This is a genomic window from Sphingomonas sp. AC435 (assembly GCF_979253005.1).
The window spans coordinates 1-57,671 of the sequence record NZ_CEEDCJ010000013.1; the positions used below are offsets into that span (position 1 = coordinate 1).

General features: G+C 63.6%; 52 protein-coding genes (1 of these 52 running past the window's edge). 40 read left to right on the forward strand and 12 right to left on the reverse strand.

Annotation, left to right across the window (positions count from 1 at the left end):
- From AC0CH8_RS17475 to AC0CH8_RS17485, 3 genes are all read left to right on the forward strand, one after another.
- Window positions 1-384 (forward strand): hypothetical protein (locus tag AC0CH8_RS17475; RefSeq protein WP_465240971.1); only part of this gene is annotated, 384 nt, incomplete at its 5' end.
- Window positions 385-449: 65 nt separating this feature from the next.
- Complete coding sequence (locus AC0CH8_RS17480; RefSeq protein ID WP_465240972.1) at window positions 450-1,154, forward strand: hypothetical protein; 705 nt, start codon at window positions 450-452, stop codon at window positions 1,152-1,154.
- Window positions 1,155-1,337: 183 nt separating this feature from the next.
- Window positions 1,338-1,946, forward strand: a complete 609-nt coding sequence (locus AC0CH8_RS17485; protein ID WP_465240973.1) for a hypothetical protein — start codon at window positions 1,338-1,340, stop codon at window positions 1,944-1,946.
- Window positions 1,947-2,128: 182 nt separating this feature from the next.
- Here AC0CH8_RS17485 and AC0CH8_RS17490 read toward each other — a convergent pair whose 3' ends face one another.
- A complete protein-coding gene (locus tag AC0CH8_RS17490; RefSeq protein WP_465240974.1) occupies window positions 2,129-2,395 on the reverse strand; it encodes a hypothetical protein in 267 nt (88 codons plus the stop codon).
- 507 nt (window positions 2,396-2,902) lie between these two features.
- On the opposite strand from AC0CH8_RS17490, the gene AC0CH8_RS17495 reads away from it, so the two are divergent.
- Window positions 2,903-5,851: a TonB-dependent receptor gene (locus AC0CH8_RS17495; RefSeq protein ID WP_465240975.1), complete on the forward strand. Its 2,949-nt coding sequence runs from the start codon at window positions 2,903-2,905 to the stop codon at window positions 5,849-5,851.
- 93 nt (window positions 5,852-5,944) lie between these two features.
- Here the strand turns inward: AC0CH8_RS17495 and mgrA are convergent, their stop codons facing one another.
- The gene (mgrA, locus tag AC0CH8_RS17500; protein ID WP_465240976.1) at window positions 5,945-7,021 is read right to left on the reverse strand and encodes an L-glyceraldehyde 3-phosphate reductase; all 1,077 of its coding nucleotides are present in this window, start codon (window positions 7,019-7,021) and stop codon (window positions 5,945-5,947) included.
- Between the two features lie 235 nt (window positions 7,022-7,256).
- Between mgrA and AC0CH8_RS17505 the strand changes: the two genes are divergently transcribed.
- Window positions 7,257-8,216, forward strand: coding sequence for a tyrosine-type recombinase/integrase (locus tag AC0CH8_RS17505; RefSeq protein WP_425530314.1), 960 nt, complete (start codon window positions 7,257-7,259; stop codon window positions 8,214-8,216).
- A gap of 68 nt (window positions 8,217-8,284) precedes the next feature.
- Here AC0CH8_RS17505 and AC0CH8_RS17510 read toward each other — a convergent pair whose 3' ends face one another.
- Together AC0CH8_RS17510 and AC0CH8_RS17515 are read right to left on the reverse strand one after the other, a co-directional pair.
- Complete coding sequence (locus AC0CH8_RS17510; RefSeq protein ID WP_465240977.1) at window positions 8,285-8,986, reverse strand: hypothetical protein; 702 nt, start codon at window positions 8,984-8,986, stop codon at window positions 8,285-8,287.
- Between the two features lie 200 nt (window positions 8,987-9,186).
- The gene (locus AC0CH8_RS17515) at window positions 9,187-9,714 is read right to left on the reverse strand and encodes a hypothetical protein (protein ID WP_465240978.1); all 528 of its coding nucleotides are present in this window, start codon (window positions 9,712-9,714) and stop codon (window positions 9,187-9,189) included.
- Between the two features lie 258 nt (window positions 9,715-9,972).
- Between AC0CH8_RS17515 and AC0CH8_RS17520 the strand changes: the two genes are divergently transcribed.
- Window positions 9,973-12,855, forward strand: a complete 2,883-nt coding sequence (locus AC0CH8_RS17520; protein WP_465240979.1) for a TonB-dependent receptor domain-containing protein — start codon at window positions 9,973-9,975, stop codon at window positions 12,853-12,855.
- Between the two features lie 293 nt (window positions 12,856-13,148).
- Here the strand turns inward: AC0CH8_RS17520 and AC0CH8_RS17525 are convergent, their stop codons facing one another.
- Window positions 13,149-13,877: a 2OG-Fe(II) oxygenase gene (locus AC0CH8_RS17525; RefSeq protein ID WP_465240980.1), complete on the reverse strand. Its 729-nt coding sequence runs from the start codon at window positions 13,875-13,877 to the stop codon at window positions 13,149-13,151.
- Between the two features lie 79 nt (window positions 13,878-13,956).
- On the opposite strand from AC0CH8_RS17525, the gene AC0CH8_RS17530 reads away from it, so the two are divergent.
- The 6 genes from AC0CH8_RS17530 to AC0CH8_RS17555 all read left to right on the forward strand — a co-directional run bounded on the left by AC0CH8_RS17530 (window position 13,957) and on the right by AC0CH8_RS17555 (window position 16,134).
- Window positions 13,957-14,679: a 2OG-Fe(II) oxygenase gene (locus AC0CH8_RS17530; RefSeq protein ID WP_465240981.1), complete on the forward strand. Its 723-nt coding sequence runs from the start codon at window positions 13,957-13,959 to the stop codon at window positions 14,677-14,679.
- A 118-nt stretch (window positions 14,680-14,797) separates the two neighbouring features.
- The gene (locus AC0CH8_RS17535) at window positions 14,798-15,076 is read left to right on the forward strand and encodes a type II toxin-antitoxin system ParD family antitoxin (RefSeq protein ID WP_465240982.1); all 279 of its coding nucleotides are present in this window, start codon (window positions 14,798-14,800) and stop codon (window positions 15,074-15,076) included.
- Window positions 15,073-15,369: a type II toxin-antitoxin system RelE/ParE family toxin gene (locus AC0CH8_RS17540; RefSeq protein ID WP_465240983.1), complete on the forward strand. Its 297-nt coding sequence runs from the start codon at window positions 15,073-15,075 to the stop codon at window positions 15,367-15,369. The genes AC0CH8_RS17535 and AC0CH8_RS17540 overlap by 4 nt, the downstream gene beginning before the upstream one ends.
- A gap of 141 nt (window positions 15,370-15,510) precedes the next feature.
- A complete protein-coding gene (locus AC0CH8_RS17545; RefSeq protein WP_465240984.1) occupies window positions 15,511-15,636 on the forward strand; it encodes a hypothetical protein in 126 nt (41 codons plus the stop codon).
- A 68-nt stretch (window positions 15,637-15,704) separates the two neighbouring features.
- On the forward strand, window positions 15,705-15,920 hold the full coding sequence (locus tag AC0CH8_RS17550; protein ID WP_204200536.1) for a hypothetical protein: 216 nt from the start codon (window positions 15,705-15,707) through the stop codon (window positions 15,918-15,920).
- Window positions 15,921-15,960: 40 nt separating this feature from the next.
- Window positions 15,961-16,134, forward strand: a complete 174-nt coding sequence (locus AC0CH8_RS17555; RefSeq protein WP_465240985.1) for a hypothetical protein — start codon at window positions 15,961-15,963, stop codon at window positions 16,132-16,134.
- 85 nt (window positions 16,135-16,219) lie between these two features.
- Here AC0CH8_RS17555 and AC0CH8_RS17560 read toward each other — a convergent pair whose 3' ends face one another.
- Entirely contained in the window at window positions 16,220-16,768 is a 549-nt protein-coding gene (locus AC0CH8_RS17560; protein ID WP_465240986.1) for a hypothetical protein, read from the reverse strand.
- Here AC0CH8_RS17560 and AC0CH8_RS17565 point away from each other — a divergent pair.
- From AC0CH8_RS17565 to AC0CH8_RS17585, 5 genes are all read left to right on the forward strand, one after another.
- On the forward strand, window positions 16,746-23,309 hold the full coding sequence (locus AC0CH8_RS17565; protein ID WP_465240987.1) for an autotransporter outer membrane beta-barrel domain-containing protein: 6,564 nt from the start codon (window positions 16,746-16,748) through the stop codon (window positions 23,307-23,309). The two genes, AC0CH8_RS17560 and AC0CH8_RS17565, sit on opposite strands and share 23 nt — an antisense overlap.
- 171 nt (window positions 23,310-23,480) lie before the next feature.
- Window positions 23,481-24,458: a replication initiator protein A gene (locus AC0CH8_RS17570; protein WP_465240988.1), complete on the forward strand. Its 978-nt coding sequence runs from the start codon at window positions 23,481-23,483 to the stop codon at window positions 24,456-24,458.
- 424 nt (window positions 24,459-24,882) lie between these two features.
- Entirely contained in the window at window positions 24,883-25,776 is an 894-nt protein-coding gene (locus AC0CH8_RS17575; RefSeq protein ID WP_465240989.1) for a helix-turn-helix domain-containing protein, read from the forward strand.
- A gap of 204 nt (window positions 25,777-25,980) precedes the next feature.
- On the forward strand, window positions 25,981-26,646 hold the full coding sequence (gene parA / locus AC0CH8_RS17580; RefSeq protein WP_465240990.1) for a ParA family partition ATPase: 666 nt from the start codon (window positions 25,981-25,983) through the stop codon (window positions 26,644-26,646).
- Window positions 26,643-26,897, forward strand: coding sequence for a ribbon-helix-helix domain-containing protein (locus AC0CH8_RS17585; protein WP_465240991.1), 255 nt, complete (start codon window positions 26,643-26,645; stop codon window positions 26,895-26,897). The genes parA and AC0CH8_RS17585 overlap by 4 nt, the downstream gene beginning before the upstream one ends.
- 16 nt (window positions 26,898-26,913) lie before the next feature.
- On the opposite strand, the gene rfbA is transcribed toward AC0CH8_RS17585, so the two are convergent.
- The 5 genes from rfbA to AC0CH8_RS17610 form a co-directional block, all read right to left on the reverse strand.
- Complete coding sequence (gene rfbA / locus AC0CH8_RS17590) at window positions 26,914-27,780, reverse strand: glucose-1-phosphate thymidylyltransferase RfbA (RefSeq protein WP_465240992.1); 867 nt, start codon at window positions 27,778-27,780, stop codon at window positions 26,914-26,916.
- A complete protein-coding gene (rfbD, locus tag AC0CH8_RS17595; protein ID WP_465240993.1) occupies window positions 27,777-28,676 on the reverse strand; it encodes a dTDP-4-dehydrorhamnose reductase in 900 nt (299 codons plus the stop codon). The genes rfbA and rfbD overlap by 4 nt, the downstream gene beginning before the upstream one ends.
- The gene (rfbB, locus tag AC0CH8_RS17600) at window positions 28,676-29,731 is read right to left on the reverse strand and encodes a dTDP-glucose 4,6-dehydratase (protein WP_465240994.1); all 1,056 of its coding nucleotides are present in this window, start codon (window positions 29,729-29,731) and stop codon (window positions 28,676-28,678) included. Before rfbB ends, rfbD begins: the two co-directional genes overlap by 1 nt.
- Window positions 29,732-29,741: 10 nt before the next feature.
- Window positions 29,742-30,308 (reverse strand): dTDP-4-dehydrorhamnose 3,5-epimerase, encoded by a 567-nt coding sequence (gene rfbC, locus AC0CH8_RS17605; protein WP_465240995.1) that lies wholly within the window; start codon window positions 30,306-30,308, stop codon window positions 29,742-29,744.
- 85 nt (window positions 30,309-30,393) lie between these two features.
- A complete protein-coding gene (locus AC0CH8_RS17610) occupies window positions 30,394-32,025 on the reverse strand; it encodes a right-handed parallel beta-helix repeat-containing protein (protein ID WP_465240996.1) in 1,632 nt (543 codons plus the stop codon).
- Between the two features lie 174 nt (window positions 32,026-32,199).
- Here AC0CH8_RS17610 and AC0CH8_RS17615 point away from each other — a divergent pair, with 174 nt between their 5' ends.
- The 19 genes from AC0CH8_RS17615 (at window position 32,200) to AC0CH8_RS17705 (ending at window position 51,304) form a co-directional block, all read left to right on the forward strand.
- The gene (locus tag AC0CH8_RS17615; protein WP_465240997.1) at window positions 32,200-33,210 is read left to right on the forward strand and encodes an NAD-dependent 4,6-dehydratase LegB; all 1,011 of its coding nucleotides are present in this window, start codon (window positions 32,200-32,202) and stop codon (window positions 33,208-33,210) included.
- 11 nt (window positions 33,211-33,221) lie between these two features.
- Window positions 33,222-34,439, forward strand: a complete 1,218-nt coding sequence (locus tag AC0CH8_RS17620) for a LegC family aminotransferase (protein WP_465240998.1) — start codon at window positions 33,222-33,224, stop codon at window positions 34,437-34,439.
- On the forward strand, window positions 34,436-35,110 hold the full coding sequence (locus AC0CH8_RS17625) for an acylneuraminate cytidylyltransferase family protein (protein ID WP_465240999.1): 675 nt from the start codon (window positions 34,436-34,438) through the stop codon (window positions 35,108-35,110). The genes AC0CH8_RS17620 and AC0CH8_RS17625 overlap by 4 nt, the downstream gene beginning before the upstream one ends.
- A gap of 2 nt (window positions 35,111-35,112) precedes the next feature.
- Window positions 35,113-35,742 carry a PglD-related sugar-binding protein gene (locus tag AC0CH8_RS17630; RefSeq protein WP_465241022.1) on the forward strand — a complete coding sequence of 210 codons (630 nt, stop codon included), beginning with the start codon at window positions 35,113-35,115 and terminating at the stop codon, window positions 35,740-35,742.
- Window positions 35,739-36,746, forward strand: coding sequence for an N-acetylneuraminate synthase (gene neuB / locus AC0CH8_RS17635; protein WP_465241000.1), 1,008 nt, complete (start codon window positions 35,739-35,741; stop codon window positions 36,744-36,746). The genes AC0CH8_RS17630 and neuB overlap by 4 nt, the downstream gene beginning before the upstream one ends.
- Window positions 36,743-37,945: a UDP-N-acetylglucosamine 2-epimerase gene (gene neuC / locus AC0CH8_RS17640; RefSeq protein WP_465241001.1), complete on the forward strand. Its 1,203-nt coding sequence runs from the start codon at window positions 36,743-36,745 to the stop codon at window positions 37,943-37,945. The genes neuB and neuC overlap by 4 nt, the downstream gene beginning before the upstream one ends.
- A gap of 5 nt (window positions 37,946-37,950) precedes the next feature.
- On the forward strand, window positions 37,951-38,994 hold the full coding sequence (locus tag AC0CH8_RS17645; RefSeq protein ID WP_465241002.1) for a nucleotidyltransferase family protein: 1,044 nt from the start codon (window positions 37,951-37,953) through the stop codon (window positions 38,992-38,994).
- A gap of 19 nt (window positions 38,995-39,013) precedes the next feature.
- Window positions 39,014-40,180, forward strand: coding sequence for an N-acetyl sugar amidotransferase (locus tag AC0CH8_RS17650; RefSeq protein ID WP_465241003.1), 1,167 nt, complete (start codon window positions 39,014-39,016; stop codon window positions 40,178-40,180).
- A gap of 8 nt (window positions 40,181-40,188) precedes the next feature.
- A complete protein-coding gene (hisF, locus tag AC0CH8_RS17655) occupies window positions 40,189-40,965 on the forward strand; it encodes an imidazole glycerol phosphate synthase subunit HisF (RefSeq protein ID WP_465241004.1) in 777 nt (258 codons plus the stop codon).
- On the forward strand, window positions 40,962-41,606 hold the full coding sequence (gene hisH, locus AC0CH8_RS17660; protein WP_465241005.1) for an imidazole glycerol phosphate synthase subunit HisH: 645 nt from the start codon (window positions 40,962-40,964) through the stop codon (window positions 41,604-41,606). Before hisF ends, hisH begins: the two co-directional genes overlap by 4 nt.
- A gap of 47 nt (window positions 41,607-41,653) precedes the next feature.
- Window positions 41,654-43,009, forward strand: coding sequence for a hypothetical protein (locus tag AC0CH8_RS17665; RefSeq protein WP_465241006.1), 1,356 nt, complete (start codon window positions 41,654-41,656; stop codon window positions 43,007-43,009).
- Window positions 43,006-44,277 (forward strand): lipopolysaccharide biosynthesis protein, encoded by a 1,272-nt coding sequence (locus AC0CH8_RS17670; protein ID WP_465241007.1) that lies wholly within the window; start codon window positions 43,006-43,008, stop codon window positions 44,275-44,277. Before AC0CH8_RS17665 ends, AC0CH8_RS17670 begins: the two co-directional genes overlap by 4 nt.
- The gene (locus AC0CH8_RS17675; protein ID WP_465241008.1) at window positions 44,274-44,924 is read left to right on the forward strand and encodes an acyltransferase; all 651 of its coding nucleotides are present in this window, start codon (window positions 44,274-44,276) and stop codon (window positions 44,922-44,924) included. The genes AC0CH8_RS17670 and AC0CH8_RS17675 overlap by 4 nt, the downstream gene beginning before the upstream one ends.
- Window positions 44,924-46,051, forward strand: coding sequence for an NAD-dependent epimerase/dehydratase family protein (locus AC0CH8_RS17680; RefSeq protein ID WP_465241009.1), 1,128 nt, complete (start codon window positions 44,924-44,926; stop codon window positions 46,049-46,051). The genes AC0CH8_RS17675 and AC0CH8_RS17680 overlap by 1 nt, the downstream gene beginning before the upstream one ends.
- Complete coding sequence (locus tag AC0CH8_RS17685) at window positions 46,048-47,094, forward strand: WaaS/CpsH family glycosyltransferase (RefSeq protein ID WP_465241010.1); 1,047 nt, start codon at window positions 46,048-46,050, stop codon at window positions 47,092-47,094. The genes AC0CH8_RS17680 and AC0CH8_RS17685 overlap by 4 nt, the downstream gene beginning before the upstream one ends.
- A gap of 94 nt (window positions 47,095-47,188) precedes the next feature.
- A complete protein-coding gene (locus AC0CH8_RS17690; protein ID WP_465241011.1) occupies window positions 47,189-48,271 on the forward strand; it encodes an acyltransferase family protein in 1,083 nt (360 codons plus the stop codon).
- A 141-nt stretch (window positions 48,272-48,412) separates the two neighbouring features.
- The gene (locus AC0CH8_RS17695; protein ID WP_465241012.1) at window positions 48,413-49,618 is read left to right on the forward strand and encodes an O-antigen ligase family protein; all 1,206 of its coding nucleotides are present in this window, start codon (window positions 48,413-48,415) and stop codon (window positions 49,616-49,618) included.
- Complete coding sequence (locus AC0CH8_RS17700; protein WP_465241013.1) at window positions 49,615-50,496, forward strand: glycosyltransferase family 2 protein; 882 nt, start codon at window positions 49,615-49,617, stop codon at window positions 50,494-50,496. Before AC0CH8_RS17695 ends, AC0CH8_RS17700 begins: the two co-directional genes overlap by 4 nt.
- Window positions 50,497-50,503: 7 nt before the next feature.
- Window positions 50,504-51,304 carry a glycosyltransferase gene (locus AC0CH8_RS17705; RefSeq protein WP_465241014.1) on the forward strand — a complete coding sequence of 267 codons (801 nt, stop codon included), beginning with the start codon at window positions 50,504-50,506 and terminating at the stop codon, window positions 51,302-51,304.
- A gap of 22 nt (window positions 51,305-51,326) precedes the next feature.
- On the opposite strand, the gene AC0CH8_RS17710 is transcribed toward AC0CH8_RS17705, so the two are convergent.
- Window positions 51,327-52,325, reverse strand: a complete 999-nt coding sequence (locus AC0CH8_RS17710) for a sugar transferase (protein WP_465241015.1) — start codon at window positions 52,323-52,325, stop codon at window positions 51,327-51,329.
- Window positions 52,326-52,865: 540 nt separating this feature from the next.
- Between AC0CH8_RS17710 and AC0CH8_RS17715 the strand changes: the two genes are divergently transcribed.
- From AC0CH8_RS17715 to AC0CH8_RS17730, 4 genes are all read left to right on the forward strand, one after another.
- Entirely contained in the window at window positions 52,866-54,185 is a 1,320-nt protein-coding gene (locus AC0CH8_RS17715; protein ID WP_465241016.1) for an O-antigen ligase family protein, read from the forward strand.
- 59 nt (window positions 54,186-54,244) lie between these two features.
- Window positions 54,245-54,961, forward strand: coding sequence for a polysaccharide biosynthesis/export family protein (locus AC0CH8_RS17720; protein WP_465241017.1), 717 nt, complete (start codon window positions 54,245-54,247; stop codon window positions 54,959-54,961).
- Between the two features lie 133 nt (window positions 54,962-55,094).
- Window positions 55,095-57,191: a GumC family protein gene (locus AC0CH8_RS17725; RefSeq protein WP_465241018.1), complete on the forward strand. Its 2,097-nt coding sequence runs from the start codon at window positions 55,095-55,097 to the stop codon at window positions 57,189-57,191.
- Between the two features lie 44 nt (window positions 57,192-57,235).
- On the forward strand, window positions 57,236-57,671 hold the 5' portion of the coding sequence (locus AC0CH8_RS17730) for a hypothetical protein (RefSeq protein WP_465241019.1). It continues 758 nt past the right edge of the window; 436 of the gene's 1,194 nt are visible here — the first part of the coding sequence; it begins with the start codon at window positions 57,236-57,238; its stop codon lies off the right edge, out of view.

The following is a 57,671-nucleotide window of genomic DNA, read 5'->3' on the forward strand; positions in this document are numbered from 1 at the left end:
AATGAAATCGATCTTGGTCCTACCCAGCGGTGGGCGTTGATATCTGGATTGGAAAATCAGCTCGGCGGCAAATTCATCATTATCGGCCTTAAAGGAGCAAAAGCCGACTGTGATGTGCAGAAGGTCTGCACCTCCGGAGATACCATTCTTCATGATAATAGGGCGAAATATCTCCTGCCCAAAGATTTAAGCGTAGGTGGAAAACCCGTTGCGGCCATCGTTTCTGTGCTGACGGCCAGTAATACACCGGAAGGGTTTGACGTTGTCCTGTCAGTTTATGATGTTAAATCAGGTAGCGTAACACAGCGCCGTGCCGAGATTGGATATCGGGGCGGTGAAGTTTCGACGCAGCAGCTGCGTCGACTCGTTATAGTCGAAAGCTGAACTACCGGATACGGTGCTGACCGCGATCTGTGACAATCCCGCCGTGCAGTCGGTAGGGGTGGAGGATGACCACCTTCACATCCAGTATCGCTAGCCGCACGTTCGCGCCGCTGCTGCTGCCCGTCCTGCTCATCGCCGGATGCGGACCGGCCGGCAACGGAAGGGCGGAAAACGCGTCGGCAACCGCACCGGACAGGGTTGCTGATCGCCCGGCCACCGCAACGGCGCCGGCGACGCCTGTCGCGATCGCTGGCACACTGGGCGGAAAGCAAGACCTCGCCGTCGTCTACACCGCCGATCTGGCGCAGGCGGTAGCGGGCGCAAGGAAGATCCCCTTCCGGGCAAAGGGTGACATCGGCGGCATGATCTGCTCGCCTGCGACGATCAGCGGCAAGGACGCCGCATCACGCGCGCTGACGCTGACGCTGCCGGAGAATGCCGAGACGCGGGCGCATGTCCTGACCGTGGTTACGCCGGAACGCGGCCTGCTGGAAATCTATTCGCCCTATGACGGCGCGGCCGAGGCGGACGACCTCGTCATACCGTCGCAGACGATCGCTTGGGCCAAAGCGCGTACCCGGAACGTCTTCACCACCAACACCGACCAACTGGACGGTCTACGCCCGGGCCGTGACGCACCCGAGCCGCTGTTCCTAGAGGCGGGACGTTATCGCTTTGCACTGGTGAGCGGCATTGATGCCGCCCTGCTCAAGGCGAACGGCGCCCAGGTTGAGGTGATGGCGGCTTGCTCGTTCGACTGGACGCCGTGATACAAACATCGCAGCAATATCGACAATATACGAAAAACTGATGGTGGAGGCGTTGCACAGCCATCGGGCGGGCCGGGTGAGCCACGGGGCGATCTGAGTGGAGAAGGTGCCGGCTGCGAATTTAGCAGGGCTTCGGCCGACGATGCTCACGTGGATTCATTTGACCAGAATCCGGTTGGATGCATGCGGCAGTGGTTCGAGGACCCGGGTGTGCCGATCCCGTCGGCGATCAGCGCGCTGACCGGGATCAGCGACGCCGATGTCACTGGGCAGCGGATCGACAAGCACGAAGCCACCGGGATCATCGCTGGGTGCGACGTCGTGATTGCCCACAACGCCGCCTTCGATGCACCGCGTATCGAGCAGCGGCTGCCCACGACGGCAGGGCGCGCCTGGGCCTGCTCCTGCCGCGAGATATCCTGGCCTGAACACGGGCTCGACGGCCGCAAGCGTGGCCATCTCCTCATGCAGCTCGGCCTCTTCCACCAGGGTCACCGCGCCGCAGCCGATGTATGGGCGACGGTCAACCTCCTCGCCCAGTCGTTGCCGGGCAGCGATACCACCGGGGTGCTCGAGCTCGTCACCCGCGCTGGGCAGCCGACCCTCAAGGTCGAAGCCTGTGACGCGCCGTTTGCCGCCAAGGACGCGCTCAAAGCGCGGCTACCGCTGGCATGTCGCACGACGCATAGAGTGGTCCGATATCGCGACCGCGGACGAAGCGGTCGATCGGCAGTGGCTTGCACAAGTCTGCTAGTGCCGGTCACTGCGCATCGCGACGGTTACGTGGCGTGAGCGGCATCGCTGACAGTGGGATGCACAAGGTATCTTGAACAATTTGTCGATGATAATTGGCAAGCTTGGCCCGTTATTCACCGCAAAAACTTACGCTTTGACGTCCAAGCGAATTTGCCCCTACCCGCGTTGTCCGCGGGTGGGGGCAAATTCGCAGCCACGGTCATGCCGCAGCCGGGGCTTTAGTTGCTGTCGGAATCGTCTTCCTGATCGTCGATGACGAAGTACGCGCCGACGGCGATGCCGACGGCGATCAGGCCGGCTGCGATCGGGCCGGCGCTGGGGCCGCCGAATTTGCTGGACTTGCCGCTGGTCGATGAGGCGCGGGCGCTGGACAGCGACAGCTTGCTGGCGGCGTTCGACGACGTTGCTGCGGGGGCGGCGCTGGCAGCGACGGGAACGGCGGTCATGGCGATGGCCGAGGCGGCCAAGGCGATGGATTTGAACATAGAGATACTCCCGGGGTTTTCTGCGGCGCGGTGCCGCGGGTCGATCGACAAACAGGTCGACCGGCACCCACCAAACGCCGGCCGCGCCGAAAAGTTTGAAAGCGAGAAATCCGCCAGCGATTATGCTGGCAGTCCGATACGTATCGGCCGTCGATCCGATCATCACTGTGGCGGAACCGCCAACATACTTCCGATTCGGATCGATCGTAGAACCGGCGTTTTGCGAGTCCGATCAGGCTGTTAATGGCCAGCATGGGTCACATTGGAAATTTTTAGCGTTGATAGGGCGCTCAAATGGTCGGTCAAACTAGCATATTGAGAAATAACCGAAAACGCTTGGTGGCGATGCGCGGCCTCCCAGTAACGTGTTGCGAGAAGGCAACAATTCCGATTGCGCATGTGGATCGTTGCTCCAAAATCGATTGACAACGAATCCTCTAGTCCGACAAATCGGATCGATCTCAGGACCGCGGCAGAAACAGCGGCCTGATAAGGGGGGATATTCTGATGAAGCATGTTCTGCTGCTGGCTTCGGCCGCACCGATGGCGCTGTTCGCTGCGTTCGCATCTACGCCGGCACTTGCCCAGACCGCCACGCCACAGGAACAGCAACAGGCCGTACAGCCCGATGCCGGCGTCGACGAGCAGGCTCCGGTCGCACAGGAACGCGCCACGCGGTCCGCGCAGGGACGCAGCCCCGGTACGCAGGCGACCGAAAACCTCGGCGAGGACAGCAACGCGCAGGTCGCCGACGAAGGCCGCAGCCCGGAAGAGATCGTCGTGACCGGCTACCGCGCCAGCCTCGGCAGCGCGCAGGCGATCAAGCGCAATTCGGACGCGATCCTCGACGCGATCGTCGCGCAGGATATCGGTAAGCTGCCCGACAACACTGCCGCGGAATCGCTGGCGCGTGTCACCGGCGTGCAGGTCAACCGCTTCAGCGACGAGGTCAGCCAGGTGCTGGTCCGCGGCCTGCCCGACGTCGCCACCACCTTCAACGGCCGCGACATCTTCACCGCCGAGCTGCGCCGGTCGCAGTTGCAGGATTTCCCGGCGGGCGCGCTCGCTGGTCTGGAGGTCTACAAGTCGGGTACCGCCGATCTGCTCGAGCCCGGTCTGGCCGGCCTCATCAACGTGCGCTCGCGCCGGCCGTTCGACTTTACCGAGAAGTTCGTCCTCGCAGGCGGTATCCGCGGCACCTACAACGACCAGAACAAGAAGTACGACCCGCTGGGCAACGTCCTTGTGTCGGCGCGCGGTGACACGCCGCTGGGCGAGGTCGGGGTGCTGCTGAACGCCTCCTACCAGCAGGCGCATTACCGCAACGCGGTGCGCTGGGCCGATGGCTTCGTGACCAACCCCAGCGCGGGTACGACGATCGTCCCGGCCTCGGTCGGTCGCGACTTCAAGATCCCCGCCGCGGTCGGCGTCTACAACGACAGCGGCAAGCGGTGGCGGCCGGCGGTGAATGCCAGCGTGCAGTGGAAGCCGGCAGGGAACTTGGAGCTCTATTACGACTTCCTGTATCAGGGTTACCGCGGCGACATCGCGAACGACTGGTTCCGCGCGCCCCTGCTCGACAACAACCCCACGCTCAGCAACATCGTGCTGGTCGACGGCAAGCCCGATCAGGTCGAGAGCCTGACCAAGACCGGCGGATTCCGGCCGGAGGCATATCGCAGCACGCAGCACGGCTACACCAACACCTATCAGGCCGCAGGCGGCGCCAAATGGGATGTCGGCCCGGCGCACCTGTCGACCGACCTCGCCTATACGCGCAGCGAATACGGCTCCGACGAATGGAGCTTCGACACGGCGTGGACCGCCGCGCCGCAGGTCGATGTCGACTTCTTCGTGAAGGGCGGCTCGTCCTTCGCCCTGCCCGGCTTCGACGCCGAGAACCCCGCCAACTACAAATGGCGCGGCTATTACGAGAGCATCTACCGCGTGCAGGGCAAGGGCTGGCAGTGGCGCGGCGACCTGGACCTCGACACCAACGTGTCGCTGTTCCCCAAGCTGCAATTCGGTGCGCGCTGGACCGATCGCGAGGCGTCGCTGGAGCGCGGCAATCGCTATGCCTATACCGAGACGCTGGGCCTGACGCTGGCACAGACACCCGCCCAGCCGCTGGGGCTGACGCAGAACGTGTTCCGCGGCGATCAGGGCTTCACGAGCTGGCTGATGCCGACCCGTGCCGGCGTGGCGGGCAATGCCGAGGCGCTGCGCCAGTTCTCCTACGACTCGCTGGTGAAGATCGTCGCCGCCAACCCGAACGATCAGGGGTACCGCGACGCGCTGGCCCGGTTCGCGACGCCGAACATCCAGCTCAACCCGCAGGACTCGTTCTTCGCGGAGGAACAGACCTACGCCTTCTACGGCCAGACCAAGTACGAGTTCGATGTCGGCTCGCTTCGCGTCGACGGCCTGATCGGTGCGCGCGTGGTCAATACGGTCGGCAAATACAGCGGCATTTCCAGCGTGTTCTTCGACGGCGTCCGGGTGTCGGAGCCGCGCGTGACCAAGGCCAACTATGTCGACATCCTGCCCAATGTCAGCCTGCGCTTCCGCCCCGACGACAAGCTGCAGGTGCGCTTCGGCTTCACGATGACGCGCACGAAGCCGGAATTCGGCCAGCTCAACCCGGCGCTCCGGATCGACCAGAACACGGCCCCGATCACCGGCCCCATCCTGCCCGATACGCGCTTCCCGTTGGCGTTGCAGGGCCGTCCGGTCGCCTATGGCAGTGGTGGCAACCCCGACCTGCAGCCGTTGACGTCGAAGAATTACGACGCGTCGGTCGAATATTATTTCAGCCAGACGGCATCGATCACCGCCGCGGCATTCTACCGCGACCTCAATGGCTTCATCAACAATTTCACCACCCGCACGATCGACCCGGTCTATGGCCTGATCGAGATCAGCCGGCCGGAGAATTCGGGCAAGGGCCGGATCAAGGGCTTCGAGGTCGGCGCGCAGACCTTCTTCGACTTCCTGCCCGGCCTGCTCAGCGGGTTCGGCGTCCAGGCGAACGTCACCTATCTGAAGGGGGAGAACCGCTTCCCGGCGAATCTCTTCCTGGCAGCGACCGGATCGACCACGCCGGCTCCGTTCGTGACGATCCCCGGCCTGTCGAAATGGACGTACAACACCGCCCTGTTCTACGAAAAGGGCGTCATCTCGACGCGCCTGTCGCTCAACAACCGCACCGCGTTCCTGAACAACCAGTTCCTGCCGACGTCCGATTTCTACGACGGCGAGGGTACGCAGAATATCGAGCGGCTGGACTTCTCGTTCAACTACACGCCGATCAAGCAGATCACGCTGACGTTCGACGCGGCGAACATCCTGGCGAAGCCGTTCAACAACTATCGCCAATATGCGCAGGATCGCTCCTACCCGCGCGATATCCGCGAAGAGGGCCGCTATTACGGTATCGGCGCCCGCTTCCGCTTCTGATCGACGGGAGAAGCACAGTGGGTGGCACAGGCGGGACGTTCCCGCCTGTGCCACCCCGATCGTTTACGCCGGGGTCCCCTACCCCTTCAGGCCCTATCCCTTCAGGCCCTGCGCCTTCGGCAGCACGGTGATGTCGGACGATCCCGACCAGATGTTGATCTGACCATCGGGTGCCGCGGCGTCGATCGCGGCGAGCTCGTCGGTTTCGAAGCCGAGGTTGCCGAGCGCGTCGAGCGCGTCGTCGAGCTGTTCCACGGTGCGTGCGCCGATCAGCGCCGAGGTGACGCGCGGATCGCGCAGGACCCAGGCGATCGCCATCTGCGCCAGCGTCTGGTCCCGTCCCTTCGCGATCGCGTCCAACGCCCGGACCGCGTCGATATTGCGGTCGGTCAGCAGCGTTTCCGACAGCGACCCTCCACGCGCGGCGCGTGCGTCCTTCGGGACGCCGCCCAGATATTTGTCGGTCAACATCCCCTGCGCGAGCGGCGAGAAGGCGATGCAGCCGGTGCCGAGGTCGTCGAGCGTTCCCAGCAGTTCACGCTCGATCCAGCGGTTGAGGATCGAATAGCTCGGCTGGTGGATGAACAGCGGCACCTTCTCCGCGGCGAGGATCGCGGCCGCCTGTCGCGTCAGGCCCGGTTCGTAGGAGGACAGGCCGACATACAGCGCCTTGCCCTGCCGATGCAGCTGGACGAGCGCCCCCATCGTCTCCTCCAGCGGCGTGTCGGGATCGACGCGGTGCGAGTAGAAGATGTCGACATAGTCGAGGCCCATCCGCTTCAGGCTCTGCTCGCAACTGGCGATCAGGTATTTGCGCGACGATCCGATGTCGCCGTACGGGCCGGGCCACATATCCCACCCCGCCTTGGTCGAGACGATCAGCTCGTCGCGGTGACCGGCGAAGTCGGTCGCAAGGACGCGGCCGAAATTCTCCTCCGCCGAGCCGTAGGGCGGCCCGTAATTGTTCGCGAGATCGAAATGCGTGACGCCGCGATCGAACGCGCGACGCAGGATCGCCCGGCCCGTCTCGAACACGTCGGCACCGCCGAAATTCTGCCAGAGCCCAAGGCTGATCGCTGGCAATCTCAGCCCGCTGCGCCCGGTACGCCGATACGGCATCCGGCCATCATAGCGTGCGGGATCGGGAACATAGGGGGCGGGATAGGGCATCGGGCAACCTCCGTGAGGGAAGGCGGGGTTACCGCGCGGGAGCGTGGAGGCCAACCGCGCCGGGCGACGAAAGTCGCATGGGATCAGGCAATTGATCGATTGGTGGCGTAGCTGCCGTCTCCCGCGAACGGGGATAAATTTGGAGTGGGCCCGACTTCGTCACGCTCCCATCTACGGGCTTCGCCATTTGCCAATTGCACCCGGAATCCGCGTGATTCATGGTGGCGAGGCGATGATGCTGAGCCCCCTCTCCCCTGCGCCCGCGCTGACCTTGCCGGTGCTGATCGCGGAGGCGGAGCCGCAGGCGCAGATGCGGTTCCTGGAGTTCTTCGCGGCGACGATCCGCAACGTCCACACGCGGCGCGCCTATGCGCGCGGCTGCGGCGACTTCCTGGCGTGGTGCAGCGAGCGGGGCGTCACCGCCCTGCCGCAGATCCAGCCGCTGCACGTCGCCGCCTGGATCGAGGAACTGGGCCGCGAGGTTTCGGTGCCGACCGTCAAGCAGCGGCTGGCGGGGGTGCGGCATCTGTTCGACTGGCTGGTGCGGACGCAGGTGGTGCCGACCAACCCCGCGGTGTCGGTGCGCGGTCCCGCCTATAGCGTGCGGCGCGGCAAGACGCCGGTGCTCGACCCGCACGAGGCCCGCACCCTGCTCGACAGTATCGACGTGTCGACATGTATAGGATTACGCGATCGCGCGCTGATCGCGTTGATGACGTACAGCTTCGCACGCGTCGGCGCGGCGCTGGCAATGCGGGTGGAGGATGCCTTCACGCAGAACCGCCGGCTGTGGGTGCGGCTGCACGAGAAGGGCGGCAAGCTGCACGAGATGCCGTGCCACCATAATCTGGAGGAGTATCTGCACGCCTATATCGATGGCTGCGGGCTGGCGGAGGATCGCAAGGGGCCGCTGTTCCGCACGATCGCGCGCGGCACCGGCCAGCTGAGCCGGACCCCCCTGCCCCAGGCCAATGCCTATCAGATGGTCCGCCGGCGCGGGCTTGCAGCGGGGATCGGGACGGCGATCGGCAACCATTCGTTCCGGGCGACGGGGATCACCGCCTATCTGAAGAATGGCGGCACGCTGGAACGCGCCGCGGCGATGGCGAACCACTCCTCGACCCGCACGACGCAGCTCTACGACCGTCGCCACGACGGCGTGACGCTGGACGAGGTCGAACGCGTGATGATCTGACGTGTCGAGGTGTCGACAGGTATACGGGTAGAGGCTACTGGCCGTTCGTCTGATCCAGGCCCACCCGCTTATCGGACGGACGTTTCGAGGTCGGCGTCGGGCCAGCAATACAGGGTGCCGCCACGCCAGGGATCGGATCTTTCGGGTTCGGGATGGTCCACGGGATAGCGATAACGCGCCTCGGCATCCTCGGGGAACGCGACGCCCTCGCCCAGCCATAACAGCCGATAGGCGAGTGTGCTGCGGGCAGGTTCCATCGGTCGCACCGGCGCCTGCATCAGCCAGGCGACATCGGCGCGATGGGCATCGAACGCGTCGATACAGGCCCCGATCAGCGACAGGAGAGTATTCCGTGCCTGCATCTGCGGCGGGAGGGCGGGAAAGCGTATCTCGTTCGGGCGCCGGGGAAGGCGCGGATGTGCCGGCCCGCCGGGCTGGTCGTAGTGGATCTCGACGAGCTGGGCTTCTCCCTCCGCCCGCCGGCGATTCCAGAAGACGATCGTGGTACCGGGATCCGCGTCCGACCGGCGACCGTGCAACCGGGCCAGATCCAGCCATTGTTCGACCGTGAGGTCATCGACCAGCGGCATCGCCTCCATCGTTTCGAAGCTGCCGCCTCGCCCGCGCGGGGAAAGCTCGGCGAACAGCGGATGTACCTGCGCCAGCGCTTTCGCCATGTCGCGCGTGCGCGCGAGATTCCATGCCGGAGGATGCGCTCCTGCCGGCCATTCTACCGAAAGGGACAGATGTTGCGTGATCCAGTCCGTCATCGCGGTCCTTGTGGCATCGGATCATGCAGCACCGGCGTAGCGATGCCGGCCTGCGTGAATATGCCGGCGATGGCCGCCGTGTCATGGGCCGTCTGCACGTGCCATTCGTTACGAACGCCCAGCACGGTAGCCGCCTCCTGCTGATCCCGACCCTGGCCCTCGATGCCGATCGGCGCGTCCGACCAGATCGCATGCGGGCATCACTGGACCCGGGCGATGCGGAGGCTGGGGGTGCCGTCGAAGGAGGCGAGATAGGTTCCGAGTGCGGCGCGCTTGATCTTGACGCTGTCGCCCGTTTCGGGCGGAAAGCGCGAGGCCTCCGCGGTTTTCCAGGTCGATCCGTCGGCCAGGACGACGACCCAGCGATCGCGGCCGGAACGCTCGACGCTGCGCACCGTCGAGTCCAGATTCTGGATCTCGGACATCTTCTCGCCGGCGCGTCCGAACAGGTTTGTCGTGGGAAGCTGAAACCCGAACAAGGAGCGTCGCTTTTCGGCCACTTCCTCGCGACTGAGGACCGCGATGTCGTTACTGGCACGCGCGGTTTCTAGCGCCGAGGAGGCACGATCGAAGCAGGCCAGCCGTTCGGTCGGGCCGGTGATCGAGCGGCAGCGGGTGACGGCCTCGATGAGCGTCTCTCCGGTGTCCTTACGAGGGGTTTGCGCCATCGAAGGCGCGCTCAGAGTCACGATCGATGCCGCCAGCATCACACGCTCAAACCGCCGCATCGATCACCATCCTATCGCTTTCCAGTTGCCTGCGTCATGCACGATACCGCGGCGGATCACTGTGCCTGATATGCAACATCGCCGGTGAAAATGGCCGATCCGAGCGCATTTTACTGGGCCTTCCGTTGCAATAGTGTTTCACCCGAGGCTACGTTTGTAACCAATAAGGGTGCGATCAGAACATCCGGGGACCAAAAAATGCGTCACGTGCACAGCGCGGGCGCAAAGTCTTTAAGCATTCAAAAGGGGTGATTTTTCATGAACTTCCGTTCGCGTCTGCTGGCGACCACGCTGGCTGCCAGTGTTCTGGCCATCGTACCGGCCCATGCCCAGACCGGCCCCGGCCCGGATTCGGGCACCGGCACGCCGACCAACAACATCGACCAGAACGCGACCGGTGAGCCTGCCGAAGGTGGCGAGATCGTCGTGACCGGATCGCGCATCGCGCGCCGCGACCTCGAGACCGCCGCGCCGATCGCGGTCGTCGGCCAGGAAGAGTTCAAGCTGTCCGGCACGGTGAACGTCGAGCAGGTCATCAACACCCTGCCGCAGGTGATCCCGGGCAGCACCGCCTTCTCGAACAACCCGGGTGGCGGCGTCTCGACGCTGAACCTGCGCGGTCTGGGCGAGAACCGCACGCTGGTGCTGGTCAATGGCCGCCGCTGGATGTTCTACGATGCGAGCCAGATCACCGATCTGAACACGATCCCGGCCTTCCTGCTCGAGGGCGTGGACGTCGTCACGGGCGGCGCATCGGCGGTCTATGGTTCGGACGCGCTCGCCGGCGTCGTCAACTTCCGCCTGCGCACCGACCTGAGCGGCGTCGAGGCCGGTGGCCAGTATGGCCTGACCGAGCGCGGCGACGGCCGTCGTTACGAGGGCTATGTCGCACTCGGTACGGCGCTGGCCGACAACCGCGGTCATGCGACCGTGTATGCCGAGTATTTCCGCCGCGAGGCGATCTTCCAGGGCGCCCGCAGCTACTCGCGCGAAGCTCTGGGCGATAATGGCGACGGCAGTGCGCTGATCCCCGGCGGTTCGTCGACGACGCCGACCGCTCGCCTGACCTCTACCTATGGCGCGGCCTGCCCGACCGGGAACATCTTCTGCGGTGGCGGCGCGTTCTTCACGGAGCCGGGCGTCAGCCGTCCGCGCGTGGCGACCGATCTCTACAACTTCGCGCCGGCCAATTACTTGCAGGTCCCGCAGGAGCGTTACCTGCTCGGCGGTTATGCCGATTACGACATGGGCGGCGGCAACACGGCGTATGTCGAGGCGAGCTTCGTCAACAACCGCGTCGCCAACGAACTGGCGGCGACGCCGGTGACCGGCACGTTCCAGGTGAACATCAACGCGGTGTCGCCGTTCCTGTCGGCCGCCAATATCGCAGCGCTGCGTCAGCTCGACACCGTCGCAATCGCCGCCAATACGGTGGTGGGCGACGGAATCGTGCCGATTTCGGTGCAGCGTCGCGTGCTGGAGACGGGCGGCCGCAACTCGCTCGACGAGCGCAACGCGTTCCGCATGCTGGTCGGCGTCAAGGGTCCGATCGCCGAGGGCTTCAACTACGACGCGTATTACAGCTACGCGCGCACCCGGAACGCCAACGTGCAGGCGGGCAACATCTCGCGTGCGGCATTCCAGGCGGGTCTGAACGGCTCGGCGGATGCGATCAACATCTTCGGCCCCGGCACGCTGACCCCCGCGATGGTCGATCAGATCTCGATCGTGGCGCAGAACGGCGACATCTCGGTGCTGCAGGTAGCCAACGCCTCGGTGTCGGGCGGCCTGTTCAACCTGGGCCTGGGCGGCGGTGACGTCAGCATCGCGGCCGGTGGCGAGTATCGCAAGCTGTCGGCGGAGTTCATCCCCGACACGGCGCTGTCGTCGGGTGACGTTATCGGCTTCAACGCCGGCGATGCCACCATCGGCAGCTACAACGTCAAGGAAGTGTTCGGCGAGCTGCTGATCCCGGTCGCGGCGCGTATCCCGGGCGTCTACAACCTCGAACTCACCGCGGCCGGTCGCTATTCCGACTATTCGCTCGGTAATGTCGGGGGCGTCTGGACCTATGCGGGCGGCGCGACCTATTCGCCGATCCGCGACATCACCTTCCGTGGTCAGTACCAGCGGGCAGTGCGTGCGCCGAACGTGGCGGAACTGTTCGCCGGCGGTGCCGTGAACTTCCCGCAGGCGCAGGACCCTTGCGCCCTGGCGTCCGCCGCGGCCAACGCGACGATCCGTGGCCTCTGCGTCGCAACCGGCGTCCCGACCAATCTGGTCGGTACCCCCGGACTTCAGATCAACAATCAGATCCAGATCCAGACGGGCGGTAACCCGAACCTTCAGGAGGAAGTTTCGGACTCCTACACCGCCGGCGTGGTGCTGCGTCCCAGCTTCCTGCCGGGCCTGTCGATGACGGCCGACTATTTCAACCTGAAGGTCGAGAACACGGTGTCCTCGCTGGGCGGTGGCTTGGTCAACACGCTGGACCTCTGCTATAACGTTCTACAGGACATCAGCAGCCCCTATTGCCAGGCGTTCGTCGGGACCCGTAACGCATTGGGCCAGTTCGACGGCACCGTCCTGCCGCTGATCGGCACCGCCAACGTGTCGACGTTGAAGGCCGAGGGTGTCGACGTTCAGGTCGATTACCAGACGCGCTTCCCGCTCTCGATGATGGGCCGCGACGACTCCCGCTTGGCCTTCTTCTTCCTGGGCACCTACACCCGGAAGAGCGACCTGACCCCGGTCGCCGAGCAGCCCGATATTGTCACCAAGTGCGCGGGAACCTTCGGGCTTACCTGCGGCAACCCGACGCCCAAGTACAAGTGGACGTCGCGCGTGTCGTGGATCGACGGCGGCCTGACCACCAGCCTGCGCTGGCGTCACCTGTCGGCAGTGCGGGACGACGACGATACGTCGGACTTCTTCGTCGAGCGTATCCCGGCCTACAACCTGGTCGACCTGAGCTTCTCGTTCAACATCACCGACCAGTACAATCTGTCGATCGGCGTCAACAACCTGTTCGACAAGAACCCGACGGTGCTCGGCAGCAACCAGCAGCAGGCGAACACCTTCCCCGGTACGTACGACGTGCTCGGCCGCGATTTCTTCGTGTCCACGCGCTTCAAGTTCTGATCGCGGACGGCGGGCCCAGCGCCCGCCGTCTTTCCGGAAACGAAGCGTAAAGCGCCTGTACGGGACACCGTGCGGGCGCTTTTTCGTGCATGTTGCTGGCCGACGTCATGTTCTTAGGTGAACGCAGAACTCTGCATCATGTGGTGCGGGTCGGGATTGCAACCAATCTCGCTGCCGGCATCACGTCGCTACCAGGCTGGTGCTCGGTCGTAGACCGACGCCGTCGTCAGATCACCTGACGTGCTGACGTGTAGGAAACGACTGATGTCCGGTTGGACATGCCACCTGCGCCATCACCTGTCACGAAGCCAACCGGTGATCGCGAAGCGGGTCGCCCGCGCGAATGGCGGAACATAGGTGACGTGATGCGCCTGCGGCACCCGGAATAGGTTCAGCGCATTGAACCGCGGCCGCCAGCCGGCAATGATATCGCCGTCTGCGTCGAGGAAGTTCAGATAACCGCCCCAATCGGGCCGCCAGTCCTCGTCGCAGAGGTTCAGGACATAGGCGACGCGCCGACCTTCGTTTTCATGGCTGTCGTTATGCACCGCCAAAAAATCGCCGGCGCTGAAGAAGGTGGCCTGTGCATCCCCCTTGATGATCGACGCGATGCCGGTGATCGCGCGGGCCGTGTCGAGGAAGGGCGTGTCGTTCAGATGTTCGACCAGCGCGTCATGCGGCCCGCTTGGCTGCCATGCCTGGAGATAGGCGTGGATCATCGGATAATGCGCGAACCGGAACGCATAATCCTGCCCGGCGGCCGCGGTGTTGACCGCCAGGGCCAGCGCCGTGCGTTGTTCCGGCGACATGGCGCGCAGTTCTTCGCGGCGCATCGACGACGGACCGCCGGTGCCGGCCTGCCACGCCGTTCCCCACGGTGTCTCCGATGCGAGAATACGGCGGATGGCGTGCGCGCACGGGTCGGTCAGAAAATCGCGGATCTGCACGCGGCCGTCGCGCGCGAACGTCGCGGCTGCGGTGCCGATGTCGATCGTCGGCGCGATATCGAACAGCCGCTGCATCCCCTGCCCTCCCCATCTCGGTTCAAAAATATGGCAATCTCTTCGATTTGCCGGTTGGGCGTGGCATAAGGCCGGACCGATGTCATCGCCACCTTTTGCCCTGAACCCGGCGCTGGACGCGACCGCCCTCGCCGCCCGCTTCGCGCGGGACGGGCGGTTGCAGATCGTCGATATCCTCGCCCCTGAGTCCGCGACGATGCTGCACGCGATGCTGCGGGAGCGGACCGACTGGCGTCAGGTTTTGAACAGCGGCGGGCGTGTGATGGAGCTGGATCGCGCCACACGCGCAGCGATGTCCGAGGAGCAGCGCACCGCGCTGGACACGGCGGTGTATGCCGCGGCGCGTGCCGGCTTCCAGTATCGCTACGAAACGATCCGCGTGCCCGACGACGAGGCAGCACGCCGCACTAGCGACGATCCGCTGGCGGCGTTCGCGTCGTGGCTGTCCTCGGGAAAACCGCGAGCGTTCCTGCGGATGGTGACCGGTGCGGACGGCATCGATTTCGCGGATGCGCAGGCCACCGCCTATGCGCCCGGCGATTTCCTGACCGGACATGACGACGCCGTGGCGGGACGCCATCGCCATGCGGCTTATGTCCTCAGCCTCAACCCCATGTGGCGGACCGAATGGGGCGGATTGCTGCTGTTCCACGCCGGCGATGACGGCTGGGCGCAGGCGGTGGAGCCGCGCTTCAACACGCTGAACCTGTTCCGGGTACCTCAGATGCACAGCGTGTCGGAGGTGACCCGCGCCGCGGCTTATCGTCGCTATTCGATCACCGGCTGGCTCCGTGAGCGGTGAGGGCAAGTATGTTTTACGCGCTTGATTGTCGATTTGTCTATCTGTCGACAATCAGACGATGCGGTGTCTGATTGCAGCGAATGGCAATCTTTGCCATGATGCAATCGGAGACACCGGCATGGCATCCATGAACATATCGCTGCCCGACCCGATGCGGGATTACGTGCAGGACCGGATCGATAGCGGGCAGTATGCGAGCGCCAGCGACTATGTGCGCGACCTGATCCGTCGCGACCGCGGCGGGATCGAGAACGAGGAGCGCTGGCTGCGTGATCTCGACGGCTCGATCGCACGGAGCCTGGCGGAGATGGCGGCGGGCGGCGGGGTCCACCTCGATGCCGCATGCGACGCGGTGCTGATCGAACTGGCGACGACGGACGGCCAGACCCGTTCGTGAAGGTCGTCCTGTCGTCGCAGGCCGTGATCGACCTGCGACACATCGCCCGCTTCATTGCCCGGGACAATCCACCCCGTGCCGTCTCTTTCGTCACCGAACTGCGCAATGTTGCGGGGCGGCTGGGCGAACTGCCGCACGGCTTCCCGCTGGTTCCGCGTTACGAGCGCCACGGTATTCGCCGACGATCGTGGAAGGGCTATAGCATCCTCTACTCGGCACTGCCCGGCCGGGTGTTCGTCCACCGCATCGTCGGGCCGGGGCAGGATCATGATCGGGCATTGGGAATGAGCTGACGTCTAGTCGACGTGTCGTGATGTAGACGCGTATACTAGGTCAATTAGGTTGTCCCTCTCCCCTGCCGACCGAATTCATGCGCCCGTTCTCGTTAAATAGCGTACCCTGCGCTCGAGCGTATCGCTCCGAGGAGCACGGGCATGGCGAAGAGCCAGCGTAGGTCGAACAAGGAAGTCCGCAAACCCAAGGCGGAAAAGATCAAAACCAACGCCTCGGCGGTTTCTACCAAGAATGATCCCGTGGCGATGCTGACTATCAAACGATAGGCGCGCACGACGACGATCGCGATCGTCAGCTTATTTTCTACCCCGCCAGAATTATGAATGGAACGACGATGTCGCGAGCGATCAACATCACTGCCACCGAAGCCGAGGTTCGCGCCAGCGCCCTGAAGAACGGTGCCGCCATTAGCGCGATCGAGACGATCCTGTCCGGTGGCACCCGGGTCGTGTTCATGAACGGTGACGACGCCGAACGCATGCGCACGGTGTTCAAGAAGCAGGTCATCGCCGGCGCGGTCACGCGCACGCGCTGGGTCCGCAATGTCTGAGCCGGTCTGTGCGTGAACCGGGCAGGGCCTGAGCCGGGCGATGCTTGAACCTGACCGTGCGGCCGCGGCGCAGCGCCGCTGGACGCAGACCGACATCATGACGCTTCGCGGTCGTCTGGAGGCCGGCGAGCGCGTCGACGATATCGCACCGGCGCTCGCTCGCACCACGGACGGCGTCCGCCAGATGATGGTGCGGCTGAACCTCGCTCGCTGACGCGTCCAACTTGTAGACAGTCCTACATGTCGGCTGTCGACGTGGTGCCTCGACAGGATGTTGCCCGACCGATAGCGTGGTTCCTTCAAGCAGGGGGTTTCATGATCGGTCGGAACAACATGTCGCGGACGCGGCAGGTGCGGATGCGTGCGCTGGGGACGAGCGCGATGAGCTTGGCGGCGTTGCTGGCCAGTCCTGCCTTTGCACAATGTGCGCCCGAGCCGACCGTCGAGAACGGCACGACGGTTTGCTTGGGTACTGACGCGGACGGATTGGTCGTCACGACACCGACCACGATCATCGTCGCCACCGACGCCACGGTCCTGAAGGGATCTGCCCAGACTGGAGCAATCGCGCTTTCTTCATCCTCATCGTCGTCCACGATCGTCAGCCTGACCAACAGCGGCACGATTTCGGCGCCTGGCGGAACTGCGCTTGTCGCGCTGAACAATCCTGCCCGGGTGGGGTTTTCGTCGATCACGAATGCCGCTGGCGCGACGATATCGGGGTCTGGCGGCGCGATGAACGTCTGGTTCGGTAGCCTGACCAATGCCGGGACGATCGACGGCGGGACCGGCAGTGCGATCGTTTTCCCGGGTACCGATACCTCGGTGTTCCCCTCGGCGATCGTCAACAGCGGATCGATCGTGTCTGACGGGGCGCCGGCAACACTCGCGCTGACCGCAAGCACGCCTCAGCAATTCGGCAACAGCGGCAGGATCGTCAACGCCGGCACGGGCCTCGCAATCGACGCGGGAAGCCGCTCGCTTGGCCTGGTGAACGCATCGGGCGGCGTGATCGGTAGCGGCGGCCCCATCGCAATCCGCAGCACGTTCCAAGTGTCGCTGATCAATGCCGGGACGATCAACGGCAGCATCGTGGGCGGCGATGGATTTCCGGACCAGATCGATACGCGCGCCGGGATCGTCAACGGGTCGATCCTGCTCAACCGCGGCGACGACCGACTGATCACGACGATCGGCCAAAACACGCTGGTTGGAAACGTGTTCGGCACGATCGACGGCGGGACCGGGACCGATCTGCTGGAGGTGATCGTCGGACAAAACCATGTTCTCACGGACGTTACGCTGCCGACCAATTTTGAGGTCCTGCAACTCGACCTGATCAACGACGCCACGCTGACGCTGGCCGCGCAACCACCCGCCGGAGGCTATTTCGTGCGTGGCACGGGTACCGTGGTCGTCGGCACCGACCTGACCACGACGGCAGGCCCCGCCATCAGCAACAATTACGCTCAAGAGAATCTCGGGTTCGAGGAACTCCGGTTCGTGAACGATCGTGCAGTCACCGCGACGCTCACCCGTTCCTTCGGCTCCGCGGTCGCCCTGAGCGTTACCACTGCCGTCAACAGCGGAACGATCACCGCGATCAACGGAAACGGTGTTTCGTTTCAAAAGGCGAGCAGCGACCTTCTGTTCACCAACAGCGGCACGATCGTTGCGACCAACACCGGCGCGATCGTCGGCGGCGTGTTGCAGAACACCGGCACGATCCGTTCGCTTACAGGAACGGCCGTCAGCAACGACCTTGGCGGCGGTGGAGTGCGCGCCGACACGTCGACCAACAGCGGCGTCGTCGATGGCGTGACGGCGGGATATGCGCTCAGTTCACTCGTATTGGTGAACAGCGGCCTGATCACGGCATCGAACGGCGTCGGTCTCGCCATGGACGGAGCGACGCTCGACAACCGCGTTGGCGGGATCGTCTCGGGTACGCAGGCGGCGATCCAAAGCGACGGTTTCTTCGAGAACTATGTCGCCAACGCCGGAACGATCAACGGCAATGTCGATTTCGGCTCGGCGAGCTCATCGAGTTGGGCACAGGACTGGTTCATAGATCGCGGCGGCACCGTGGAGGGTGACGTCCGCATGGGTGGTGGCGACGATGTTTTCGTGACCGATCTTGCACGGCCGTCGGGCGGGGTCACGGGTACAATCGATGGCGGCAGCGGCTTTGACATCTTCCGGTATCGCACAAGCGTGAATGCGCAGGTGGCTATCGCCCCGCGTGCGATGTTCGAAGGTGTCGGCTACGAAGTTGCGGGCGGCGCGAAACTGACGTTGACGAGCCCTGCGGCGCTCACCGTACCGCTGAACTTTGCGGGTACCGGAACCATCGACGTGACTGCCGACATGACCACCGATGCGACTGGTGTCGGCCGGCCGTTGATCGATGCTTCGACACTCCCTCTCCCGCAATATTCGGGCTTGGGGGACGCTCTTCCCGGCAACGCCTTATCGATCACCAGCCGCGGCACGCTGACGCTGACGCGGATCGACGCCAACACCTATCTCGGTGCGGCCGTCGTGCTGGGCGGGAACAACAGCTTCGTCAACGCCGGGACGATCGTCGCCACGGACCGTGCGACACCCATGTACAGCCAGTTCGCGGCGATCTCGGGCGGTTTCGCAAGCAGTTTCGACGGCGGCACCGTCGTCACGAACAGCGGTTCGATCATCCTCGACGGCACTGTCGGCATCTCAGGCGGGCGGACCGTCACCAACTCCGGCAGCATCGTGCAGGCGTCGGGCGGTCGCGCCGCGACGGGTATCCGCACGTCCAGCAGCTTCGGGGCAACCACGATCGTCAACAGCGGTACGATCGACGTTGCGGGGGTCGCGGTAGAGACATATTATTACAGCGTCGCGATCGACAATAGCGGCCGGCTTGCCAGTTCTGGCACCGCCGCGATCACCGGCTATGCGAATATCACCAATCGCGCAGGCGGTACGATCGTGGGCGGAGCCGGCCACGCCATTCAGACGTCGGACGGATCGCTGACCAACGCCGGCACGATCACCGGTACGGTCGACCTCGGCTATGCCAGCTTCGGCCGCTCCTTCAACAGCGCTACCTACATCGCCGATGGCGGTACGATTGCGGGCGACCTGCGCTTCGGCGAGGGATCGGACACGATCATCGCCTATACCGACGATGTCGGCGTCAGCGGGACCATCGACGGGGGCGAAGGTTTCGATACGTTCGTCCACGCGCGTCGCGCGACCGGTACCGTGACACTGGGCAGGGCGCTTGCGACCGGGTTCGAGGAAGAGGCGGTGCAAGCGTTCGGGGCCGACACGACGGTTACGATACGCGCCGATGCACCGGTTGCGACGCTGTCGCTTCAGGGCAATGGAGCAATCGTCAATACCGTAGACGTCGCGGGTGACGTTCGGATCGGACCCAACGCGTTCTTCAACAATCCGTTTCCCGTCAACAGTACGGAAATCCTTTCCGCGTTCACCAATCAGAGTGTGATCGGTGGCGGGTCTTTCGGTGAAGCCCGCCGCTTTACTAATAGCGGCACGATCGGGGCGGCGACGCTCACGACCGAGGCGGTGTCGATGAACACGTCCAGCGACCTCGTCTTCGTCAACGAAGGACGGCTCGCGAACGATGGTACCCGGCGTCGGACGGTTCAGCTGTACGGCTGGCAGGCGACCAGCATGGCCGCGACGAACAGCGGCAGCATCGAAGGCGGCGGGTTCTCCGCCTTCTTCACGCGCTACGAAGACAGCTATTATACCGACCCTTCCATCGTTCCCATGACGATGTCGCTGAACAATACCGGCACCATCACGACCGGCATCCGCAACCGGTGGGCGGTGTACATGGAAGCCGACATCAACGCCCGTACGACCGGCACGGTGACGTTGACCAACGGAGGCACGATCGATGCAAGCGGGGAGTCGGGAACGGGCGTCTATCTGGCGGCCTATCCCAGTGCCGGCGATCTGACCGCTGCACCATCGCTGATCGTCGCCAACGCGGGCACGATCCGCGCTAATGGGGGAGGCGGCGAGCGTCTGCTGCCGAACGGCGAACGCTCCATCACGACGGCCCGAGCCTTGTATCTGAATGGTTCGACGGGATCGACGGCGACGGTAACGAATGCCGCCACCGGCCTGATCGAGGCCACCGGTATCCGATCGACGGCGATCGTCGCATATGAAACGACTCTTGACCTCACTAATGCCGGGGTTATCCGCGGGACAGCTGGCACCGTTCTGGCGCACGACGATCCGTTCACGCTGGCATTGGGACGGCCCTTCCTCGCCGGTGCCATTCGCACGTCGGGCGAGACCTCCGATCGCATCGTCAACACCGGCGCTATCATCGGTTCGATCGATCTCGGTGCAGGTGACGACCGGATCGAGAACCGTGGCCGGATTGATGGCGACGTGTTCCTGGGCGCCGGCGACGACAGCTTCCTCCAGCAGGCGAGCGCATTCATGACCGGCACCGTCGATGGCGGCGACGGCACCGACAGCCTGACCGTCGATGCGGCCGGGGGCGGCACAGTCGATGGCGACCGCTTCGTCCGGTTCGAACGCTTCAGCCAGATCGGCCAGGGCAACGTTACCTACACAGGCAATTTCCGCTTCGACACGATCGGTCAATCGGGCGGTACGATCACCGTCGCGGCCGGACAGACCCTATCCAGCGACGGTCCCACCACGATCACCGGCAGCGATGCGGGGGAGACGGTGCTGAACGACGGTACGATCACCGGCACCGTCGATCTTGGCGGGGGTGGCGACCGTGTCCTCAACCGGGGCGCGATCGGCGGATCGGTCCTGCTCGGCGCCGGTGACGATGCGTTCGTCGATGGGCCGAACAGCCGCGTCGCCGGTGCCGTCGATGGCGGCACCGGTACCGACACGTACACGGTGACGCTGGCCGGCGATCGCACCGGCATCGGGCAACGGACGGGGTTCGAGCGACTGGGTGTCGAAGGCAGTGGTACCCTGACGCTGGCGCTGGACCAGAATTTCGAGGCGACGAGCCTGACCGGCGTCGGGCTGAATATCGCCATGAACGGCTTCGCCATCGGTCCGGTCACCGGGGCCGACGGTGCCGAGCGACTGACGACCGATGGCGACATCGGATCGGTCGCCCTCGGTGCGGGTGACGACCTCCTGTCGCTCGGGGCGACGCGGGCCGTCGGCAGCTATGCGGGCGGGACGGGGGCCGATCTGCTGCGCTTCACTGCGACCGACCCGGTGACGCTCACCGGCACGGCAACCGGGTTCGAGCGGGTGCAGCTCGTCGGTGGAACGCTGACGGTCGCTGGGACGCTCGGATTGGCCGGTGCGCCCATTGCCTTCGACGATGCGGCCCAGATCGTAACGGTCGCATCGGGCGGCACGCTGGCCGGTGCGATCGATCTCGGCGCCGGTAACGACAGCTTCCGCCTGTCCGCAGGCGGAACGATCGCCGGCACCGTCGCGGGGAATGTGGGCAACGACACCGCGACGGTCGAACTCGCCGGCGACCGCGCGCTTGCGAGCGCTACCCTGACTGGGTTCGAGACGCTGGCCACCGAGGGTAACGGAACGCTGACGCTGACCGGAACCCACGGCTACGATCAGGTCCAGGCGGCCACCGACCTCGCGATCGCCACCGACGGTGTGCTCGCGGCGCGTCAGGTTGCGTTCGGAGCGGGCAATCAGCGCTTCACGATAGCGGGCCGTTTTCAGGGTTCGGTCTCGGGTGGCGCCGGCACCGACACGATCGCCGTGGCGGGCGGCAGCGCGACCGCACCGGTCGCCTTCACCGACATCGCGACGGTCGAAACGCTCCAGATAACGGGCGGGTACGCCACCATCGCCGGCAGGGCCACTTTGACCAGTGTCGACATGTCTAGCGGTCGACTTGTCGGCTTGGCCGGATCGACCCTGACGGCGCCTCGGATCATGGTCGGACGGGATGCGACCTTCGGTTCGGCGGGCATCGTCAACGGCGACCTCGCCGTCGCCGGCACGCTCAGCCCGGGTGCGTCACCGGGGACGATGACGGTGAACGGCAATGTCGCGCTGGCATCGGGTTCGGTGTCGCTTTTCGAACTGACGCCGACTGTTTCCGACCAGCTGATCGTCAACGGCGCGCTGTCGATCGCATCGGGTGCGACGTTGCAGCTGACGGCGACGGGAGCTTTGCGGCCCGGTACGAGCTACGACCTGATCGTCGCCAGCGGCGGGATCACCGGCAGCTATACGACAGTCCGCAAGCCCGACACGCTGTTCGGCTTCATCGTGCAGCGTGCGGATCGCATCCAGTTGCTTGGCCAGTTCCTCGGCGATCCCGGCTTCTCGCCGCAGGTGAGCCGCAGCATCGCCTATGCCAATGCGACGCTGGCGGTGCAGCCTGCGACGAGCACGCTGTTCGCGTCGCTGCCGTCGCTGCTGACGGCGAATGGCGGGTCCAACCCGCAGGCCTTCGCGCAGCTCACGCCCGAAGCCTATGCCTCCGCGACGCAGATCGGTGTGGAGAATGCGCTCGCCGTGACCGATATCGCTCGCGGTCCCGGCTTCGCACCGGATCGCACGACGCCGGGCGGCTTCACCTTCGCGCAGGGGATCGGCAGCTGGTACCGCCTGGGCGGTGATCCGGCTCAGGGCGTCTCGTCGGCTAGAACCTCCAGCTACGGCTTCCTCGGCGGGGTCGGTTACGGCGACCGCGATTGGTCGGTGGGCGCATTCGGCGGCTATCTGAACAGCCAGCAGCGCATCGATGCGCTCGGCGCACGGACGGGTGCGGACGGTTTCGTGGCGGGCACCCAGGGCCGGTATCAGGCGAGCGGCTTCGGCTTCGGCGCATCGATCGTCTATAACGGCGCCAAGGCGGATACGCGGCGGGCGTTGCCCGGCGCGGCCACTGCCAGCGGTCGCTACGACCTCGAGAGCTGGGTCAGCGATGTCTCCATCCACTATACGCTGGATGTGGGGGGCGACTGGACGCTGCGGCCGCGGGCGGGTGTCACCTATCTACGGACCACGCGCGAGGGTATCGTGGAGGCCGGTGGGCCGCTGGCGCTGACCGTGGCGCGCGATCGCCACGTCGCGGGTTTCGCCGATGGCGGCTTCACCTTCGGCCGGAGCGACGCGTCGGACGCCGCGTTCCGACCCTTTGTCGGACTGGGCGTGCGCTACCAGCTCGAAGGGCGACGGACCGATGCGCTGGCGGGTTATGCCGGCGGTGGGCTGGGGCTGGAAGCCTTGGGTGCGGCGCGCACCAGGGCGGTCGGGACGGCTACTGCGGGCATCGTCTATCGCCTGACGACCGGCCTGGACCTGTTCTCCACCGCGTCGGCCCAGACCGGCCGCGACGATCACCGTGAGAGCATCAGCACCGGCGTGCGTCTGCGGTTCTGACGACCGGCCGGCCTTGCCCTGCCGGGAGGCGATCCGATATCGGATGTCGCAGTCTCCCGGCAGGCCAATTCCTACTCGAAAGCACGAACTCGCACGGTTCGTCGTGGGATCATCCCCTGCGGTCCTCAGGCGGGATGCCAAAAGTTCGTGCTTTCGAGTAGGAATTCGCAAATGGCCCGATCGACCTCCCCGACCCGTTCCGCAGCCCGGCCTCGGGACAGCAAGAAGCCGGCTGCGCCGCGATCGCCGCAGCGCGATCTGTTCCAGCTCGACAGTCCGCTGACCGCCGAGATCCGCGGCGAACGGTCGCTGATGGCATTCCCGTTCTTCGCGCTCAGCAAGAATGCGTGGATGAAGCCGCTGACCTATGATCACGCGACCGTCTCGATCGAGGTTCGCCCGTCCGCCAGCGGCGTCGCGACGATCTACGACAAGGAGATCGTGCTCTACATCGCCAGCCTGATGGCGGCGAAGATCGAGGCGGGGGAGGATGTGGTCCAGGACTTCGTCTTCACCGCGCACGACCTGTTCTCGGTCACCGGCTCCAACCACTCGGCGCGCTCCTATGGGCGGCTGTCGGAGGCGCTGGAGCGATTGCAGGGCACCCAGATCAAGACCAACATCGAAGCGGGCGGGGAGGGCGAGGAAGGTTTCTTCTCGTGGCTGTCCGAGGCGCGACTGCACTATTCGCGCACCAAGACCGGCGAGCGCCGGCTGAAGGCGGTCAAGGTGCGGCTGTGCGACTGGCTGTTCCGCGCGATCCTGCGCGATCGCCAGGTGCTCGATTATGCCGCGGCCTATTTCCAGCTCGGCCCGATCGAACGGCGCATCTACGAGGTCGCACGCTCGACCTGCGAGGAGGGCCCGGACGGACCGGTGCCGCTGGAAATCGACCTCGCCACCTTCCGGCTCCAGATCGGCTACCAGAACCCGCTGTCGAACTTCCGTGCCGCGCTGAAGCAGATCGCGGGCACCGACACGATCCCTGATTACGACATCGCGCTGATCGAAACCGCGCCGGACGCGGAGCCGCGCGCGGGCCGGGGGCGCAAGACCGCCCCGGTCAGCGTCGTTATCACCCGGCGCGAGCGGGTCGAGCCCGAATCACCTGCATTAGCCACACCGATCGATTCGGTAGCGGCTCAGTAATTCCTACTCGAAAGCACGAACTTTCACGGTAATTGTTACTCGAAAGCACGAAGTCGCGCACCAATTCCTACTCGAAAGCACGAACCGGGTGCGACATTTGCATCGGAAATGGCGAAGTTTTTCGAATTCCTACTCGAAAGCACGAACCGGGAACACTTTCACTGTTGGTTTTTTGCTGCAACAAGCGGGGTCACGGCCGGTTGGGCCGGCCACACAAAGCTAATGGAGCGGCTGTGACCACATAAAGGAAAGCCCGGCACGAAGGCCGGGCATCCCAAGGGTATTGTTGGAGCGACGTCGCCAAACGTCGAACCGGAGCTAGTAACTCTCTCCATCTACCCCCGAACGAACGTCAGTTCAAGGATGCGCGTTTCGCGCCACGCCCTCTTTTTGTCCCGGTCCCAGCCCCTGAAGGGGATGGAAGATGACGGCGTTTACTCTCGGGGAGGCGACGGCGCTGGCGCTCGGCCGCGTCCGGCCGTCCGGAACGGCGCTTCGTAGCGGTGGGCGGACGCCCGCCCGCTCGGGTGCTCCTCACCGTACTGGCGCACCGGTACTGCGCGGCAGTATCGAGGCGGGGACGTTCGAGGACCTGTTCTTCGCGGTACCCGCCAAGGGCGAGACCGACCGGCTGCTGCGCATGGCGCGTGCCGCGCTCGATGCCGGACGACGCCTGAAGCGGACGGCGCGGGTCGAGGCGCGCGAGCTGTCCGCGACCGAACGGACGCTCGCCGCGCTGACCGCAGGCGCGGTACGCGTCTATGAGGAGATCTGCACGCTGGCGCGCCTCAACGCCGGCCGCGTGTTCCCCACCTACGATCATCTCGCCCAGGCCACCGCACTCGGCCGCGCGACCGTGGCGCGCGCGCTCCACGCGCTGGAGGCGGCGGGCTTTCTGCTGCGCCAGCGCCGGTTCAAGCGGGTCGAGGGGGCGGGGGGCGAGCCAGAGGCGCCAGCATCGGGCGGACCGGGCAGGGGGCGCGCGCGGTACGCCCAGACCTCCAACGCCTATCGCCCGTTGCTGCCCGGCCGCATCCTCGGCCTGCTACCGCGCTGGCTGCGTCCCGCACCGATCCCGGTCGACGCGCTCCAGCATGCCCAGGTCCGCGACGTGGAGGTTGCGGCGATGCATGCCACGCTGTCCTGCCGCGAACTGGCGCAGGCGACCGTCGGGGGTGCGCTCGGCCGGGTTCTCGCCTCGCTGGGGGCACGGATCGACAGCATAGCTTGCGAGTCTCAAAACCATCCGCAACCGCTACTAGATTCCTATATCACGAGTTCAAGCGGAGTTGGCCTAAGCGGCCAACAACGAAATTGATGACCACAGAAGATCGCGTGATCGCAAAACAACCAGCCGATTATACGATGCCGGTTCAGGAGCGTCGGCTTCGCCGCCGCAATGCTCCCTAGGGGAAGCAAGCGGTTTCCGGTTCGGACGATCGCCAGCGCCGTGCTGGCTGAAACGCCGTCGATATTTCGGAAAGGCGTTGAAGTGTCGGTGTCGACATGTAGAGATACCGACATGAAGACAGCCAGTCGAACGATCGCGATCATCAGCCAGAAAGGAGGGGCGGGGAAAACCACGCTCGCGCTTCACCTCGCCGCGGCTGCTCAGGATGCCGGCGCGGTGTCGCTGATCGTCGACACCGACCCACAGGCCACCGCCAGCCAATGGGCCGCGTGGCGACGGGACGCTCCCCCGGAAGTGATCGACAGCCCGCCACCCCGCCTCGCCGCCAAGATCGAGGCCGCGAAGGAGCAGGGCGCGCAGGTCATCGTCATCGATACGCCCCCCCACGCCGACAGCGCCGCCCGCGCTGCGGTCGAGGTCGCCGATCTCGTCCTGATCCCGTGCCGGCCAAGCGCGTTCGACCTGTCCGCGATCCAGACCAGTGCCAAACTGGTGCAGTTGCTGCGCAAACCCGCCTTCGTCGTCTTCACCGCCGGGCCACCGAATGCGCCACGCATCTATCAAGAGGCGGGCGAGCTGGTCGAAGGGTTCGGCACGCCGCCCTGTCCGGTGCTGCTCCCCGACCGCGCCGCCTATCGCCATGCGTCGGCCGAGGGCCGGTCGGTGATGGAGGCCGAGCCCGCCGGCAAGGCCGCGGAGGAAGTGCGCGAACTCTACCGCTGGACGTGTCGACAGCTCGACATGCCGACACCCCGTTTCAGGAAGGTCAAACCATGAGCCGCAAGCCCAGCTTCGCCAATCTGCGCGCCCGCGCGCCGGAACCGACCGCTGCGCCGGCATCGGAAACCCCCGAACCTCGCGCAAACAGCCGCGAGGGCCGCAAGCAGATTGCCGGCTTCTTCACCCCCGACATGTCGTTCGCGATGCACACCCTGGCGCGGCGTCAGGGGCGGAGTTTACAGTCGCTGATGGCCGAGGCGTTCAACGACGTGCTGCGGAAACACGGCGAAAGCCCGGTGGGGGAGTGACCCGCTCAGTTGAAGCTCAGTCGCCATTTACCGCATTGAGGATGGCCTTGCCATATGCGGTCTTTTTGAAGACCTCGCCTCTGGCCCGTGCTTGATCGGCGGAGATGAAGCCTTGCTGGAAGGCGATTTCCTCGAGGCAGGCGACCTGGATGCCCTGGCGGTGCTGGATGGTGCGGACGAACTCGGAGGCTTCGAGGAGCGAGTCGTGGGTGCCGGTGTCCAGCCAGGCATAGCCGCGGCCCATCTGTTCGACGAACAGGTCGCCGGCGTCCATGTAGAGGCGGTTGAGGTCGGTGATCTCGAGCTCGCCGCGGGGCGAGGGTTTCAGGTCGCGGGCGAACTGGACGACGCGGTTGTCGTAGAAATACAGGCCGGTGACCGCGTAGTTGGACTTGGGCGCGGCGGGCTTCTCCTCGAGGCTGATCGCGCGGCCCTTGTCGAGTTCGACGACGCCGTAGCGCTCCGGATCGTCGACGCGGTAGGCGAAGACGGTCGCGCCATCCTTGCGTGCGACGGCGCTGGCGAGCAGGTCGGTGAGGTGCGCGCCGAAGAAGATGTTGTCGCCCAGCACCAGCGCGACGTTGTCGTCGCCGATGAAGTCCGCGCCAATCGTGAAGGCCTGCGCGAGGCCCTCGGGCCGGGGTTGCTCGGCATACTGGATGGTCAGGCCGAGCAGCGAGCCGTCGCCGAACAGCTGGCGGTAATTGGGCAGATATTCCGGCGACGAGATGATCAGCACGTCGCGGATGCCCGCGAGCATCAGCACCGACAGCGGATAGTAGATCATCGGCTTGTCGTAGACCGGCAGCAGCTGCTTGTTGATCGCCAGCGTCGCGGGGTGGAGCCGGGTGCCGGAGCCGCCGGCGAGGATGATGCCCTTCATGCGGGTACTCCCAGGAGTTCGTCGAGGATGTCGGAGAGCGCCGCCTGCCAGTCGCGTGGGCGGATGCCGTAGGCGCGCTCGATGGCACCGTGGCCGAGCAGCGAATTCATCGGTCGGCGCGCGGGCGTCGGATAGGCCGCGGTCGCGATCGGCTGGACGGCGGGGGCGGGGCCACCGCGCAGGGCCGCCTGCCGGAAGATCTCCTGTGCGAAGCCGGCCCAGCTGGTCGCGCCGGCGTTGGAGAAGTGGAAGGTGCCGGCGGGCGCGTCCGGGTCCTCGATCAGCCCCACCGCGATCGTCGCGAGTGCCGCGGCGAGATCGGTCGCCGAGGTCGGGCTGCCATGCTGGTCGGCGACGACCGACAGGCTGGGGCGGTCTGCCCCGACGCGCAGCATCGTCTTGATGAAGTTGTGCCCGGTCGCGCTCACGACCCAGGCGGTGCGGACGATGACGTGGCGCGGGGTGCCGGTGCGGACCGCCAGCTCGCCGCCCAGCTTGGAGGCGCCATAGACGTTGAGTGGTGCGACCGCATCGTCGACCTCCCATGCGCCGTCCTTGTCGCCGGGGAAGACATAGTCGGTCGACACCTGCACCAGCGGGATGTCCGCCGCCTTGCAGGCCGCAGCGAAAGCGGCGGGCGCCAGTGCGTTGACCGCCCAGGCGGTGACGAGGTCGTCCTCGGCCTTGTCGACCGCGGTGTAGGCGGCCCCGTTGACGACCGCGGCGAACGGCTGGCCATCATGGCCCGCCGCGACTTTTGCGGCGATGGCGGCGGTGTCGGTCAGGTCGAGATCGGCCGCGTCGCTGGTGACGACGTGGTAGCCTTGCGGCCAGACATGTTTGGCGAGCGCGGTGCCGAGCTGGCCACCGCCCCCGGTGACGAGGATAGAGCGCATCAAGCGGCGAGGCCGCGGCGCTGGTCGGCCTGCCGCTCGTCGACGATCGCGCGCCACCACGCCTCGTTGTCGAGGTACCAGCGCACCGTCTTCTCGATGCCGGTCTCGAACGTCTCGGCAGGCTCCCAGCCGAGTTCTTCGCGGATGCGGGATGCGTCGATCGCGTAGCGCGCGTCGTGGCCGGGGCGGTCGGCGACGAAGCCGATCTGCTTGGTATAGCTCTCGCCGTCGGCGCGGGGGCGCAGATCGTCGAGGATGGTGCAGATCGTCTCGACCACCGACAGGTTGGTCTTCTCGTTGTTGCCGCCGACATTGTAGCTGCGCCCCGGTGCGCCGCGCTCGAACACGGCGCGCAGCGCGCGGACGTGATCCTCGACGTAGAGCCAGTCGCGCACGTTGGCGCCGCGGCCGTAGACGGGCAGCGTCTCGCCCGCGAGCGCCTTGACGATCATCAGCGGGATAAGCTTCTCGGGGAAATGATAGGGCCCGTAATTGTTCGAGCAGTTGGTCACCACCACCGGCAGACCGTAGGTGTGGCCCCAGGCGCTGACGAGATGGTCGGAGCCCGCTTTCGACGCCGAATAGGGCGAGCGCGGGTCGTAGGGTGTGTCCTCGGTGAACAGCCCCTCGTCACCGAGCGAGCCGTAGACCTCGTCGGTGGAGATGTGGTGGAAGCGGAATCGTGCGCGCGCGTCCTCGTCCAGGCCCGACCAGTAGGTGCGCGCGGCGTCGAGCAGCGTGAAGGTGCCGACGATGTTGGTCTGGATGAACGCACCCGGTCCGTCGATCGAGCGGTCGACATGGCTCTCGGCGGCGAGATGCGTGATGACGTCGGGGCGGAACCCGGCGAGCGTCTTCGCGACCAGTTCGGCGTCGCCGATATCGCCCTGCACGAAGCGGTAGCGCGGGCTGTCGGACACCGCCTCGACGGTCGTCAGCGTGCCGGCATAGGTGAGCTTGTCGAGGTTCAGGACCTCGTGGTCGCTGTCCGCGATGAGGTGCCGGACGAGCGCCGAGCCGATGAAGCCGGCCCCGCCGGTGACGAGTACGCGCATGGAAGTGACCTCAGGAAAGCGGCGCCAGCGGGCGGCCGTCATAGGAAAAGGGGCTGTCGAACGCGGCGAGCACGGGCTGGGCCGCGTCCTTGGCCGAGAGCTCCGGCGTCGTACCGGCGGGGATGGGCCAGGCGATGCCGCAGCTGTCCCACGCGATGCCGCCGTCGCACTCGGGCGCGTAGAGGTCGGAGCATTTATACGCGACCTCGGTATCGGGCTCCAGCGTCAGGAAGCCGTGCGCGAAGCCGACGGGGACGAACAGCTGGTGGCCGTTCTCCGCCGACAGCTCGGCCCCCACCCACTGGCCATAGGTCGGCGAGCCTGCGCGCAGGTCCACCGCGACGTCGAAGATGCGCCCGCGCAGGCAGCGCACCAGCTTGTCCTGCGCATGCGGCGGGGTCTGGAAGTGCAGGCCCCGAAGCGTGAACGCGGGCACCGACAGCGAGTGGTTGTCCTGCACGAAGCGACAGGCGATGCCGGCTTCCGCGAAGGTGCGCTCGTTGTACACTTCCATGAACCAACCCCGCGCATCGCCGTGGCGCTTGGGACGGATCAACTGGACGGGGTTGTCGGACATGACGGCGCACCTATCGCCGTGTTGTCGCCGAGACAATCGACGCTTTTTCCATGATGCGACCGAATGTACCCCCAAACCCGGATGGTCAGACGATCATACCGAAACCGTTCCACCCTTTGGCGGTCCTGACGATACCGACTGGCTGGCCAGTATGCGGTGCCATGAAATGCAGTCTATCGCCAGGTTGGAACGGCATCGTACCGGACGCTGTCGGAACCGTGGTACAATACATTTCGGTATAGATCCCGATACGGTGTGGCCGCGCCCAGGCTCCGGCATTTAGGAAAAGCGACCGGTCGCCCAAGATGGTCGGCGCATTCACGATGTTGGATACATTGCTGTCCGCGATGTCATGGATATGCAGGCGCAGACGCTTGATCCCCTTCGCTTCCAGTTCAGCGTTGATCCCTTCTGCTCCGCCGTGAAATTGGCCCCCCTCGATCAGGCAAGGAACATCGCCATAGTCGCCGGCCGCGAACAGGAAATGCCGTCCACCCTCGGCCGATATCGTTTTATTGTCGCGGATCGTCAGTCCACCGCTGCCGGGCAGAATGGCGATCATCGCCGACAACCCGCGGATCGCAGTGCCGTCGACGATGTTGTCGTGGAACGTCCCGCCGGATGCGGAGATCAGTACCAGCCTGGAGTTGGGATTGCCCGACGGGCAGCCAGTCACGCGATTGTCGTGCATTATCCAGCTCGTATAACTATCCGACACACTGAGCAGCCCCGCCGGATTAGGGCCGACCGGCAGTTTTTGATCGAAGCGGCGAGCGTCGATGACGTTGTTCGCGATGATACCGCCGCGCACCGGCGAGAGATCGAGGACATTGGTGCAGACGATCCCGCCGCCGTTGACGCCGAGCAACGTGTTGCCGGTGATGGTCCAAGAACTCGCCCCGTCTTCTACCGCAATCATCGACGGAAGCATCGTCAGTTTTTCGTTGCTGATCGTGTTGTTCGCTATGACCGCGCCAACGCACGAGGCGCCGTTGATCGCAATCGCCGCGTCGGTCGCGTCGACGACGATGTTGTCGTTGATGACAGTGCTGCGGCCCTTGGCAAACACCGCGCCGCTGCAGCCGAGGAACTGACATCCGATGACGCTGAGGTAAGGCGCGTTGCCCAGGCCCCATATCGAGGTGCCCTTCGGATTGCCCAGAAACCGGCAATCGCGGATCGTCGTCGAGGGCGCCGTGGTCCAGATCAGGCCGTTCTCCACCGCGCTGCCGGACGGCGCGTCGATGGCGTCGAAGATGATGTTGCTGATACTGACATCGGGCGACGTGACAAACAGGACGCGCATGTGCGTCCCATTGCCGTCGCTGTCAGACGCGACATTGAAATCGCGCGCAACCTTGATCCTGCCTCCGCCCGAAAGCGAGATGCCGCTGGTCGAAAGTCTGAGGCGGGATGTGACGAGATACGTCTTCCCGGGCGCTAGGCGGACGCTGCGACCAGTGTCGAAGGTGGCCTGGAGCGCCGCGGTATCGTCGGTCACGCCGTCGCCTACCGCGCCGTGATCCTCCGGCGGAATCGCGAGATGATCGTCGCGCCGGGGTGCCTGGCCCGTGGTCGCAGCGCAGCCGGCCCGACCATGCGACGGGGTGCCCGACAGGACGGCCAGTCCCGCGGCCGTACCCAAGGCCACACGTCGTGATACGGTGCGTTTCGCGGCTCCGTCGTCGTAGGGCGGGAGGTTCTCGCGCGTCGTCATATGATCGGTTCCCGTGTCGGATGCAGACGTCGGCGGACTTTTTTGCGCGATCGATCTGGAGAGGAAGGAGGGGGTCGACTATGGATGCCGGAATCCGGACGACAGATCCCGGTTCCAATGGCTGAACCAGCACGGTTCACTGCGCTGCCCGCAGACGAAGAATATGGATATTACATGGATTTACGGGGAAAGAAGGTACTGGTTACCGGTGCGGACGGTTTCATCGGTTCACATCTCGTCGAATATCTCGTGACGCAAGGGTGCGACGTGCGCGCCTTCGTCTATTATAACAGCTTTAACAGCTGGGGATGGCTGGACCACTCGCCGGCGTCGTTGCGCACGTCGCTCGACGTGTTCGCCGGGGACATTCGCGATCCGCATGGCGTGCGGCAAGCGATGCGCGATTGCGACGTCGTATTCCATCTCGCGGCGCTGATCGCCATCCCGTATTCCTATCATTCTCCAGACACTTATCTCGACACTAACATCAAGGGCACGCTGAACGTCGTCCAGGCGGCACGCGACCTGGGCGTGGCGCGGGTTGTCCATACCTCCACCAGCGAGGTCTACGGTACCGCCCGGTTCGTGCCGATTACCGAGGAGCATCCGCTCCAGGGACAGTCGCCCTATTCGGCCAGCAAGATCGGCGCCGACCAGATGGCGTTGAGCTTCCATTCGTCATTCGAGACGCCAGTTGCGGTCATCCGGCCCTTCAACACCTACGGCCCGCGGCAGTCAGCGCGCGCGGTTATTCCCACCATCATTACCCAGATCGCGGCGGGTGCGACCGAGATCCGGCTGGGCGCGGTCCATCCGACGCGCGACTTCAACTACGTCAGCGATACTGTGCGCGGCTTCGTCGCGGTGGCCACTGCGGACGATGCGATCGGGCAGGTCGTCAACATCGCCAGCAACTACGAAATTTCGGTCGGCGACACCGCTGCGCTGATCGCGCAGCGCATGGGGCGCGAGGTGCGCATCGTCTGCGAGGACGATCGGCTGCGGCCGTCCGGCAGCGAGGTGGAACGGCTCTGGGGCGACAATGCCCGGGCGAAGGCGCTGACCGGGTGGGAACCGGAATATGGGGATCGTGAAGGGTTCGCACGCGGGCTGGACGAGACGATTGCGTGGTTTGCCGAACCGGCAAATCTGGCGCGTTATAAAACCGACATCTACAACATCTAAGGAACCGGCCGATGGCCACCGCACCCGAGACCGGCATCGGCGACGATCGCCTCATCGACCAAGACATCCTGGCGGCGATGCGATCAGTTTTGGGCACGCCCGACCGGATGATTCCCCTCCACGAGCCCGAATTCACTGGGCACGAATGGGCGTATGTGAAGGAATGCATCGATACCGGCTGGGTATCGTCGGTGGGATCCTACGTCGACCGTGTCGAGGCCGATCTGGCGGCATTTACCGGCGTCGCGCATGCCGTAGCCACGATGAACGGCACGGCCGCGCTGCACATCTGCGCGTTGCTGGCCGGCGTGGAACCGGGTGACGAAGTGCTGATGCCCACGCTCACCTTCATCGCGACTGCCAATGCCGTCTCCTACAGCGGCGCGACCCCGCATTTCGTGGATTCGGAAGCGCGGACGCTGGGCGTGGATGCCGATCGGCTGGAATCACATCTGACGGCGAATGCCCAATACGTCGACGGGCGTTGCGTCAATCGCCACACCGGCGCGACGATCCGTGCGTTGATTGTGATGCACGCATTCGGTCATCCCGCCGATTTGGATGCGCTGGTGGCATTGTGCAATCGGTGGGGCATCATCCTGATCGAGGATGCGGCGGAATCGCTGGGGTCCTTCTACCACGGCCGGCATACCGGCAATGCTGGCCGGATCGCTGCCCTGAGCTTCAACGGTAACAAGGTGATGACCACCGGCGGAGGTGGCGCGATCCTGACCAACGACGCCGTGCTCGCTCGCCGTGCCAAGCATCTGACGACTACGGCGCGGGTTCCGCATCGCTGGAACTTCGTCCATGACGAGGTCGGCTACAATTACCGCCTGCCTAATCTCAATGCCGCGCTTGGTTGCGCCCAGCTCGAACAGGTGCCTGGAATGCTCGCGCGCAAGCGTGTGCTCGCCAACCGCTATGCCGCGGCGTTCGCCGATGTGCCGGGAATTCGATTTTTGACCGAACCGGACGGTTGCCGCAGCAATTACTGGCTCAACACCATCGTGCTGGACCCGGCCTGTGCCGGAAGTCACGAAACCGTTCTGGAGACGCTGAACGACGCCAATTACATGTCGCGCCCGGTATGGACGTTGATGCACCGGCTGCCGATGTACGCCGCCTGTCCGCGCGCCGACCTGGGAACAGCTGAGCAACTGGCATCCCTCGTCATCAATATCCCCAGTAGCCCCCGGCTTGCGGATCAGGTGCTGCAGCCTTCGTGACTATCTTCGCGCTGATCCCTGTCCGCGGCGGTTCCAAGGGAATTCCGCGCAAGAACATCCGTCCGATCGCCGGCAAGCCGTTGATCGTGTGGACGATCGAGGCGGCGCGCGCAGCGCACGGCATCGATGCCGTAGTGGTAAGCACCGAGGATGAGGAGATCGCCGACGTGGCGAGGGCGGCGGGGGCGCAGGTGCCTTGGCTACGCCCGGCCGAACTGGCGGCGGATGAAACGCCCGGAATCGACCCGGTCCTTCATGCGCTGGGGTTGTTGCCCCAACATGACGCGGTGATTCTTCTGCAGGCGACGTCGCCCTTGCGCGGGGCGCGGGACATCGACGGTGTGCTGGCATTGGCCGCACAGGCGGGACCGCCGTCGATCGTATCGGTCTGCGAACCGGAGGATCATCCCGCCTGGATGTATCGGATGGATGCCGACGGACGACTGGACCGGGCTTTCGATAGTGTGGAGGGGGCGCGTCGGCAGGATCTGCCGCCAATCTACACGCTCAACGGCGCAATCTATTATGCGCGTGCCGACTGGCTCTTGGAACAGCGCAGCTTCGTGGGGCCGGGGACGCTGGGCTATTCGATGTCGGCCGAGGACTCGATCGACATCGACGGCCCGCTCGACTGGAAGCTCGCAGAACTGCTGCTGGAGGAGCGGCGGTGAGCATGCCGCTGTTTATCCTGGGAACCGCGGGACACGCGCGCGATGTTGCCGGGATCGCGGAAGCGTTAGGGTGGCGGCCGGTGTTCGTGACCCGCGATCCGGTCGAACGAGACACGTGGACCGGCACGGACGAGATCGCGCTGGAAGCCGACGTGCGCGACCGAGCGGATGCCGATTTCGCGATGGGCATCGGCGATAATGCCGCCCGCATGCGCACCGCGACGGCATTCGACGGGCGACGTTTTCCAGCCCTGATCCACCCCGACACCAGTTTCGGGCGCGGCCAGCGACCGGTTCTGGAAGCTGCGCGCGGAACCGTCGTGTTCGCCGGCGTCCGGTTCACTGGCAACATCCGCGTCGGCATTTTCTGCACGTTCAATCTCAACGCGACCGTATCGCACGATTGCGAGATCGGCGACTTCGTCAATCTGTCCCCCGGGGCCAGTGTTGCCGGCAACGTGCGCATCGGGCAAGGCGGGTGGATCGGCATCGGGGCGTCGATCAATCAGGGCAACGACAGCCGCAAGTTAGAGATCGGCATCAACACAGTGATTGGGTCTGGTGCCGTCGTCCTAAGGGACTGCGCGTCTGACTCCGTCTATGTTGGCGTGCCAGCAAGGAAAGTTCGATGAAAACGCTCATCATCGCCGAGGCCGGTGTGAACCATGACGGCAACCTCGATCGTGCCCGCGCACTGGTTCGCGCTGCCGCTGCGGCGGGGGCGGATATGGTGAAATTCCAGACCTTTACCGCGAACAAGATCGCGGCAGCGCATGCCGCCAAGGCGGAGTATCAACAGGCGGCGACCGATGCGACCGAAAGCCAGCGCGACATGATCGCCCGGTTAGAGCTTTCGCGCGCTGATCACGATGCACTGGTGGAGGAATGCGCGGCCGCGGGCATCCGCTTCTTTTCCACCGGTTTCGACGAGGAGAGTCTGGACATGCTCGTCGACGAGATCGGGATCGACCGGATCAAGGTTCCTTCGGGAGAGATTACGAATCTTCCGCTGCTGCGCCACGTCGCATCGAAGCGATTGCCGGTGATCGTGTCCACGGGCATGTCGTCGCTGGGCGACATCGAACAGGCACTCGACGTTCTGGAAGCGGGCGGGATCACGCGCGACCGCATCACCGTGCTTCATTGCAACACGCAATATCCGACGCCGGTGCAGGACGTGAATCTGAAGGCGATGACTACGATTGGCGCAGCGTTCGGCGTGGCTGTGGGTTATTCCGACCATACGCTGGGTATCGAAATACCTATCGCGGCCGTGGCGTTGGGTGCGACCGTGATCGAGAAGCACTTCACCCTCGACCGCACGCTGCCCGGTCCCGACCACCGCGCCAGCTTGGAACCCGACCAACTAGCAGCAATGGTGCGTGCGATCCGTAACGTGGAAGCGGCACTAGCAGGGGACGGCATCAAGCGCCCCAGCTCAAGCGAAATCGGGAACCGCGCGATCGCGCGCAAGTCGCTGGTCGCCGCGACGCGGATCCGTGCAGGCGAGCGCTTCACCGCGACCAATCTGGCGGTTAAGCGGCCCGGCACGGGCGTGTCGCCGATGCGTTGGGATGAGGCGATCGGCCGTGCGGCGCTGCGCGATTTTGAGCCCGACGAACTGATCGTCCTGTGACCCGGCGGATCTGCATCGTCAGCGGCACGCGCGCCGAATACGGGCTGCTGCGTGGCGTAATCGCGGGCGTGCGCGCCGCGCCGGAGCTGACGCTGCACCTGATCGTCACGGGCACGCACTTGTCACCCGATTTCGGCATGACCATTGCTGAGATCGAGGACGACGGCGTGCCGATCGATGATCGCGTGGAGATCCTGCTGAGTTCGGACAGCCCGGCCGGCGTCAGCAAGGCAATCGGCCTGGCGATGATCGGCTTCGCGGATGTCTTCGCACGGACACGTCCCGACATCTTGGTCGTGTTGGGCGATCGTTTCGAGGTTTTTGCCGCGGCCGCGGCGGCATTGGTCGCGAGCATCCCAATCGCGCATCTCCACGGCGGGGAGAGTACGGAGGGCGCGATCGACGAGGCGTTCCGTCATTCGGTGACGAAGATGGCGCATCTCCATTTCGTCGCCGCTGCGGCGTATCGGGATCGGGTGATCCAGCTGGGGGAAGCACCCGAGCGCATTTTCCTGGTGGGCGGGCTCGGCATCGATGCGATGCGGTCGCTGCCATTACTCGACCGCGACGACCTTGCGGACAGCCTGAATTTCGACCTCGGCGAGGAGTTCCTGCTGGTCACCTTCCATCCCCCGACGGTGGGGAACGGGCCGGATGGGCAGGCCGAAGCGCAGATGCAGGCGATGCTCGACGCGCTGGCCGGGCTCGATCCGGCGATACGATTGGTGTTTACCATGCCGAACGCCGATGCCGGGGGACGCGCGATCGCAGCCCGGCTAACGCGGTTCGTCGCCGATCACGCGAACGCGCGGGTTTATGGATCGCTGGGGCAGCTGCGCTACCTGTCGGCGTTGCGGCACTGTGCGGGGGTCGTCGGCAACTCGTCCAGCGGGCTTATCGAGGCGCCGGGGTTCGGCGTCGGAACAGTGAACATCGGCGATCGCCAGACCGGCCGGCTGAAGGCTGCCAGCGTGATCGATTGCGCGCCGCGGCGGGAAGCCATCGCTGCGGCGCTGGAACGGCTGCGCTCGCCCGCGTTCCGGCAATCTCTTGACGATATGACCAACCCTTATGGCGAGGGCGGCGCAACGGAGCGCGTCGTCGACGTGTTGCGGGATCACCCGCTGGACGGCTTGCTCATGAAGCGGTTCCACGACATGGCGCTCCCGCGTGCCGCCGGATCGGCGATGGAGAGTTAGGGCTTATGGTTGGGGAGCTATGGCGCACGACGCTGCTGCATCGGTCGGCGACCGTGCAGGCGGCAATCGAATGCCTCGACCGTTCGGGTCTCCAGATCGTCATGGTCGTCGATCATGACGAACGCATGCTAGGAACGATCACCGACGGCGACATCCGGCGCGGGCTGTTGCGCGGGCTTGAACTGGCCAGTCCCATCGATTCGATCGTCCATCGCGACCCGCTGGTGATACCGCCGCAGCTGGGCCGCGACAACGTGCTCCAATTGATGCAGGCCAACCGCATCCATCAGCTGCCCGTGACCGACGCGGATCGCCGGGTGGTGGGATTGCAGGTGTGGGATCTGCTGCAGGCCAGCGAGGCTAGACCCAATACCGTCGTCATCATGGCGGGCGGCAAGGGAATGCGCCTGCGCCCCCACACCGAAAACTGCCCCAAGCCGCTGTTGCCGGTGGGCGGAAAGCCGATCCTCGAACACATCATCGAGCGGGCACGGGACGACGGGTTCGAACATTTCGTCCTGGCAATCCATTACCTCGGCCATATGATCGAGGAATATTTCGGCGACGGCAGTCGCTGGGGCGTGTCTATTACCTATCTGCGCGAGGAACAGCCGCTGGGCACGGGAGGCGCGCTCAGCCTTCTCGCGCCCCACCCTTCGACGCCGCTGCTGGTCACCAACGGCGACGTGCTGGCCGACATCCGTTACGGCGAGGTGCTCGATTTCCACCTGCGCCACACCGCCGCGGCGACGATGGCCGTGCGCAGCCATGAATGGCAGCATCCGTTCGGCGTCGTGGAGACCCAGGGAGTGGACATCGTCAGCTTCAAGGAGAAACCAGTCTACCGCAGCCATGTGAACGCCGGTATCTACATCATCGAACCGCACGCGCTGACCTTGCTGAACGAAGGCGAGCATTGCGACATGCCCACCCTATTCGAGCGCCTTCAGGCGGGTTCTGAACGTATCATCGTTTATCCCATGCACGAGCCGTGGCTTGATGTCGGCCGCCCGGCCGATCTCGAACAGGCCCGCATTACCCACGCCTAAGCATATCTTGGAAATCCTCATGAACAAGCGCGATGTCATTACCCAGTATAACCTGCCGTCGGAGGTACGCTTCTGTCGCAAGTGTACGATGTCTAACCAACGTCCTCGCATCCAATTTGATGACGAGGGCGTGTGTTCGGCGTGCCGCTTCAACGAGGAGAAGCGGAGCTTCGACTGGGATCTGCGTGAGCGTGAACTGATCGAGTTGTGCAATCGCCATCGCAAGAACAACGGTGACTATGACGTCATCGTGCCGTGCAGTGGCGGAAAGGACGGCAGTTTTGTCGCGCACCAGCTGAAATATAAATACGGTATGAATCCGTTGACGGTCACATGGGCGCCCTTAAAAGCTACGGAGATTGGGCGGCGCAATCTAGACGCGTTCATTCGCGCCGGCTTCGACAACATCCTGGGCACGCCAAACGGCATCGTCACCCGACGCCTTACGCGCCTCGCCACCCAGCATCTGGGCGATCCGTTCCAGCCGTTCATCTACGGCCAGACCAACTTTCCGCTCCACATGGCGGTGAAATACGACGTCTCGCTCATCATGTATGGCGAAAACGGGGAAGTCGAATATGGCGGCGACATGAAGAATGCGCACCGTCCGGACCGCGACATAGCCGATCATGACAAGCATTACTTCTCTGGTCTTCCTCCTGAGTTCTGGGAAGAGCATGGCGTGACCGCGGCCGAGTTAAAGCCGTTCATGGCGCCGCCATATGAAAAGATTGTACAGAATAGTACAGAAATACACTTTTTTGGTTACTATAAGTTCTGGGATCCTCAAGAAAACTATTATTATTGTCGGGAACACACCGGATTTACGACTAACCCCGATCGTTCGGAGGGCACGTATTCTAAATATGCCAGTCTCGACGATCGTATCGACGGGTATCATTACTATCTGGGATTCGTGAAATTTGGGGTTGGCCGGACTACGGCAGACGCCGCTCATGAAATACGCGATGGCAAGATCACTCGCGAAGAAGGAATGGCACTTGTACGACGGTATGATGGTGAGTTTCCCCAGAAATATTATGCCGAGTTCCTTGAATATTGTGGAATAACAGATGAAGAGTTTCAGGAGGTCGTCGATAGTTGGCGCTCCGATCACCTGTGGCGCAAGACTAGCAATGGCTGGGAATTGAAGCACGCCGTCTGGCACGAGGCTGACCGGCCGTGAGATCTTTGATGGGCCGTGTCCGTCTGATTCCGCGGCTGGATATTAAAGGACCAAACCTTATCAAGGGCGTGCACCTTGAAGGGCTTCGGGTATTGGGAAACCCGCGGGACTTCGCGCGGCGTTATTACGCGGCGGGTGCCGACGAACTGATCTATGTGGATGTCGTGGCCAGCCTTTACGGGCGCAATAGCCTGCATGATATCATCCGCAACGCTGCCGACGACGTCTTCATTCCGCTGACGGTTGCCGGTGGACTCCGGTCGGTCGAGGACGTCCGTGGTGTTCTGCTCGCAGGGGCCGACAAGGTGGGAATCAACACCGCGGCTACGAAGCGACCGGAACTGGTGCGCGAGGTTTCCGAAACATTCGGGTCGCAATGCATGGTGTTGTCGATCGAGGCGAAGCAGATCGGTGTGGGCAAATGGGAGGCCTATACGGACAACGGCCGCGAGCGTACCGGGCTGGACGTCGTCGAATGGGCGGCGCGAGGCGTGTCGATGGGGGCAGGTGAAATCCTGCTTACGTCAGTCGACCGCGAGGGAACCCGTGGGGGCTACGATCTTGAATTGATCGCCGCAGTGTCGGCCGTGATCGGCCCGGTGCCCCTAATCGCTTCGGGCGGCATGGGGTCGACCGCAGATATGATCGCCGCCTTCGAACAGGGTGCCGATGCCGCAGCAATGGCAGATATCCTCCATTATGATCGTATGGCGTTCCCCGCGATCCGCGATGCCGCCCTCGATGCTGGCTATGCGGTTCGCAGCATGTTCAGGACGGCAGCGTGACCAAGGTCGTTCACATCGTCGATTACGGTGTCGGCAACCTCTACAGTGTCGCTCGGGCAGTGGAGAAGGCGGGCGGGGTAGCCCGTCTTTGTAGCGATGTGGACGAGATCGCGTCGGCTGATCGCCTGCTGCTTCCCGGCGTTGGAGCCTATGCGTCGTGCGCCGATACCTTGCGATCGCACGGCCTAGTGGAGCCGATACTCGCCTTTGTCGAACGGGACCGGCCGTTCTTGGCCATCTGCGTCGGCATGCAGTTACTGTTCGACTACAGCCTGGAATTCGGCCGACACGCGGGACTGGGCTTGATTACCGGCCATGTCGAACGCATTCCAGCCAGTGACGACGGCGGGTCACGCAAGGTGCCGCACGTCGGCTGGAGCACGCTACATGTGCCGGTCACCCGATCCGGGTGGGAATCCACGCTGCTGGAGGGGGTCGCCCCTGCCCATAGTGCGGCCTATTTTGTCCATTCCTACAATTGTATTCCTGATGATCCCTCATTGTGTCTTGCCGACACAGACTATGACGGGTTCAAGGTCACTGCAGCAGTGGTTAAGAACAATATCACAGGCTTTCAATGTCATCCTGAAAAGAGCGGCGAGTTAGGACTTAAGATAGTGGGTAATTTCCTGAATATGTAACGACGTATGAATTTGAATATTGTACGCTACTGCGTATCGGGACAGGTATGACGCAGGTAAACATCAACGATTTTACGGATAGACTTCATCGGCTCGAACGCGACCTAGGTTTGTTCGACGACGCCGTCGATGCCCAATTCTGGTGGGATACGGTCCGTTTCGAAACATGCACCTTCATCTTCGATTGCCTGGTGTCCTCGTCATCAAACGTATGTCCGGCCCCAGCCCGCAGTCGCCTGCTCGGGCCGTTGCGCCGCACGATCCAGAGGCACCTGTTGTTCGCCAAGATGGCGATTGCGCCGAGACAATTGCTGGTGCTCCGGGCGCCACGGAGCATCGTCGCGGGGCAGATGCACGATCTGGCGATCGACCCCATTGTCGATCTTTTTCCCGCGCACGCGCGGATCATTGATACCCTACCGCGGCGGTATCACCTCCCCGATCCCGACGCAGGCAGATGGCCGGGAAAGGTGCCGGCGTCGCTGTCCAGCATCGTCCCGGCATTGCTGGAGGAATTCGCCATTGACAGGCGCCATGCCGACTATCTGAGCGATCTGATCCGGCGCTTGCGCAGTACGTACGAGGGCCAGGTCGCCGGCTATCACGACCTGTTCGACAAAGCTCGTCCAGCGGCAGTACTTCTGGTCCAGAACGGTATCGAGAAAGCGCTTTTTCACGTCGCGAAGGTGCGGGGCGTGCCGACCGTCGAGGTGCAGCACGGCCTGATCGGCCATGGTCATCTAGGATACTCCTATGCGCGCGGGGTCGATTATAGCAAGCAGACGGGATTTCCGGACATGTTCCTGACGTTCTCCCATTTCTGGCAGGAAAGTGGTTTCTATCCGGCGGTAAGACAGGAAGTCGTGGGGACCGACCATTTTGCCGCCGACCTTGGCCCGGTTCGCGATCCAATCAGCACGATCATGGTCGTCAGTGCTAATGTCTATCACGACGACCTTAAGGAGGTGACGCGTGAACTTGCTGCGCGGCTGCCGAACCGCCACTTTATCTACAAACTTCATCCGAACCAGAACTCGGCCGAAGCGGATATACGAGCTGGATTCGCCGATATGCCTAATGTCGATGTCGGGAGTGCGCTGATACCCGCCTCCAGAATGATGGAAGACGTCTCTCACCTGTTCACAATCCAAAGCACGGTGGTGTATGAGGCCTTGCAGAACGGTCGCAGGATATGCATTTTTCCGCGCCACGATTATCATATTCACTCCGACATCTTCGAACTACCGGAAGTGTCCGTTTTAGATACTGTTTCGGAAATCGCGGCTGCGCTCGAAATACCCTGTGTCGACACCGTGCGACCTATGTTCTTCGAGCCGTTCGACCCGGCGCAGGCGCATGGCCTCTTGGCGGATTTGCTCGACCGGCCGCGCGAGCCTGCATGAGCATGAAGCTCGGGAAGAACTTCGTCGTCTACCTGTCGTCCAGCGTTGTCTCGGGGGCGATGCCGCTCGCGCTGATGCCGTTCCTGACGCACAAATTGGCACCTGTCGAATATGGCATCATGGTCACGGTCACCACACTGGTCGCGCTGATCGGGCCGATCGTAACGTGGGCAACGACGGCCTATGTCGGCGTGCAATATTTCAAGACCGATGCGCGCGAGTTTCCGGCGCTGCTATCGTCGACCTTGCTGATCCCCGCGATCAATACCGCGTTGTTGTTGATCGTCTTCGCGCTGTTCGGGGGGCGGCTGTCGGCTTGGCTGGGCGTACCGCCGGGTTGGAACGTCGCCATTCCGCTGATGGCCGCCGCCTCGCTCCTGCCGCAGATCGCCCAGACGATCCTGGCGATGCGCGATCGTGCGATCGGCTTTGCGGCGTATGAGATCACAGGCGCGCTGATCGGGTTCGCCGGGACGGTCGTGCTGGTGATCTTCTTGGGCTTTGGTTGGGAAGGGCGCCTGATCGCGGCCGCGCTGGCCAGCACGATGCTGTCCGTTGCCGCCATCGTCTGGTTCGTCAGGCAGGGATTGCTCGTGAGGCAGTTTGTATCCGGCGAATTCTTGGGGGCGTTGCGCTTCGGTGCCGGGGGGGTGACGCACGATCTGGCGAACCAGCTGCTGCGGCTGGGCGACCGGTTGCTGATCGTCGCGGTGTTGGGGCAGATCGCCGTCGGCACCTATGCCGTCGCGGTGCAATGGTCGAGCATCATGCTGACCGTGCTAACCGCCTTCAACCGTGCATGGGTGCCGTTCCTGTTTTCGACTCTCGCGGGCGCCGCACCGGGGTGGGCCGACCGCCTCGTCAGGCAGACCTATATGGTGTGGGGCGGGCTGGCGGTATTCTTCGTCGGCTTCGTCGTTGCGACGCCGATCGGCTATCATCTGCTAGTCGACCAACGGTACCATAGTTCCATGACGGCAGTATTCTGGCTCGCGACCGGGTTTTTCTTCAACGGCATCTATCTCACATTCGTGGATTATATCTTCTATTTGAAGAAAACTTACATCCTAGCCGTTATCACGTCGTTCAACCTAGTCATGAACATGGGACTGGCTTATTTCTTGATCCGTATCTACGGCGCCAACGGCGCGGCGATGGCATTCGCGATCACGGCGGCCATCGTCATGTGCCTTACCTTCGTCATCAGTTACAGGCTTCATCCGATGCCTTGGCTGTCCAGGTTTCGGACGAGGGGAGACGCCCGATGAAGTACGTTCGCGCGCTGCGTCGTCTTGCCGGCATGACGCCGTCGCGGCGCCGGCAATGGCTGGCGCTGAAGCGCGACCGGCTGGTCACCGCGACGCTGCATGCATCCCGATTGCGTCGTTGCGGCCGCAGTGCGATCGTTCAGAAACCCTTGTTCTGGACGCCGGAATTCATCGAGCTTGGCGACGGCGTCCTGATCTGGCGCGACTGCCGGATCGAGGCCATCGATGAATATGGCGGGGTGCGCTACGATCCGCTGATCCGGCTGGAGAGTGGCGTCAGCTTCCAGCAATCCTGCCATGTGGTGGTTGCAAGCGAACTCGTCATCGGAGCCGGAACGACGATCAGTTCCACCGTCTTCATCACCGATTCCGACCATGGCCATGAGGCCGTCGGCGTGAATGTCCTGCAACAGCCGCTGCTGGTTCGACAGACCTTTATCGGGTGCAGCTGTTTCATAGGAACCGGTGCCCGTATTCTTGCCGGTACGCGTTTGGGAGATCATTGCATCGTGGCTGCCAACGCGGTGGTTCGCGGGACTTTTCCCGATCATTGCGTCATTGCAGGGATACCGGCACGGATCGTGAAGCGCTTCGACGCTGCGTCGGGCAAATGGCGCAAAACAAATTCGGAAGGCCAATTTCTCTGATGACCTCGCACGCTATTCTCATCACCGGCGGTGCCGGGTTCATCGGTTCGCGGCTTGCCCGCGTGCTGGTCGGCAAGGGGCATCGGGTCACCGTCCTCGACAACCTCTCGCCGCAGATCCACGGCGAGACGCCGAATCTGTCGGTCCTGCCGCCGGAAGTGCGGATGTTGCGCGGCGACGTGCGCTCGACCGAGGATCTGGCGCAGGCGCTCGACGGGCAGACCGCGGTCGTGCATCTTGCCGCTGAAACCGGGACGGGGCAGTCGATGTACGAGATCGACCGCTACAGCCAGGTCAACGTTGGTGGTACCGCGAAACTGCTCGACCTACTCGCCAACAAACCGCACCGGGTCGAACGGCTGGTCGTGGCATCGTCGCGCGCGATCTACGGGGAGGGCCGTCACCGCTGTACGGAGCACGGCACCGTCTATCCCGGCGCGCGTGCCGAAGCCGACATGGCGAACGGCGACTTCCGCGTGAAGTGCCCCTTTTGCGCGCAACCCACCGAATGTCTGTCGACCGACGAGGCCAGTCGCATCCACCCCTCCTCGGTCTATGGCATCACCAAGCAGGTGCAGGAACAGCTCGTGCTGACGGTCGGCAAGAGCCTGGGCCTCCACGCGGTCGCACTGCGCTACCAGAACGTCTACGGACCGGGCCAGTCGCTGCAAAATCCTTACACCGGCATCCTGTCGATCTTCTCGACGAGGCTGCGCAACGGGCACGGGTTGTCGGTGTTCGAGGACGGGCGAGAGAGCCGCGACTTCGTCTATATTGACGATGTCGTCGCCGCGACCGTGCTGGCGCTCGATGCGCCCGGCGCTGCGGGGCTGGCGGTGAACGTCGGCAGCGGCGTGCGCACCGATGTCGAGACCGTGGCGCATACCATCAAGCGCCTGCTGGACGCACCCGGCGGGATCGAGATCACCGGTAATTTCCGGATCGGCGACATCCGCGACAATTACGCCGACATGACGCTTGCCCGCGATACGCTGGAATATCGACCGGCGGTGGATTTTGAGACCGGCATCGCACGGTTCGTTGACTGGGTGCGCGGGCAGGACACTGCCGTCGATGGTTTCTCCCGCTCGATCGAGGAATTGCGCACCAGGGGCCTGTACCGGTGAAGCCGCTGTCGGGCCGCAAGGTCCTGCTGATCGGTATTGGTTTCTATGATTATGAGGCGGCGATCGCCTCCGAATTCCGCGCGCTGGGGGCAGAGGTGTGGGTCGAGAACGAACAGCCGGCCGAACTGCGCGGGCCGCTTGCGCCGTTGCGTCGTCGCCTGTCCTCCGACCTGCAGCCCGCATTGCGTCGTCACCACGCCGCGATGCTGGCGCGGATACGATCGATCGGCCGCCTCGATCATGTCGTGGTTATCAAGGGCACCCTGCTGGACGAGGCGTTCCTGCGCGACCTGCGCGATGCGCAACCGCACGCCTGCCTTACCGCCTATCACTGGGATTCGATGGCGCGCTTTCCGGATCTGCTTCGCCGACAGGCGCTGTTCGACCGGGTGCTGACCTTCGACCATGCCGACGCTGCGCGCGAACCGCGCTTCATCCTGAGGCCGCTGTTCTATCGCCCCGAACTGGCTCGCGACGGCCCGTCCGTCACGACGATCGACCTGTGCTTCGTCGGCTGGCTGCATCACGACCGGCTGCGTCAGGTGGAGGTCATCCGCGAGCGGGCACACGCGCTCGGCCTATCCACGTTTTTCTATCTTTCCACCGGCGGCTGGACCAGTCTGAAGCTTCGACTAGGGGGCAGGGGGCAGGGCGTGTGGTCGCATCCGCAGGCATTCGCCGATTATGTCGACAAGACGCTGTCGTCGCGCGCCATCCTGGACTTGCCGCATCCCGGCCAGACGGGAATGACGATGCGCGCGATCGAGGCGGTGGGGGCGAACCGCAAGCTGGTCACGACGGCGACGGATGTGCGGCGATATGATTTCTATCATCCGCAGAACGTCCATGTTCTCGACCCGTCCACGCTTCACATCGACCCGGCGTTCCTGACGGCACCCCAGGTCGCGCTCCCGCCCGACATGATGGAGCGGTACAGCCTCCGCGGCTGGGCGCTCGACGTGCTCGGTATCACCGAACCGGCCGACGTCCTGCACACTGCCGGCCTCTCTTCCGGAGCGATCGACGATGGACGGAGCGAGTGACGTGACATCTCGCGCAGGAGAGCTGTCGCCGCTTCCGGTATCTGTTATCAAATCGCGCGCGTCAGCGGACGCGCCACGGACCATGGACCAGCAGATGCCGACCAGATTCGAAGCTCTCGATTGGCTCCGAGGCCTCATGGCCCTGTCTATACTCTTCTTTCACTTGGGCGCGTTTGGTTATCTCGGCGGATCTCAGGATGCGTCGACCACACTGGGAAGGTTAGGGATTTACGGCGTATCAGTATTCTTCATCCTCTCCGGACTGAGCATGTCAATCGGGTACGACCGATATTTGACCGACATGCGGAGCCGGGTAGATTTCTTCGTCCGCCGTATCTTTAGAATCTGGCCGTTATTGTGGCTGTCGGTCATCTGTGTCGCAATCCCCGCGTCTATTGCCGGAAAGGGGTTCAGCCTGAAGCTGATCGCCGCAAATATAACGACGCTTTTCGGCTTCATCATGCCGCATGCCTATATAAACATGGGGGCATGGTCGATCGGGAACGAAATGGTGTATTATGCCCTTACCCCATTTTTTATTCTCGCCTATCAACGTAGCCTGTGGATTGGCAACGCAATTACCATGGCAACCGTCATAATTGGTGGATTGTTTGCCTTTGTTATTTTGACACCATCACAGACGCTTGAGGTGCAATGGCGAAATTACATAAATCCGTTTAATAATATGTTTTTATATTGTTCAGGTATCGCTTTATACTATAACTTTGGTAATATTGTTGTTTACAATTGGTCAAAGATACCTGTCATTACTATAACAACATTCCTATTTCTGATGTATCCCGCAACTGGGGACCAGATTACTATTGTTACGGGCGTACATCGCGTTTCGTTGTCGGTGCTATCCATTGCCGTGGTGCTGGCATTCTATAAGTTCGCGCCGCGCCTGCCGTTGATCATGAGCAAGCCATTGGAGCAACTGGGGATCGCCACCTACGGCGTGTATCTTCTCCATCCAATCGTCGTTACTTGGCTGCAAAAGGGTTTCGATGCGGCTGCGATCGAGAACCCCGGCCTTTTCGTTGTTTTGGTCGTGGTCGGGACGATAGCGCTGGCGCTGGTAATCTTCCGATATGTCGAGGCGCCCATGATCCGGGTTGGTAGACGACTGACCCGGTCCGGCCGGACGCGTTCCGGGCCGGCCGAGGCGCCGATCTGAACCGGTCGCGGAGCAGCGCCGCGGCGGACGGCTGCCCATCCGCCGTTGCGGGCGAGCGATAAGCCCGCTCTTTTCGCATCTTCGAAGACAGCCTACGGAGTGCGGCGATCTCCAGGCCCGCCGGGCTCAAAGGGACCATGCATGATCCGGTTGATGTCGTTCGTGGCGATCGCGTTGATCGTCGATATTGTTTTCCTCGGCCCACTCGGGCTCCGCGCCTACGGTATCCCGTTGCGCAGGGTGTTGATCGCGCTGCTCGTCATCATGTCGATCGTGCCAACCGTCGTGCAGCGGCCTGCCGTGACGTGGCAGGTGATGCTGTTCCTGGGCGTCGCGCTGTTCCTGGTCGTCTGGGGCGGCATCGTGCCGCAGGCCACCGGCGTCCAGCTGAAGATGACGCTGGCCGAAGTGCAGCCGATCGTCGCACTGCTGCTCGTCCTGCCTTTCTATCACCTGTTCCGCCACGACGGGGCGGCGTTCTACATGACGATCATCAAGTGGTGCATCGTTGTCATGGCGACGATCGTCATCCTGGTGTGGTTCGCGTCGAACGTCTTTGGAAACGTGGGTGTCGGGCTGGCGATGCGCAGTTTTTACATCTCGATGAACGACACTGATCTGGGCGTTTATATCGGCCCTCTGGACGATGGGTCGTTCCGGGTCATGCTCATCAACTTCATCATGTTCCCGCTGATGCTGTGCTACCATAATTGGGAGGAAACCGATTTTCGTTGGTCCGCCTTCTATGCGCTGGCGATTTTTGCCACCGGGACGCGGGCCTTCCTGGGCGTATGGGCATTGATCGTCGGGATCTCGATGCTGCGCAAGCGGCCGATGCTGGCCGTGCCGCTGCTGGTAATCGTCATCGGGGTGGCCTTTACCTACATGGGCAGCATGCAGCGGCTGCGAGTGTTCGAGGTCGGCAGCGAGCTCAGCGCCACCTCCGCGCGCTACCTTCAGTATTTCTCGCTGATGCAGTTGTTCTGGCAATATCCAGTGTTCGGTGCGGGGTTGGGGGCGAATGCGGTGGTGATCCGCTCGGTCGATGCTCCCTACAGCTACGAATTGACCTACGTCGCGCTGCTCGCGAAGCTAGGCGTCGTCGGTAGCGGGATCGTCGTCGCCGTCCTGCTGGCGTGGACGTCGCGCCTGATGCGGCGGAGCCGTAACTGGATGAGCATCCTCAGCCTAATCGCCGCGATCTTCCTGATGACGTCGACCAATCCCTACCTCATCAACCTGGTCGGGATGACGGTCATGGCGGTTATCGTCGCGCTGGGTGCGCAGGGCAGCGGTCGATCTCACAGTGGCGGCACAGCGCTGCCTGCGGGCGATACCCGGAGATGACAAAGGTACTGATTCTCCTCTCCACCTGGAACGGCGTGCGCTATCTGCCGGCGCAGATCGCGTCGCTATTGGCGCAGGAGCTGGACAGCAGTATCGAGATACTCGTGCGTGACGACGGTTCGTCCGACGGAACGGTCGATTACATCCGAAGCCTTGCTGATCCGCGAATACGCCTCGTGGAGGGAGCCAACCTAGGCGCGCGCGGTAGCTTCTTCGCGCTATTGCGTATGGCGCGGGAGGAGGATGCCGATTTCATCGCGCTGTGCGACCAGGACGATGTCTGGCGACCGGACAAGCTATCCCGGGCGACGGCGATGCTGGGAACCGACCGCCCCGGCCTCTATGCCTCCACGCTCGATCTGGTCGACGAGGACCTGCACCTCATCGGGACCTATGCGCATCCGGGCGACAGGTCGTTCACGGCGACGTTGCTGGGCAATTTTGTGACGGGGTGCACATGCGTCGTCAACCGGGCGTTCCTGCACCGCATCCCCTTTCCACGCGACGATGCGCAGGTGCTGATGCATGATTGGTGGCTCGCCAGCGTGGCGACGCTCGGCGAGCGCATCGTCTACGATCCTGCGTCGTCGATCCAGTATCGGCAGCATGCCACCAACCATGTCGGCATTCGTACCGGGGTGGGCAAGGTCGTCGACAAAGCGCGCAGCCTGATCCGCGCCGCGCCGCGAACGACGCGCTTCGATCATGCGCGCCAGTTCCTCGCCGCCGCCGGGGACCGGATGTCCGGCGCCCAGCACGATGTTCTGCGTGCGTTCCTGCGCACCGAACGATCGCGGGTACGGCGCCTTCGCTTTGTGCTTGCGCACCGCACCGGGATCGATGCGTCGCGCAAGCTGCTGTTCGTGCTGTTCGGATAACTGGTTCATGTCCTCTGCACGCCATCTCGAAACCGCCGATCCCGATTCCGATGCCGGCTGTACGATCTCCCTATCGGTAGTCAGCCATGGGCAGGGACGGCTGGTCGCCAGCCTGCTGGACGATCTGGCCGGGGCAGAATGGCATGGAGGATCGTCGTTCGAGGTAATCGTCACGATCAACATTCCCGAAGACGAGCAATGGTTGCCCGCGTCTCCGACGTTTCCAATGACCGTCCTCCGCAACGTGGATGCGAAGGGGTTCGGTGCCAATCACAATGCCGCGTTCAAAGTCGCACGTGGCGATTTCTTCGCCGTGGTCAATCCCGACATCCGGCTCGCCGATTTCCGGATGGCGGACCTCGTGGCGGCGCTGGCATCGCCCGACGCCGGGGTCTGTGGGCCGCTGGTGCTCGCGCCTGGCGGGACAATAGAGGACAGTGCGCGGCGGTTTCCATCCATCGCGCGGCTGATCGGGCGCCGGTTGTCGCGTAGCGGGGCCGGCGACCGGCCCGGCCCCGATTATCGCGCAGTGGCGACGGTGTTGCCGGTGGACTGGCTGGCAGGCATGTTCCTGCTGTTTCCTGCCACGGTCTATCGCGCGATCGGCGGGTTCGACGAACGGTTCTTCATGTACCTGGAAGACGTGGAGATATCGCGCCATCTCCGACGCCACGGACGGCGGTCGTTGTGGGTCGGTACGACCGCGGTAGTCCATGATGCTTCGCGCGCAAGCCGGCGGAGCCTGCGCCACATGCGCTATCACCTGACGAGCGTGGCGCGGTACTTCCTGGCCAGGCCACGTAACTGAGGATGCAGCGGGGATCGCCGCCTCACCGCGAGCCAAACCCCGTCAGCATGGTCTTGATCGTCCGTACCACGACGATCACGTCGATCCAGAGCGAGAAGTTCTTGATGTAATAGAAATCGAAATTCAGCTTCTCGCGGACTTCGTCCACGTTGGCAACATGGCCCTGATGAACCTGCGCCCAGCCGGTGATGCCGGGGCGGACGATGTGGCGATAGCGATAGAAGGGAATTTCGTGCTCGTACCAGCGCGAGAGGATCTCGGCCTCGGGGCGCGGTCCGATCCAGCTCATCTCGGCCCGCAGCACGTTGAGCAATTGGGGCAGTTCGTCGATCCGGCTGTGACGCAGGAACCGGCCGATGTTGGTCACCCGCTGGTCGTTGTCCTTCGTCATCGCCGCATCGCGCGCCGTCGGATCGTCGCCGCTGCGAACGCTGGTCATGGTGCGCAACTTGTATACCCGGAACGGCTTTCCCTGATAGCCGATGCGCGTCTGCCGGAAGATGACCGGGCCGGGAGAGTCCAGCCGTATCAGGATGCCCACTACGATCAGCAACGGCAGCAGCACGACAAGGATCACCAGGGCGGCGATCCAGTCGAGCGCATGTTTGACCGACATATAGGCGTATAGCGGGCTCAGCGTGCCAAAGTTGTTTTCCGAAAGCCGCTCGATCTCGACCTTCCCGGTCAATGATTCCCGCAAATGCTTGGAATGGTAGACCGGGATGCCCTGCAGCGCGAGCGAGGCCAGTTTTCTCTCCCATTCGTCGGATAGGTCGCACCACAGGTCCACGCTGACCGAATCCAAGTCGTCGAGCGGCGTGTCGGGAGTGTCCAACAAATGCCATTCCACCCCCGGTGTCTCCATCAGCCGGGTAAATTCGCCTTCCCGGACGATACCGATGCGATGCACCAGATGGCGGCGCAGGAGGGTGTGGATCGCGAACGACGCCGTCACGCTCACCACGAAGGCGCTGGTGAGAAGGAGGCGGCTGTACGGTATCCGGGCGAGGATCAGGATCAAGATCAATAACCCGTACGCCACGCAAAAAGCCGGCACGGCGTAGAACGATTCCTCAACACCAGGATAGTTCCTGACGCCCCGAAGAAAGTATATACCAAGTATCGACGCAATTGAACAACCAATTGCAGTGTAGATCAACGTTATCGGGCTATCGCGCATCGATGGAACCGCAACGGGAAGGCAGAAAAGAAGCAATATAATCGCGACGATCAAGGACATGAACTGCCAACGCGCCAAGAAAAAAGCTGACCTTCCCGCATTGCGGTTAGTCCGTAACGCATCCCTATACATCAAGGGCTTCATTGTTATACGCGGCCACAGGAATATTCAGATCCATGATCGACAAGCCTATATGATCGCGGTCACCGTTCGTAAATACCGTGACGGCGTACTTTCGCGTGCGCGGCGTCGTGTCCGGCATCGCGGGCCCCGGTCGGCACATTTACGGTTTCTCGCCATCGCATAATCGCCTAGAAGGCAGGCATGTCGCCGCGTCATCGCTCCGTTCGCCGCGCACGCCCTAGCCTTTCGTTTGGCCTGTTGTCGACGTTGATGGTCGTGCTCTGTCTTGCCGGGGGAGCGTCCCGGCCCGACGTCCTTGGCCAGTCGGTGGTTCGCGCCGCGGCCGCGCTGGCGCTTGTGACGACGTTCCTGCTGGCGCAACGTCCTGAAGACCAAATACCCCGCATAGTTCCGGCGCTGCTCGCGGCGATCGTGGCGCTGCCGTTGCTGCAACTCCTGCCGTTACCGCCCAGCGTATGGCAGGCGCTTCCGGGACGCGCGGTCTTTCAGCAGGCGGTGACGGGCGCACAGCCGTGGCGACCGATGTCGATCGAACCCGGCGCGACCGTGAATGCGGCCGGATCGCTGCTGATACCCGTGGCCGTCCTGGTTCTAGCCGCGGGGGTGCGCCGATCCGAATGGGAACGCGTGATCCTGCTAGTTCTGGCCATCGCGGGTATCTCCGCGGTGGTCGCCCTCATGCAGGTGTCCGGGAGCCCGGTTTCGGATCCGCTCGTCAACTATACCTCCGGCGCGGTTAGCGGCCTGTTCGCGAACCGCAACCATTTCGCACTTTTCCTGGCGCTGGGGTGTTTGATCGCGCCGGTATGGGCAGCGCAAAACACGGATCAGGCGTCATGGCGCATGCCGTCCGCAGCCGCCGTAATGATGTTCTTTTTTATGCTCATCCTGGCCAGCGGATCGCGCGCGGGTATCGCGACGGGCCTGCTGGGATCCGCAATTGGCGTGGCGATGACTTGGCGAGAGATCCGCCGCGCCTTGCGCTGGATGCCGAAATGGGGCGTCACGGCGCTGACGATCGGCGTGCCGGTGCTCGTCGTTGTCCTCGTCTGGCTCAGCATCGCCTCGGATCGCGCGCAATCCGTCGACCGAGCGATCGCGATGATCTCAAGCGAGGATATGCGGATGCGAGCATTTCCCGTCGTCACGCACATGATCGGTACGTATCTGCCGTTTGGTTCGGGCATGGGCAGCTTCGATGCAATCTTCCGGATGCATGAGCCGTTCGATCTCTTGAAGCCGACCTATTTCAATCACGCCCACAACGACGTTCTCGAAGTGGTGCTCGACGGCGGAATTCCGGCGCTGCTGCTGCTGGTCGCGGCGCTCGGCTGGTGGGCGTTTGCCAGTCTTCGCATCTGGCGCGCACCGTCGTCGATGCGGAACGTGCCGGGACGGCTGGGGTCCGCCATGCTGCTGTTGATTGTCGTCGCCAGCGTTTTCGATTATCCTGCCCGCACGCCGTTGATGATGGCGATGATCGCGCTGGCGGCGGTCTGGCTGGGCAAGAGCACGCGCGACGTCAACATCCGGGGCGGCTCCGCCACGGCGGCATAGGCTGCTTTACCCGGCAGGGGGCAGCATCTATAGCGCCCCTGTTTCACGTCAGGATTACTATGCGCGTCTGCGAAATTTGTGTCGCCCTCTGCATCGCGATCGCAACAAGCGGATGCGCTGGGCGCGAGCCGCTTCGCTCGACCGAAAACCTGACTGTTGTTCCCGACGCCACGATCCTTCCTGCTCCCACCCGCGGCGATCTGGTCGCGGCCGATCGTCCAGCGTTGATCGGTCCGCTCGATACGATCGAGGTCGAGATCATCAACATCCCCGAGTCCAGCCGCGAGATGCAGGTCGACGCCAGCGGACGCATCGCGATGCCGCTAGCGGGCACCATCTACGCCGGCGGGAAGACGGCCGAAGAACTGGCGCGGACGGTCGAGGAAAGCCTGCGACGTCACTACGTGCGTGACCCCGAAGTGGTGGTCAACATTAAGAGTTCGGTGAGCCAAGTCGCCACAGTCGACGGTCAAGTCCAAGAACCCGGTCTGTATCCGGTGACCAACCAGATGACGCTGATGCGCGTGATCGCGTCTGCCAAGGGGCTGAGCGAATTCGCGCGGCAGGACGACGTAGTCATCCTGCGGACCGTCAACGGCCGCAAGATGGCTGGCCTCTACAACATGGGCGCGATCCAGCGTGGCATATATACCGATCCGCCGATCTACGCGAACGACGTAATCGTCGTCGGTGACTCGCCGCAGCGCCGCCTCTTCCGTGATCTCGTTTCGATCTCGCCGCTGCTTGCCGCGCCGCTGATCACGATTCTGCAGTAAGGTTCGTACAGTGAACGTGATTTCCTCGCCCCTTACGGCCGGCGCCGCGCCCGGCGGTTTCCTGCAATCGACCGCTGCTCCCGCGCCAGAAGCGGAGGGGACGCCGCTGATCCGTTACTATCTGCGGATCGCCTTGCGCTGGCGCTACGTGATCCTTGGTGCGATCGCCGTCTGCGGCTTGCTGGGGCTCATCATAACGTTGTTGATGACTCCGCAATATTCGGCGTCCGCAACGATCGAGATTTCGCGCGAGTCAGAACGCGTCACCAACTTTCAGGGCGTCAGTCCCGATACCAGTATCGCCGACCAGGAATTCTACCAAACGCAATACGGTCTGTTGAAGTCGCGCTCGCTGTCCGAGCGGGTCGCCGCCCAGCTTCGCTTGGCTGACAACGCCAATTTCTTTGAGATGTTCGGCATTGAGAGCGATGGTCCTGCGTTCGAGCAGGTGTCCGGTCGCTATACCGCGCAGGGCCGTCCGACTCGTCTGCGTGTCGCGGGCGAATTGTTGCGCGCGCACCTCCGGGTCGATCCTGCGCAGCTGTCGCGACTGGTGGACATCCGCTTCACCAGTCCCAATCCCGGCCTCTCAGCCAGGGTAGCCAACGCCTATGCGGACAATTTCATCCAGACGAACCTGGAACGCAAGATCCAGGCGACGTCCTATGGACGCAACCTGTTGCAGCGTCAGATTGGGCAAGCGAAGGGTCGTCTCGACGAATCCCAGCGTCAGCTTGTCGGCTACGCCACGGCACAGCGCATCATCAATCTGCCCGGGCAGTCGAGCGGGTCGGGAGCGACGTCAGAACGGTCCATCGTCGTCGACGAGCTTCAGGCGCTCAATAGCGCGCTGTCGCAGGCAATCGCGGATCGCGTACAGGCCGAAGCGCGCTATCGCGAGCAGGGGAAGAGCGGCGCGTCGGCCGATGCGTTGCGTAACCAGGCGATCAACTCGCTTCGCCAGCGGCGTGCGGAACTGGCCGCCGACTATCAGCGGATGATGACCCAGTTCGAACCGCAATATCCTCCGGCACGCGCCATCCAGGCGCAGATCGACCAGCTCGACCGAAGCATCACGCGCGAGGAAGCGCGCGTCTCGGGATCGACGGAGGCGGACTTTCGGTCGGCCGAACTGCGCGAAGTGGAATTGCGTTCACGCGTCGAAAGGCTAAAATCCAACTTTCTCGACCTGCGTACCCGCAGCATCCAGTATAACATCTACCAGCAAGAAGTAGATACTAATCGGGCACTCTACGACGCGCTGTTGCAGCGCTATAAGGAAATAGGCGTTGCAGGCGGCGTCGGCATCAACAACATTGCGATCGTCGATCCCGCCGATGTGCCGGAAGCACCTTCTAGTCCGCGGATAATACTTAACCTCGCCTTAGCGTTGTTCGCCGGGCTGGGCATCGGCTCGTTGCTGGCCTTCGCGTTCGAGCAACTCGATGATGCGATCGCGGACCCGCAGGAAGTGGAGCGCCGCCTCGGATTGCCGCTGTTGGGCACGGTGCCGAAAATTGAGGATGTTGCGCCGCGCGATGCGTTGCTCGATCGCAAATCGGAGCTGGTGGAGGCGTATCTCGCTATCCAGACCAGTTTGGCATTCGCAACCGAACACGGCGTTCCGCGCTCGCTCGCTGTCACTTCGACGCGTCCTGCCGAAGGAAAGTCGACCACCGCGCTGGCGTTGACGACGATGATGGCGCGCGCACGGAGGTCCGTCATCCTGGTCGACGGCGACATGCGGTCGCCTTCGATCCATACGCTGGCCGGTATCGATCACGATGTCGGGCTCAGCAATTTTCTGGCAGGACAAGATGCGTTGGAACCGTTGATCGTCCAGCTGGACGATCTAGGCTTCGCGATCATGACGGCGGGACCGCTGCCGCCCAACGCGGCGGAGTTGTTGACCGGTAACCGTCTGGCCGTGCTGATCGATCGACTGCTGGAAACCTTCGACCACGTAGTCATCGATTCCCCGCCGGTCATGGGGTTGGCTGACGCGCCGTTGATCGCAAGCCGTGTCGAAGGCGTCGTCTACGCCGTGGAGTCGCACCATATCCGCTCCACCTTGGTGAAAACGGCGCTGGCCCGATTGAGCGGTGCGCATGCTCGTGTCTTCGGCGCAGTGCTGACTAAGTTCGAGGCGAAGAAAGGATCGTATGGCTACGGCTATGAATATGGCTATGGCTACGGTCGCGATGACAGCGCCAAGGGCAAGGATTCCTGACGCGGATGGCGCGGCCCACTACCCTGTTGCCCCGGCGGTCGGCGTTGGAGTGGACCATCCGCGGCGTTCTCGTGCTAATAGCCGCCGTCATTGGCTACCTGACCGTGACACACAGCTTTGCTGAATCGATCGCCCGAAGAAATCCAGCGCTGGCGCATTCGTTGGCGCCGGGCAACGGACAGATTACGGCGACGCTGGCGGACGAGCGCTTTAAGGCACGGCCGGTGGGTGCCGCCCGGTCGACCGCCGCACAGCTGGCACGACAGGCTCTCCGGCAGGATCCGACCGCGGTGAAAGCGGTGACCGTGCTTGGTTTCCAAGCGCAGTTGCGCGGCGAGATGCCTACGGCCCGCCGGCTGTTCGCTTATTCGCAAATTCTGTCGCGGCGCAATTTTGCGACGCAACTCTGGGCCGTCGAGGATGCCGTGGCGCGGGGTGACGTCCCCGGCACGCTTCGTCATTACGACATTGCCCTACGGA

Bases quoted from the DNA above. Each gene is read 5' to 3' on its own strand.
- AC0CH8_RS17480 (WP_465240972.1), top strand. From the start codon at position 450: ATGACCACCTTCACATCCAGTATCGCTAGCCGCACGTTCGCGCCGCTG.
- AC0CH8_RS17485 (WP_465240973.1), top strand. From the start codon at position 1,338: ATGCGGCAGTGGTTCGAGGACCCGGGTGTGCCGATCCCGTCGGCGATC.
- AC0CH8_RS17490 (WP_465240974.1), bottom strand. From the start codon at position 2,395: ATGTTCAAATCCATCGCCTTGGCCGCCTCGGCCATCGCCATGACCGCC.
- AC0CH8_RS17495 (WP_465240975.1), top strand. From the start codon at position 2,903: ATGAAGCATGTTCTGCTGCTGGCTTCGGCCGCACCGATGGCGCTGTTC.
- mgrA (WP_465240976.1), bottom strand. From the start codon at position 7,021: ATGCCCTATCCCGCCCCCTATGTTCCCGATCCCGCACGCTATGATGGC.
- AC0CH8_RS17505 (WP_425530314.1), top strand. From the start codon at position 7,257: ATGCTGAGCCCCCTCTCCCCTGCGCCCGCGCTGACCTTGCCGGTGCTG.
- AC0CH8_RS17510 (WP_465240977.1), bottom strand. From the start codon at position 8,986: ATGACGGACTGGATCACGCAACATCTGTCCCTTTCGGTAGAATGGCCG.
- AC0CH8_RS17515 (WP_465240978.1), bottom strand. From the start codon at position 9,714: ATGCGGCGGTTTGAGCGTGTGATGCTGGCGGCATCGATCGTGACTCTG.
- AC0CH8_RS17520 (WP_465240979.1), top strand. From the start codon at position 9,973: ATGAACTTCCGTTCGCGTCTGCTGGCGACCACGCTGGCTGCCAGTGTT.
- AC0CH8_RS17525 (WP_465240980.1), bottom strand. From the start codon at position 13,877: ATGCAGCGGCTGTTCGATATCGCGCCGACGATCGACATCGGCACCGCA.
- AC0CH8_RS17530 (WP_465240981.1), top strand. From the start codon at position 13,957: ATGTCATCGCCACCTTTTGCCCTGAACCCGGCGCTGGACGCGACCGCC.
- AC0CH8_RS17535 (WP_465240982.1), top strand. From the start codon at position 14,798: ATGGCATCCATGAACATATCGCTGCCCGACCCGATGCGGGATTACGTG.
- AC0CH8_RS17545 (WP_465240984.1), top strand. From the start codon at position 15,511: ATGGCGAAGAGCCAGCGTAGGTCGAACAAGGAAGTCCGCAAACCCAAG.
- AC0CH8_RS17550 (WP_204200536.1), top strand. From the start codon at position 15,705: ATGTCGCGAGCGATCAACATCACTGCCACCGAAGCCGAGGTTCGCGCC.
- AC0CH8_RS17555 (WP_465240985.1), top strand. From the start codon at position 15,961: ATGCTTGAACCTGACCGTGCGGCCGCGGCGCAGCGCCGCTGGACGCAG.
- AC0CH8_RS17570 (WP_465240988.1), top strand. From the start codon at position 23,481: ATGGCCCGATCGACCTCCCCGACCCGTTCCGCAGCCCGGCCTCGGGAC.
- AC0CH8_RS17575 (WP_465240989.1), top strand. From the start codon at position 24,883: ATGACGGCGTTTACTCTCGGGGAGGCGACGGCGCTGGCGCTCGGCCGC.
- parA (WP_465240990.1), top strand. From the start codon at position 25,981: ATGAAGACAGCCAGTCGAACGATCGCGATCATCAGCCAGAAAGGAGGG.
- AC0CH8_RS17585 (WP_465240991.1), top strand. From the start codon at position 26,643: ATGAGCCGCAAGCCCAGCTTCGCCAATCTGCGCGCCCGCGCGCCGGAA.
- rfbA (WP_465240992.1), bottom strand. From the start codon at position 27,780: ATGAAGGGCATCATCCTCGCCGGCGGCTCCGGCACCCGGCTCCACCCC.
- rfbD (WP_465240993.1), bottom strand. From the start codon at position 28,676: ATGCGCTCTATCCTCGTCACCGGGGGCGGTGGCCAGCTCGGCACCGCG.
- rfbB (WP_465240994.1), bottom strand. From the start codon at position 29,731: ATGCGCGTACTCGTCACCGGCGGGGCCGGCTTCATCGGCTCGGCGCTC.
- rfbC (WP_465240995.1), bottom strand. From the start codon at position 30,308: ATGTCCGACAACCCCGTCCAGTTGATCCGTCCCAAGCGCCACGGCGAT.
- AC0CH8_RS17610 (WP_465240996.1), bottom strand. From the start codon at position 32,025: ATGACGACGCGCGAGAACCTCCCGCCCTACGACGACGGAGCCGCGAAA.
- AC0CH8_RS17615 (WP_465240997.1), top strand. From the start codon at position 32,200: ATGGATTTACGGGGAAAGAAGGTACTGGTTACCGGTGCGGACGGTTTC.
- AC0CH8_RS17620 (WP_465240998.1), top strand. From the start codon at position 33,222: ATGGCCACCGCACCCGAGACCGGCATCGGCGACGATCGCCTCATCGAC.
- AC0CH8_RS17630 (WP_465241022.1), top strand. From the start codon at position 35,113: ATGCCGCTGTTTATCCTGGGAACCGCGGGACACGCGCGCGATGTTGCC.
- neuB (WP_465241000.1), top strand. From the start codon at position 35,739: ATGAAAACGCTCATCATCGCCGAGGCCGGTGTGAACCATGACGGCAAC.
- AC0CH8_RS17645 (WP_465241002.1), top strand. From the start codon at position 37,951: ATGGTTGGGGAGCTATGGCGCACGACGCTGCTGCATCGGTCGGCGACC.
- AC0CH8_RS17650 (WP_465241003.1), top strand. From the start codon at position 39,014: ATGAACAAGCGCGATGTCATTACCCAGTATAACCTGCCGTCGGAGGTA.
- hisF (WP_465241004.1), top strand. From the start codon at position 40,189: ATGGGCCGTGTCCGTCTGATTCCGCGGCTGGATATTAAAGGACCAAAC.
- AC0CH8_RS17665 (WP_465241006.1), top strand. From the start codon at position 41,654: ATGACGCAGGTAAACATCAACGATTTTACGGATAGACTTCATCGGCTC.
- AC0CH8_RS17670 (WP_465241007.1), top strand. From the start codon at position 43,006: ATGAGCATGAAGCTCGGGAAGAACTTCGTCGTCTACCTGTCGTCCAGC.
- AC0CH8_RS17675 (WP_465241008.1), top strand. From the start codon at position 44,274: ATGAAGTACGTTCGCGCGCTGCGTCGTCTTGCCGGCATGACGCCGTCG.
- AC0CH8_RS17680 (WP_465241009.1), top strand. From the start codon at position 44,924: ATGACCTCGCACGCTATTCTCATCACCGGCGGTGCCGGGTTCATCGGT.
- AC0CH8_RS17690 (WP_465241011.1), top strand. From the start codon at position 47,189: ATGCCGACCAGATTCGAAGCTCTCGATTGGCTCCGAGGCCTCATGGCC.
- AC0CH8_RS17695 (WP_465241012.1), top strand. From the start codon at position 48,413: ATGATCCGGTTGATGTCGTTCGTGGCGATCGCGTTGATCGTCGATATT.
- AC0CH8_RS17700 (WP_465241013.1), top strand. From the start codon at position 49,615: ATGACAAAGGTACTGATTCTCCTCTCCACCTGGAACGGCGTGCGCTAT.
- AC0CH8_RS17705 (WP_465241014.1), top strand. From the start codon at position 50,504: ATGTCCTCTGCACGCCATCTCGAAACCGCCGATCCCGATTCCGATGCC.
- AC0CH8_RS17720 (WP_465241017.1), top strand. From the start codon at position 54,245: ATGCGCGTCTGCGAAATTTGTGTCGCCCTCTGCATCGCGATCGCAACA.